Source organism: Serratia sp. Res13-Sevr-LER1-36-b, assembly GCF_015673035.1.
GTDB lineage: Bacteria > Pseudomonadota > Gammaproteobacteria > Enterobacterales > Enterobacteriaceae > Chania > Chania fonticola_C.
Map to the genome: position 1 here is coordinate 287249 of NZ_JADACK010000018.1, position 54676 is coordinate 341924.

The 54676-nt window shown below is 54.4% G+C and carries 48 protein-coding genes (1 of these 48 only partly in view); 29 read left to right on the forward strand and 19 right to left on the reverse strand.

The features are described 5' to 3' along the window. A protein-coding gene (gene dsdC, locus IMQ33_RS13065) for a DNA-binding transcriptional regulator DsdC (protein ID WP_065683238.1) crosses the window boundary here: on the forward strand, window positions 1-682 show its 3' portion. Its footprint begins 260 nt before the window's first position; the window shows 682 of its 942 coding nt (coding positions 261-942); the start codon falls outside the window, past its left edge; it ends in the stop codon at window positions 680-682. On the opposite strand, the gene IMQ33_RS13070 is transcribed toward dsdC, so the two are convergent. The 6 genes from IMQ33_RS13070 to IMQ33_RS13095 form a co-directional block, all read right to left on the reverse strand. Further along, window positions 679-1296: an ABC-type transport auxiliary lipoprotein family protein gene (locus IMQ33_RS13070; RefSeq protein WP_098930481.1), complete on the reverse strand. Its 618-nt coding sequence runs from the start codon at window positions 1294-1296 to the stop codon at window positions 679-681. The two genes, dsdC and IMQ33_RS13070, sit on opposite strands and share 4 nt — an antisense overlap. After that, complete coding sequence (locus tag IMQ33_RS13075) at window positions 1293-2234, reverse strand: MlaD family protein (protein ID WP_065683236.1); 942 nt, start codon at window positions 2232-2234, stop codon at window positions 1293-1295. The genes IMQ33_RS13070 and IMQ33_RS13075 overlap by 4 nt, the downstream gene beginning before the upstream one ends. Before the next feature lie 3 nt (window positions 2235-2237). Continuing rightward, complete coding sequence (locus IMQ33_RS13080; protein WP_071680999.1) at window positions 2238-3035, reverse strand: ABC transporter ATP-binding protein; 798 nt, start codon at window positions 3033-3035, stop codon at window positions 2238-2240. Beyond that, entirely contained in the window at window positions 3032-4177 is a 1146-nt protein-coding gene (locus IMQ33_RS13085; protein ID WP_071681000.1) for an ABC transporter permease, read from the reverse strand. The genes IMQ33_RS13080 and IMQ33_RS13085 overlap by 4 nt, the downstream gene beginning before the upstream one ends. A 218-nt stretch (window positions 4178-4395) precedes the next feature. Next, window positions 4396-4713 carry a PTS system regulator TmaR gene (gene tmaR, locus IMQ33_RS13090; protein ID WP_021805836.1) on the reverse strand — a complete coding sequence of 106 codons (318 nt, stop codon included), beginning with the start codon at window positions 4711-4713 and terminating at the stop codon, window positions 4396-4398. A 162-nt stretch (window positions 4714-4875) separates the two neighbouring features. Further along, the gene (locus IMQ33_RS13095) at window positions 4876-5943 is read right to left on the reverse strand and encodes an FUSC family protein (protein WP_161739732.1); all 1068 of its coding nucleotides are present in this window, start codon (window positions 5941-5943) and stop codon (window positions 4876-4878) included. Between the two features lie 171 nt (window positions 5944-6114). Here IMQ33_RS13095 and IMQ33_RS13100 point away from each other — a divergent pair, with 171 nt between their 5' ends. Continuing rightward, complete coding sequence (locus IMQ33_RS13100) at window positions 6115-6861, forward strand: helix-turn-helix transcriptional regulator (RefSeq protein WP_065683232.1); 747 nt, start codon at window positions 6115-6117, stop codon at window positions 6859-6861. A gap of 54 nt (window positions 6862-6915) precedes the next feature. Here IMQ33_RS13100 and IMQ33_RS13105 read toward each other — a convergent pair whose 3' ends face one another. Beyond that, entirely contained in the window at window positions 6916-8025 is a 1110-nt protein-coding gene (locus tag IMQ33_RS13105; RefSeq protein ID WP_065683231.1) for an SDR family oxidoreductase, read from the reverse strand. Between the two features lie 244 nt (window positions 8026-8269). Between IMQ33_RS13105 and IMQ33_RS13110 the strand changes: the two genes are divergently transcribed. From IMQ33_RS13110 to sbcB, 3 genes are all read left to right on the forward strand, one after another. Next, window positions 8270-8455, forward strand: a complete 186-nt coding sequence (locus IMQ33_RS13110; protein WP_065683230.1) for a hypothetical protein — start codon at window positions 8270-8272, stop codon at window positions 8453-8455. Window positions 8456-8530: 75 nt separating this feature from the next. After that, window positions 8531-8734 (forward strand): DNA polymerase III subunit theta, encoded by a 204-nt coding sequence (locus tag IMQ33_RS13115; RefSeq protein WP_065683229.1) that lies wholly within the window; start codon window positions 8531-8533, stop codon window positions 8732-8734. A gap of 82 nt (window positions 8735-8816) precedes the next feature. After that, complete coding sequence (gene sbcB / locus IMQ33_RS13120) at window positions 8817-10244, forward strand: exodeoxyribonuclease I (protein ID WP_071681002.1); 1428 nt, start codon at window positions 8817-8819, stop codon at window positions 10242-10244. A 133-nt stretch (window positions 10245-10377) separates the two neighbouring features. Here sbcB and IMQ33_RS13125 read toward each other — a convergent pair whose 3' ends face one another. Continuing rightward, a complete protein-coding gene (locus IMQ33_RS13125) occupies window positions 10378-11751 on the reverse strand; it encodes an APC family permease (RefSeq protein ID WP_065683227.1) in 1374 nt (457 codons plus the stop codon). A gap of 487 nt (window positions 11752-12238) precedes the next feature. Further along, the gene (locus IMQ33_RS13130) at window positions 12239-13657 is read right to left on the reverse strand and encodes a glutamine synthetase family protein (RefSeq protein ID WP_065683226.1); all 1419 of its coding nucleotides are present in this window, start codon (window positions 13655-13657) and stop codon (window positions 12239-12241) included. 397 nt (window positions 13658-14054) lie between these two features. Here IMQ33_RS13130 and puuR point away from each other — a divergent pair, with 397 nt between their 5' ends. The 5 genes from puuR (at window position 14055) to IMQ33_RS13155 (ending at window position 20824) form a co-directional block, all read left to right on the forward strand. Then, window positions 14055-14612: an HTH-type transcriptional regulator PuuR gene (puuR, locus tag IMQ33_RS13135; protein WP_021805845.1), complete on the forward strand. Its 558-nt coding sequence runs from the start codon at window positions 14055-14057 to the stop codon at window positions 14610-14612. A gap of 20 nt (window positions 14613-14632) precedes the next feature. Next, on the forward strand, window positions 14633-15913 hold the full coding sequence (locus tag IMQ33_RS13140) for an FAD-binding oxidoreductase (protein WP_161712370.1): 1281 nt from the start codon (window positions 14633-14635) through the stop codon (window positions 15911-15913). Between the two features lie 171 nt (window positions 15914-16084). Then, complete coding sequence (locus IMQ33_RS13145) at window positions 16085-17596, forward strand: sugar ABC transporter ATP-binding protein (RefSeq protein WP_065683380.1); 1512 nt, start codon at window positions 16085-16087, stop codon at window positions 17594-17596. Beyond that, window positions 17593-18588 (forward strand): ABC transporter permease, encoded by a 996-nt coding sequence (locus IMQ33_RS13150; protein WP_024484978.1) that lies wholly within the window; start codon window positions 17593-17595, stop codon window positions 18586-18588. Before IMQ33_RS13145 ends, IMQ33_RS13150 begins: the two co-directional genes overlap by 4 nt. A gap of 250 nt (window positions 18589-18838) precedes the next feature. Next, window positions 18839-20824 (forward strand): ligand-gated channel protein, encoded by a 1986-nt coding sequence (locus IMQ33_RS13155; RefSeq protein ID WP_074028251.1) that lies wholly within the window; start codon window positions 18839-18841, stop codon window positions 20822-20824. Window positions 20825-20948: 124 nt separating this feature from the next. Here IMQ33_RS13155 and IMQ33_RS13160 read toward each other — a convergent pair whose 3' ends face one another. Together IMQ33_RS13160 and yieE are read right to left on the reverse strand one after the other, a co-directional pair. Continuing rightward, complete coding sequence (locus IMQ33_RS13160) at window positions 20949-22430, reverse strand: amino acid permease (RefSeq protein WP_024484976.1); 1482 nt, start codon at window positions 22428-22430, stop codon at window positions 20949-20951. A 134-nt stretch (window positions 22431-22564) separates the two neighbouring features. Then, window positions 22565-23452, reverse strand: coding sequence for a DNA-binding transcriptional regulator YeiE (yieE, locus tag IMQ33_RS13165; protein ID WP_065683222.1), 888 nt, complete (start codon window positions 23450-23452; stop codon window positions 22565-22567). 384 nt (window positions 23453-23836) lie between these two features. Between yieE and IMQ33_RS13170 the strand changes: the two genes are divergently transcribed. Together IMQ33_RS13170 and nfo are read left to right on the forward strand one after the other, a co-directional pair. Further along, on the forward strand, window positions 23837-24916 hold the full coding sequence (locus IMQ33_RS13170; protein WP_196061519.1) for a YeiH family protein: 1080 nt from the start codon (window positions 23837-23839) through the stop codon (window positions 24914-24916). Between the two features lie 106 nt (window positions 24917-25022). Then, window positions 25023-25862 (forward strand): deoxyribonuclease IV, encoded by an 840-nt coding sequence (gene nfo / locus IMQ33_RS13175; protein WP_065683221.1) that lies wholly within the window; start codon window positions 25023-25025, stop codon window positions 25860-25862. A 64-nt stretch (window positions 25863-25926) separates the two neighbouring features. On the opposite strand, the gene fruA is transcribed toward nfo, so the two are convergent. From fruA to fruB, 3 genes are read right to left on the reverse strand one after another with little or no spacing between them, the layout of a single operon-like run. Beyond that, window positions 25927-27615 carry a PTS fructose transporter subunit IIBC gene (fruA, locus tag IMQ33_RS13180; RefSeq protein ID WP_196061520.1) on the reverse strand — a complete coding sequence of 563 codons (1689 nt, stop codon included), beginning with the start codon at window positions 27613-27615 and terminating at the stop codon, window positions 25927-25929. Window positions 27616-27629: 14 nt separating this feature from the next. Continuing rightward, window positions 27630-28568 carry a 1-phosphofructokinase gene (fruK, locus tag IMQ33_RS13185; protein WP_065683219.1) on the reverse strand — a complete coding sequence of 313 codons (939 nt, stop codon included), beginning with the start codon at window positions 28566-28568 and terminating at the stop codon, window positions 27630-27632. Then, the gene (gene fruB, locus IMQ33_RS13190) at window positions 28565-29698 is read right to left on the reverse strand and encodes a fused PTS fructose transporter subunit IIA/HPr protein (protein WP_196061521.1); all 1134 of its coding nucleotides are present in this window, start codon (window positions 29696-29698) and stop codon (window positions 28565-28567) included. The genes fruK and fruB overlap by 4 nt, the downstream gene beginning before the upstream one ends. Before the next feature lie 209 nt (window positions 29699-29907). Between fruB and IMQ33_RS13195 the strand changes: the two genes are divergently transcribed. From IMQ33_RS13195 to IMQ33_RS13210, 4 genes are all read left to right on the forward strand, one after another. Next, window positions 29908-30369: an NUDIX hydrolase gene (locus IMQ33_RS13195; protein WP_370571704.1), complete on the forward strand. Its 462-nt coding sequence runs from the start codon at window positions 29908-29910 to the stop codon at window positions 30367-30369. A 228-nt stretch (window positions 30370-30597) separates the two neighbouring features. After that, window positions 30598-31758 (forward strand): NapC/NirT family cytochrome c, encoded by a 1161-nt coding sequence (locus IMQ33_RS13200; protein WP_024528057.1) that lies wholly within the window; start codon window positions 30598-30600, stop codon window positions 31756-31758. Window positions 31759-31770: 12 nt separating this feature from the next. Then, the gene (gene torA, locus IMQ33_RS13205; RefSeq protein ID WP_024484968.1) at window positions 31771-34251 is read left to right on the forward strand and encodes a trimethylamine-N-oxide reductase TorA; all 2481 of its coding nucleotides are present in this window, start codon (window positions 31771-31773) and stop codon (window positions 34249-34251) included. A gap of 161 nt (window positions 34252-34412) precedes the next feature. Then, window positions 34413-35624, forward strand: a complete 1212-nt coding sequence (locus tag IMQ33_RS13210) for a sugar efflux transporter (protein ID WP_196061522.1) — start codon at window positions 34413-34415, stop codon at window positions 35622-35624. Here the strand turns inward: IMQ33_RS13210 and IMQ33_RS13215 are convergent. Then, window positions 35588-35842: a YkgJ family cysteine cluster protein gene (locus IMQ33_RS13215; protein ID WP_161712372.1), complete on the reverse strand. Its 255-nt coding sequence runs from the start codon at window positions 35840-35842 to the stop codon at window positions 35588-35590. The two genes, IMQ33_RS13210 and IMQ33_RS13215, sit on opposite strands and share 37 nt — an antisense overlap. 145 nt (window positions 35843-35987) lie before the next feature. On the opposite strand from IMQ33_RS13215, the gene IMQ33_RS13220 reads away from it, so the two are divergent. The 4 genes from IMQ33_RS13220 to yeiP all read left to right on the forward strand — a co-directional run bounded on the left by IMQ33_RS13220 (window position 35988) and on the right by yeiP (window position 38976). Further along, window positions 35988-36125 carry a hypothetical protein gene (locus tag IMQ33_RS13220; RefSeq protein ID WP_196061529.1) on the forward strand — a complete coding sequence of 46 codons (138 nt, stop codon included), beginning with the start codon at window positions 35988-35990 and terminating at the stop codon, window positions 36123-36125. A 166-nt stretch (window positions 36126-36291) separates the two neighbouring features. After that, entirely contained in the window at window positions 36292-36585 is a 294-nt protein-coding gene (locus tag IMQ33_RS13225) for a DUF1240 domain-containing protein (protein ID WP_337062429.1), read from the forward strand. Window positions 36586-37036: 451 nt separating this feature from the next. After that, window positions 37037-38281: a tryptophan permease gene (gene mtr, locus IMQ33_RS13230; RefSeq protein ID WP_065683216.1), complete on the forward strand. Its 1245-nt coding sequence runs from the start codon at window positions 37037-37039 to the stop codon at window positions 38279-38281. Between the two features lie 122 nt (window positions 38282-38403). Then, window positions 38404-38976 (forward strand): elongation factor P-like protein YeiP, encoded by a 573-nt coding sequence (gene yeiP, locus IMQ33_RS13235; RefSeq protein ID WP_021805861.1) that lies wholly within the window; start codon window positions 38404-38406, stop codon window positions 38974-38976. Window positions 38977-39015: 39 nt separating this feature from the next. On the opposite strand, the gene uxuA is transcribed toward yeiP, so the two are convergent. Next, the gene (gene uxuA, locus IMQ33_RS13240; RefSeq protein WP_024528053.1) at window positions 39016-40206 is read right to left on the reverse strand and encodes a mannonate dehydratase; all 1191 of its coding nucleotides are present in this window, start codon (window positions 40204-40206) and stop codon (window positions 39016-39018) included. A gap of 341 nt (window positions 40207-40547) precedes the next feature. On the opposite strand from uxuA, the gene IMQ33_RS13245 reads away from it, so the two are divergent. Continuing rightward, window positions 40548-42029 (forward strand): mannitol dehydrogenase family protein, encoded by a 1482-nt coding sequence (locus IMQ33_RS13245; protein ID WP_196061523.1) that lies wholly within the window; start codon window positions 40548-40550, stop codon window positions 42027-42029. A 58-nt stretch (window positions 42030-42087) separates the two neighbouring features. On the opposite strand, the gene IMQ33_RS13250 is transcribed toward IMQ33_RS13245, so the two are convergent. Then, window positions 42088-42399, reverse strand: a complete 312-nt coding sequence (locus IMQ33_RS13250) for a type 1 fimbrial protein (protein WP_098930455.1) — start codon at window positions 42397-42399, stop codon at window positions 42088-42090. 316 nt (window positions 42400-42715) lie between these two features. Then, window positions 42716-43024, reverse strand: a complete 309-nt coding sequence (locus IMQ33_RS13255) for a type 1 fimbrial protein (protein ID WP_065683213.1) — start codon at window positions 43022-43024, stop codon at window positions 42716-42718. A gap of 315 nt (window positions 43025-43339) precedes the next feature. On the opposite strand from IMQ33_RS13255, the gene IMQ33_RS13260 reads away from it, so the two are divergent. From IMQ33_RS13260 to yejF, 8 genes are all read left to right on the forward strand, one after another. Then, entirely contained in the window at window positions 43340-44314 is a 975-nt protein-coding gene (locus IMQ33_RS13260; protein WP_065683212.1) for a GTP-binding protein, read from the forward strand. Window positions 44315-44359: 45 nt separating this feature from the next. Beyond that, a complete protein-coding gene (locus tag IMQ33_RS13265) occupies window positions 44360-45070 on the forward strand; it encodes a phosphatase PAP2 family protein (protein ID WP_065683211.1) in 711 nt (236 codons plus the stop codon). A 408-nt stretch (window positions 45071-45478) separates the two neighbouring features. Continuing rightward, window positions 45479-46060 (forward strand): bifunctional murein DD-endopeptidase/murein LD-carboxypeptidase, encoded by a 582-nt coding sequence (gene mepS / locus IMQ33_RS13270; RefSeq protein WP_024528047.1) that lies wholly within the window; start codon window positions 45479-45481, stop codon window positions 46058-46060. 331 nt (window positions 46061-46391) lie between these two features. Beyond that, window positions 46392-47981 carry a cyclic di-GMP phosphodiesterase gene (locus tag IMQ33_RS13275; RefSeq protein ID WP_196061524.1) on the forward strand — a complete coding sequence of 530 codons (1590 nt, stop codon included), beginning with the start codon at window positions 46392-46394 and terminating at the stop codon, window positions 47979-47981. 134 nt (window positions 47982-48115) lie between these two features. Next, window positions 48116-49924 (forward strand): extracellular solute-binding protein, encoded by a 1809-nt coding sequence (locus IMQ33_RS13280; protein WP_196061525.1) that lies wholly within the window; start codon window positions 48116-48118, stop codon window positions 49922-49924. 10 nt (window positions 49925-49934) lie between these two features. Further along, a complete protein-coding gene (locus tag IMQ33_RS13285) occupies window positions 49935-51029 on the forward strand; it encodes a microcin C ABC transporter permease YejB (protein WP_196061526.1) in 1095 nt (364 codons plus the stop codon). Then, window positions 51026-52051, forward strand: a complete 1026-nt coding sequence (locus IMQ33_RS13290) for an ABC transporter permease (protein ID WP_024486916.1) — start codon at window positions 51026-51028, stop codon at window positions 52049-52051. Before IMQ33_RS13285 ends, IMQ33_RS13290 begins: the two co-directional genes overlap by 4 nt. 1 nt (window position 52052) lies before the next feature. Next, the gene (gene yejF / locus IMQ33_RS13295) at window positions 52053-53648 is read left to right on the forward strand and encodes a microcin C ABC transporter ATP-binding protein YejF (protein ID WP_173408989.1); all 1596 of its coding nucleotides are present in this window, start codon (window positions 52053-52055) and stop codon (window positions 53646-53648) included. 9 nt (window positions 53649-53657) lie between these two features. Here the strand turns inward: yejF and IMQ33_RS13300 are convergent, their stop codons facing one another. Further along, entirely contained in the window at window positions 53658-54002 is a 345-nt protein-coding gene (locus IMQ33_RS13300; RefSeq protein ID WP_021805874.1) for a YejG family protein, read from the reverse strand. Window positions 54003-54676: the final 674 nt, after the last annotated feature.

A 54676-nucleotide genomic window follows, 5' to 3' on the forward strand; every position in this document is an offset into this window, starting at 1 on the left:
ACTCAGCTATCTCAATCAGGAAATACTGGAGATTAAAAGCCAGGAGCTGTCTGGTACCCTGACCATCTACTCACGCCCGTCGATTGCCCAATGCTGGCTGGTGCCCAAGCTGGCGGACTTCGATCGCCAATATCCGGCCATCAGCCTGAATATTCTCACCGGCAACGAGATGGTGAACTTCCACGGTGCGGGGATCGATCTGGCGATCTATTTTGATGACAAAACGCCGGAGAAACTCGATTGCCAGCATTTGATGGATGAGTCGATCGTGCCCGTATGCAGCCCGGAATACGCCGAACGCCATGAGCTATTTGGCAACCCCGCCAACCTGCGGCGCTGCACGTTATTGCACGATCGTCAGGCATGGAGTTACGACTCGGACATCGGGGAGTGGAATACCTGGGCCAAACACTTTGATCTGGAATTTGCCGAAGGGCAGCGCGGCATGGGGTTTGATCGTTCGGATCTGGCAGTGATCGCGGCCATGAACCACGTGGGAATTGCCATGGGCCGCAAGAAGTTGGTGAGTAAGCGCCTGGAGAATAACGAACTTATCGCGCCCTTCCCCGGCATGGAAATGCAATGCGCACAGCGCTACTACATTTCCACGCTCTCGGATCGGCAATGGCCTAAAATCAACGCCTTTATCCAGTGGTTAAAGGCCATGGCCGACGAGTCTTAATTAGCCGCCTGCTGGCGCGCCCATGCCAGCGTCTGCGCTGCCAGTTTATCGCTGGCCAGGCCAAAGGCCTGCACGACGTTGTCCATCGAGGTGCCGTGGATCGGCTCACGCACCGTAAAACTTTGGCTAGCCATCACTCGGCGATCGGATGTGTGAACCAGGCGAGCATCAAAGCGGATCACCACTTCGCCCCGATCTCCGTTATAGACCCCCTGGAAGGAGGACAAATCGCCGCCTAGCTCAAGATCTGCCTGCAAATTGTCATCGTCGCTGCTCACCGAGCGGAAATGGCCGTTAGTGCGGAACTCCTGGATCAGGCGATTACGCAACAACAGCGGGGCCGGATCGCTCCAGCGTGAACCGCTAAAAGAGGTGATCTCCGCGCCCTGAGGCTGCACAGCAATACGCGTACCGTTCAAAAACTGGCTGGTATTGGGCTGCACGATACGTACCGAGCGTTCAGACGCCTGGCCCCCGGCCACGGCCACTGGCTGGGCAGGCAGCAAATACACCTGCTGTATCGGGCTTTCCGGCAAAATAGTGCAGGCGGCCAGCGGCATCACGGCTACCAGCACCAACAACCGTAGCGTCTGGCGAAGTTTTAGCTTAATCATTTAGGGGTAAACTCCTTGGTACGTTCGCGGCCCCTGAGCAAGGCGGACGGGTTCTCTTCCAGGCGGCTCATGGCACCGCGTAAGGTCAATAAGGTTCTGCGTAATTCATCTACCGCCGGGCCAAGATCGTTGAATCCCTGAATGCCACTATTCAGTGACTGCTGATTTTCGCCAATCAGCTTGTTGAGTAGCGCGGTGGTTTTCTCAAGCGATGCCATGGTATTCGCCGCATTGGCGACCAGTTGCTTGCCCTGCCCGTCCAACAGCACGTTAGCATTGCGCACCAACCGATTGGTTTGTGCCAGCGTATCGTTGCTTTGCTTGGTCACCAGCGCCAGCTGCTGCAAGATGGTGCGGATATCTTCACGTTGCCCGGCTACGGTAGAAGTAATCTGTTCCAGATTATCCAGCGTATTCACCAAACGCTGCTGATTGTCCGGCGTCATTAGCTGATTCAAACGCACCAGCACCTGGTTGACATTGCTCATCACATCTTCGCCATTGGCGAGCAACTGGGTCAACGGCGATGGCGTGGCGATAATCACCGGGATTGCCCCATCCTCTCCTGTCAGCATCGGGCTGGTTTCGCTCCCACCACTGAGCTGGATATTGGACGTACCGGTAATGCCAGCTATTGCCAGGCGAGCCTGGGTATCCTCACGGATCGGTGCAGAGGCCGTGACCCGAATGCGCGCCCAGACTTTGGTCGGCACGTTGGGATCCAAGCGCAGCATCGTCACTTCCCCCACGCGGATCCCACTGTAATTGACCGTGCTGCCCTGTGACAGGCCACTGACGGCTTCATTAAACACGATATCATACTGCTTGAACTGGCGATCGGTGCCGGACTTGGTCAGCCACAGGCTGAACAGCAGCACGGCGGTGAAAATAATCAGCGTAAATAAACCAATCAAGACATGATGCGCACGGGTTTCCATTTGTTATTGCCTCTCTGGGATATTCGTTACGGCCTGCTGTGCCGCCCGCCCACGCGGGCCGTGGAAATATTCTTGGATCCAGGCATCGTCAGTAGCGGCTACCACCTCCAGCGTATCCACCACCAGCACCTTCTTCTGCGAAAGTACCGCAACCCGGTCACAGATTGTATAAAGCGTATCGAGATCGTGGGTGACCAGAAACACCGTTAACCCCAAGGCATCGCGCAGCGTGCGGATCAGGCTGTCAAAGGCTGCTGCGCCGATGGGATCGAGCCCGGCCGTTGGCTCATCCAGAAATACGATTTCCGGATCCAACGCCAGCGATCGGGCCAACGCGGCACGCTTGACCATGCCGCCAGAAAGCGAGGCCGGATACTTGTTGCCAGCACTGGCAGGCAGCCCGGCCAGCGCCAACTTCACCTGTGCCAGTTGCTCGGCATCTCGGCGCGGTAAGCCTGCGTATTCAATCAGCGGCAGCGCCACGTTTTCCGTCACCGTCAGCGAACTGAACAATGCCCCTCTCTGAAACAGCACCCCAAATCGCCTTTCCAGCACGGAGCGTCGCGTACCGGAGAGCGCCATCAGATCCTCACCAAAGACGTGGATCTGGCCAGCGGTTGGGCGACGCAGACCAACGATGCTGCGCAACAGAACGGATTTGCCGGTACCCGAACCGCCGACCACGCCCAGGATTTCTCCTCGGCGCACGTCCAGATCAAGGTCCACATGCACGCATTGGGTGCCAAAACAGTTTCGCAAGTTACGGATGCGGATAATGGCTTCCGGGGTCGTCTGGCTCACACGCCCATCTCCATGAAGAACAGTGCGGCGACCGCATCCAGCAGGATCACCACAAAGATTGAATGCACGACGCTGGCGGTGGTATGTGCCCCTACCGACTCGGCGCTACCGCTGACTTTAAACCCTTCCAGACAGCCGATAATGGCGATCAGGAATGCAAATACCGGCGCCTTGCTCATCCCCACCAGGAAGTTCTGAAAACCGCCACTGCTCTGCGTGATGGTTAAAAACATGGTCGGTGAGATATCCAGCGTCAGGGCGCAGACGACCATGCCGCCAAAGATGCCGCTAATCATGCCGATGAAGGTCAGCATCGGCAACGCCAGGAGCAGCGCCAGCACGCGCGGCAGCACCAGCAGTTCAACCGGGTTCAACCCCATCGCCTGAATAGCATCTATTTCCTCGTTGGCCTTCATCAGCCCGAGCTCTGCGGTAAAGGCGCTGGCAGTACGGCCCGCCATCAAGATGGCCGTCAGCAGCACTGCGAACTCTCGCAGGAAGGAAAACACCACCAGTTGCACGGTAAAAATGCTGGCACCGAAGGTAGACAGGACGGTTGATCCCAGGAAAGCGATAACAGCGCCCACCAGGAAGGTCAGCAGCATAATGATCGGCACCGCGTTCAGGCCGATTTGCTGGAGATTGGCCACCAGCGAGGTGATCCGCCAGCGCGTAGGGCGCAGCAGATTGGCAAACAGGGTTTGCAACGTCAGGCCGATAAACCCCAGCAGGGCTACCAGGTTGTGCCAGAAATTTTCCATCGACCGGCCGACGTTGGCCAGTAGTTCGATTGCCAGACCGGGCGGCTTTTCTGCCGGTGGTGGCGTAAATCCTTGCAAAGCACGGCCAACGGTTTCCAGCAGCACGCGGCGTTCCACTGGGAGCGTAGGGGCTAACTGTTTGAGATCGGATATCCGTTGGTCACCCAGCAGATTGACCAGCAAGGTGGCACCTGCCGTATCCAGGCTGCCCAGTTGGCTGAGATCGAACACCACATCGGCCGGCAAGCGGGCTTGCAATTGCCCAACGGCGGGTTCCAACAGGCGGTAATGTGCCAACACCCAATCCCCAGATGCCAAGATACGGGGAGGATGGAGCGTCTCGTCCAGGTTGAGAAAGGTGCTGAGTTGCGGTTCTGCCATCGATGACAGCCTCTGCTGGCGAAGAAATTTATCCCCGTCGTCCTTCAAGCGACAACGTGAAAGCGATTGGGCAAAGTCTATTTATAACATTAGCGTAGCGGCTTTAAGCAGATTTGCTATAGCACGGTAACATATCGTTATTCTTTAAGGTCGTTCAGGGCGCGGTGCCCCTGAAAAGACGCAGGGCCGGGAGATCCCCCAGCCCTGCTTGACGCGAATTACTTCACTTCGCCCATTGCTTTCAGCTTTTTGGACAGCTCGCGGCGTTCTTTCGACAGATCGGCATTTTTGATGATGTAATCATCAACGCGATCTTCATAGTCACCGCGCATGTTGGCGATGATGCCCTGAATGTCTTCAATGCTCATGCCCGGTTTGATGTACTCGCTCAGGTTGTCGAGCAGCAGCACACGCTTCTGGTTGTCACGAATTTTCTTTTCGTTGTCGACAATTTCACGCTGTAGCTTGTTTTTACGGCGGAACATACGCACAAACTCCAGAACGTCCTGGAAACTCGGCTTATTTGCATTATCCATCTTTATACCCTTGCTTTAGTAATACACAGATTCTATTTGCTTACGGCCACAATGATACCAAGATACAGGGTTGTGGCCGTCAGACACAACTGTCATTGCCTTATCTTACCCACTTTAGCGCATTGACCCTATCCTGATGCGCCTGCTTCATGATCTGATCCACTATTCCTGAGTATTGGCCGTACAGACCTTGAGCAGATCGCCCAACTCTTCCAACTGCTGTGCCAGTTCCATACTCAGCCAGACATAGCCATAGATAGGGGCTTCGCTGAGTTGAGCGGCACTGGCCTCTTGCATTAATGTCTTCAGCTCTGCGGAAATATCGCTCAGTTCTCCAGCAACGACCTGCGCATGCAGGGGCTCGCCATCTCGCATAATATTCGCCAGCGATTCGATAGCACGCTGCGTCAACAACTGTGAACTACGCAAGGTTTTGGCATTGAGCATAATAAAATGGGTTTCACGCGAGGCCCAGTAAGCATCGGCTAACAGCTCCAACGTGCAAACCAGATTGCGGCTCAGGGTCTGTACCGCTTCAAAGACCGGTTTGGCGATATGGGTCTCTTTGCTGGCGGGGGCGATCAGTGCGCGTAGCTTCACCACATCGCCCAGCAAGTTTTTGAGCCGAGGCTCCAACCGGGGCCGCTCAATCATGTTGGGTGAAAGGTAAGCGCCGTAGATCTTCCCTACCGTCTCCAAGCAATCCGCCATTTTCATTCGCCACAACACATAAGCTCGCTGCGGGTAGATGCTGGTAAACAGCAGCGCCAGCAACGAACCAAAAATCACGTCGCCACTGCGCCACAGTGCAATAGAGATATCGCCAGCCCCGGCACCGATGACCACCGCCAGCGTAATGCCCACCAGCAAGGCCATATAGGGTCGTTTGCCCAGCGTCAGATAACCACAGGCAAACATCACTACCCCACACCAGGCCAGCATCACCGGCAGCGAATACAGCTCCAGGTATAGCGCAATCAGGCCAGAGGCGGCGCCAAACACCGTACCGGCAATACGTTCCAGCGCCCGTTGCAGCACATTGCCCCAAAAAGAGATCGGCCCCATCACAACGATCAGCGTGATCAACGGCCAAGTACCTTCCGGCACCGCCAGCAGACGGATCAGCAGGAAGGTCAGGATAAAGGCCAACCCGATCCGTACCCCGTGGACGATGCGGTAATTACGGTAGATCAGATGTTCAAAAGAAGAGATTTTTCTATCCAGACGCACGCTTGTCCCCACCAACCCTGCTGTAAAACCCTTATTTTAGTGGAACAATGCGGCTGACGTACAACACAAGCTGTTGAAAGATGTTTCCTGGTTAGGAGAGGTTTAAGTTTACGCTAAAGATTTTAGCGGCAAAGGATTTACCTTTTTGCTAAAGAGTGAGACCATCGGCGCATGGAAACCAAAGAAATCAGGCGCAACAACCTGCGCGATCTGATGGCACGTTTCGCCCGGCAAGGCACCAACCAGAATGAGTTTGCCATCCTGGTGGGATCTTCTGCGCCAACGCTGAGCCAGATCACCGGTGAAAAATCCTCCCGCAACCTGGGCGACAACCTCGCCAGACGCATTGAGGCCAAACTCGGCTTGCCCAAAGGCTGGTTCGATGTATTCCATGAGAAGGCGCTGGAACAGCCGTTTGCCAACGTGGCGGCCGAATCGGATTTCCAACCGGCACGGCTCAAACCCGTGGTATGGGAAGATACCGAGCAGGACAAGGAAGAGTTTGTGGAGATCCCATTGCTGGATATCGATTTCTCCGCCGGTGACGGCTGCTACGAAATTGTCGATAGCGAAGAGTTCTCGCTGATCTTCCGCCGCTACTATCTGCACAAGATGGGGGTGCCGGTGAACGCGGCACGCATTATCCGCATCTCAGGTTCCAGCATGGAACCCCGATTGCAGGATGGCGATGTGGTGGGCATCAATACCGTCGATACCCGCATCCGCGAAGGGAAAACCTATGCGATCCGCCACGGCAATCTGTTACGGGTCAAGATCCTGATTGAGCAGCCCGACGGTGGCGTGGTCATTCGCTCTTTGAATCGGGAAGAGTACCAGGATGAACGGCTCAGCTATCCACAGCGCAAAGAGCAACTGGTGGTGCTGGGCCGGGTATTCTGGTCATCCTCCTCCTGGTAAGATCCTGAAAGCGGGCGCAGCATGCGGCGCCCCTGCGTCACGCCCCCCCAGCCGCTATTTAAAATCAACCGCCATTTGCTGCGGTATCGACAACCCGCGGGTTGATTGCACGCAGCGGCCAATATAATCGGTAAAGCGTGGCGGCTTAGGCATGCCTAACTTGAGGATTTTTTCGTTGCTAAAGCGCACGTTCAGCATCGCAAAGGAGCCGTACAGGCGCATCGCTTTCAACATCAGGCGCTCATTGCACGGCCCGAAGATATCCTTCAACTGTTTGCGCATTTGCAGCAGGGCTTCGTAGCTGACCTGCGCATAGCGATCGCCCACCGGTGGCTCCTCTAGTGCGGCGGCGATGGCATAATCGATATCCGCAAAACTGACGCTGCTCTCCTCCCCCGCCGAGATATGGTAAACATCGTTATCCAAGCTATCTCGGTTGAGCAGCATCACTAACGCATCGGCGCAATAGTCCACCGGGATCACATCAATACTATCTTGCAGCGAACACATAAACTTACGCAGCATCAACGCCATACTGAACACCCAGAAAATACTGCTGGAGGGTTTGCAACCCAACTGCGTATGCCCCACCACGATCGAGGGCCGGGCGATCACCAGCGGCAGTTGCGGGCAGGTTTGCCGCATCAGTTGCTCGATGGTCGATTTGGAGCGGGTATATTCCACCAAGTGTTCGGCAGTTTCTTCAAACTCGGCGCTTTCTGCCACCAACGAACCCACCTGAGGTGCGCAAGACATTGCCGTGCCCACATGCAGAAAACGTTTTAATCCAACCACCTGAGCCATTCGCTGCGCAAATGCCAGCGTGCCTTCAACGTTAACCTTCCAAATAAGTGGGTTATTACCAAATGACGCCACCGCGGCACAGTTAACAACATGAGTTACCTTGTTAATACGGGCGTCAGACAAAAAGTATTCAGGCTCGCTTAAGTCACCCAGTAAAATATTCTTTACCGTCAGCTTACTCAGAATGTTTTTATCTATATTGAACTTTTCCATATTAGTGAAAATACGGTTTAAGCCCTGCTCTTCGGTTTCCGCACGCACCAATAATAGATAGTTAACCTTTTGATTTTCTGTCAGTAACTTTTCAAGCACCGCACCACCAAGAAAGCCAGTCGCCCCAGTCAACAGTAACGTTTTCATCTTACACACCTACATTTGCATTGAATGAAGTGGAGTGTATGCCTATATTTATAAACCAGAAGTAAATAGAAATTAACTGATTACATAACGACTTCCCCTAATATTGCCTTAATGAATATCCTGAAACACTCACAGGCAATTAGTAACAGCTCAGCGCATCTTTTATTCCGTTTGTTTAATTAACATTTATGTTGTCTCTGATTTAATTAACGAGATTAATCCCATGCACTTTTTAGGAGCTATCATGAGCTACAACCAAAAGGTCTGGCTGACTGTATTAACCGTTTGCACGCTATTCTGGCTGGCTCTGATTAGCGGTCTGTATACCTATGCAAAATCTCTGGATCATCAGCACGATCATGGCCAGCAAGAACAAGCGATGAGCATCAAGCCAGTAAAGCACCATCCCACTCTGGCACAGGCCCTGTGAAGGTTCTGCCCAGAATGAGGTAGCGACAAATTCTCTTTAGCCTCATATTATGCGCTATCGAATAGGGAGAAAGACATGCCACGACCACTGGATGGCCTACCCCAGCAAGAACGTGAAAAGATCCAAACCGATTTGCTGGCACTAAGAGTTATTTATAGCGAACGCTACGGCTGCGCCGCCGAGTGGGAAAGCGCCGAAACGCACGTCCCCACACATCTACGCGGCTACTTTCAGCAACGGCTGAACTTCTATCGCACTGCACAGCACCACTCAATTTAACGTTAAGCATTAACCAATACTTGGCATCGGTGATCGCGCCGTTACAATAGGGCTATTCCCTACGCCAACAAGAGATGCGACTTTGAGCAGCAAGGCACCGGCCACATTCTACATCCACGACTACGAAACCTTCGGCAAAAGCCCGTCAATGGACCGCCCGGCGCAGTTTGCCGGAGTGCGTACCGATATGGATTTCAACATTATCGAAGAACCGCAGGTGTTTTACTGTGCGCCAGCCGATGACTACCTGCCCGACCCCGAGGCGGTGATGATCACCGGCATCACGCCTCAGTTGGCGCTGGCCAAAGGCGTTAACGAGGCCGAGTTTGCCCGCCGTATTCATGAAGCGTTCAGCGTCCCTGGCACCTGTATTCTGGGTTACAACAATATCCGCTTTGACGATGAAGTCAGCCGCAACATCTTTTACCGCAGCTTCTACGACCCTTACGCCTATAGCTGGCAAAACGGCAATTCGCGCTGGGATCTGCTAGACGTGATGCGTGCCTGCTACGCCCTACGCCCGGAAGGCATCATCTGGCCAGAAAATGAAGATGGCTTCCCCAGCTTCCGTCTGGAACATCTGACGCGTGCCAACGGCGTTGAACACGAGCACGCTCACGATGCAATGTCCGATGTCCATGCCACCATTGCCATGGCCAAGCTGGTCAAACAGGCGCAGCCAAGGTTATTTGACTACCTGTTGCAGCATCGCAACAAACACAAGCTCAATGCGCTGATCGACGTCGCGGAAATGACGCCATTAATGCACGTATCCGGCATGTTTGGCGCGGCACGGGGTAACACCAGTTGGGTTTCACCACTGGCCTGGCACCCAGACAATAAAAATGCGGTGATTATGTGCGATCTGGCAGGGGATATTACCCCGCTGCTGGAGCTGAATGCCGATGAGCTGCGCGAACGCCTCTACACCCGCCGCGATCAATTGGCAGCCGATCAGGCCCCGGTGCCGATCAAGCTGGTGCATATCAATAAATGCCCGGTGCTGGCTCCGGCCAAGACGTTGCTGCCAGAAAATGCAGACAGGCTAGGCATCGATCGTCAGGCGTGTCTGGAGAATCTGAAGGTGCTGCGCCAGCACCCGGAGATCCGTGAAAAAGTGGTAGCCATATTTGCCGAAGCCGCTCCTTTCACCCCTAATGATGATGTAGATGCCAAACTGTACGACGGTTTCTTCAGCGATGCCGACAAAGCGGCGATGAGGATCATTCAGCAAACCAAACCGCAGAATCTACCCGCGCTGGATTTGACCTTCAGCGATGGCCGGATGAAAGAGCTGCTGTTCCGCTTCCGGGCCCGTAACTACCCCAATACGCTGGACGACGCCGAGCAGCGCCGCTGGTTGCAGCACCGCCAAGAGGTGCTGAGTGCCGAACGGGTGCAGAGCTATATCTTGCAGCTGGAGTCGCTGTACAACCTGCACGAAGGGGATAAAGAGAAGATGGCGTTGCTGAAGGCGCTGTTTGATTACGGTAAACAGTTAGTGGGATAGCCCTGTGCTTTTCCATTGATTAACGGGCGCAGCATGCGGCGCCCCTACACAGCGAGTCGGATAAGATTTGTTAGTAATAAAAAGGGTTCCAACATGTGGAACCCTTTTTGCTATCGCGAGGCAGGCGAGTGGATTAAGCCACGTCTTCGCTTGCTTGTGGCACCGGCAGGCTGAAGCTGCGGGTGACAAACGTCAGATACAGCAGGCCAATCGCCGCCCAGACCAGGCCCAGCGTCATCGAGCTGACTTCCAGGTTGACCCACAATGCACCGACGGTTAACGCCCCCAACACCGGCAGGATCAGGTAGTTGAAGGTGTCTTTCAGCGTACGATTACGTTTCTCGCGAATGTAGAACTGCGAGATCACCGACAGGTTAACGAAGGTGAACGCGATCAGAGCACCAAAGTTGATCAGTGCCGTAGCCGTGACCAAATCGAACGAAACGGCAGACAGCGCAATCGCACCAACCAGCAGCACGTTCAGCGCTGGAGTACGCCATTTTGGATGCACATAACCGAAGAAACGCTCCGGGAATACGCCATCACGGCCCATGACGTACATCAGGCGGGAAACACCCGCGTGAGATGCCATTCCGGAAGCCAGTACGGTTACGCACGAGAACACCAGGATCACCGACTGGAAGAACTTGCCAGCCACATACAGCATGATTTCCGGCTGTGATGCGTCAGGATCTTTGAAGCGCGAGATATCCGGGAAGTACAACTGCACGAAGTACGACACCACGATAAAGATCACGCCGCCGATCAAGGCCGTCAGGAAGATGGCTTTCGGGATCACGTTTTCTGCATCTTTGGTTTCTTCGGATAACGAGCTGATGCCGTCAAAGCCGAGGAACGAGAAGCACAGAATGGTCGCACCGGTGATCATCGGCACCACGTGCGCGTTGTCAGACCAGAACGGACGGCTGCTCACCAGCGTACCGGCACCCTCACCGTGAGAGATACCGTTAATCACCAGGCCCAGGAACACGATCATGATTGCCACCTGTACCACCACGATAATGGAGTTCAGGTTGGCTACCAGCTTGATGCCACGCAGGTTGAACGCCGTCATCAAGGCAACCAGTGCCGCAACGAAGATCCACGAAGGCACTCCTGGGAAAATGGCTTCCAGGTAAATTTTTGCCAGCAGGATGTTGATCATCGGCATGAACAGGTAGTCCAGCAGTGATGACCAACCCACCATAAAGCCGACGTGCGGGCTGATGGCTTTCTGGGCATAGGTATAGGCAGAACCGGCGGAAGGGAATTTCTTCACCAGTTTGCCATAGCTCAGGGCGGTAAACAGGATCGCCAGCAGAGCAAAGGCGTACGCGGTCGCGACGTGACCGTCGGTCAGGCCGGAGACGATGCCGAAGGTGTCAAAGATGGTCATGGGCTGCAAATAGGCCAGACCCATCATGACGACCGGGACTAAAGTCAGTGTTTTACGCAGTTGGGCGCGTTGGCCGGCAGCTGGTGCGGCGGTGATGATGTTATCGGACATCGCGTAGCCCCCCCTTACCTTCAGTCTTGCGGATAATAGACACGCCAAGACTCAAGGTTGCGGGGAAACTTCGCAACGTGCGACTGAATTCTAAAAGGGGGATGAGGGAAGCTGGATAACTAGGCACAAAAGCCTGTGTTGCTCCATAATCGCTGCGACCGCAACGGAAACCGGCGGGCACCGGTGCCAAGGTGAAAAATTGCCCCATCTTTCTTATCCTCATGAGTCACGACCATAAAGTTTTGGTTGATCGCGACGAACCTATTTATCTATCCGGCTCGATGTCCGGCCTCGCTTGATGTATGAAACACACGTTGGTAAAACATAATGCAAAAAAAAATAACCGACGCGTTAAAACGTCGGCTATCTGCATTTCGCGTATTTTGCCATAAGATCACAGAAAGACAAGATCCTGAAACCTTCTAATACAAATTCTTTTGCTTAATATCAGGAAAAAGGCCCTTCATTGCCATCAGGGTACCTGAGATCAGGCATTTTTCAGCATCCAGTCGATCTCGGTTTCCGTCACCAATCTCTCAAACTGCATCAGTTCACCCATTTTGCAGGCGTGATAAACCCGTGAAAAGCGTTCACCGAGGTAGTGCTTCAGTTCGTGCTGATGCTCAAATTCGTACAGGGCATCGCTTTGGCGGATCGGGAACGGTAACCCCTCCTGCTCCAAACCGTTGCCAGTCACCGGCTCAGGCAGCGGTAATTCGGTGTCTAGCCCGTACAGCATCCCTGCCAGGATTGTCGCCACCACCAGATAAGGGTTGGCATCGGCACCGGCAACGCGGTACTCCACGCGGTGGTTCTGCGCATCGCCACAGGGAATACGCAACGCCACGGTACGGTTGTTATGCCCCCAGGACGCCTGGATCGGCACATACATCCCCGGCTGGAAACGGCGGAACGCATTCACGTTGGGTGCCAACACCGCCATCGATGCGGGCATCAGGGAGATCATGCCGGCCAATGTCCGCTTAAGCAGCGCCGAGTCTTCGCCATCCGCTTCGGCAAACAGGTTTTTCCCCGCACTGTCTACCACGCTGAGATGGACGTGCATGCCACTCCCCGCGTAATCCTCATAAGGTTTCGCCATAAAGGTGGCATGCATATGGTGATGTTCGGCCACCTGGCGCACCAACCGCTTCAGCGCCAGCGCATGATCGCAGGCTTGCAGCACGTTGTCGGTGTGATTCAGGTTTACTTCGAACTGGCCGGGGGAAGCTTCAGCCACCGCACCATCCGCCGGTAGCCCTTGCATCTGTGCCAGCGTGTCGATGTCGTTGAGCACCCCAGCAAAATGGTTGAGGTTATCCAGCGAATAGACCTGGCTCTGTACGTTGCGCTCCTGGGTGCCTGGTGCACACGGCGGCTGCAGATAACCGGCCGAGTCTCGCTGTCGATCGATGAGATAAAACTCCAGCTCTACCGCTACCACCGGGAACAGTCCGCGCTGGCGCAACGCCTGCCATATTCGGTTCAGTACATTGCGGGGTTCAACGTCAAAGGGAGTACCATCTTCATCCAGCATGGTCAGCAATACCTGGCCAACGTGTTGCGGATCTGCCGCCGACGGCGTCAGCGTACCGGGCACGGGCATGCAGATCCGATCCGGCTCGCCCAGTTCCTGGCCCAATCCGGCCTCTTCGACCACGTTGCCCAAAATGTCCATAGCGAACACCGAGGCGGGGAAATAGCAGCCTTTTTCAACTTTTTTCAACCCGGAGACGGGAATGCGTTTACCGCGGAAGGAACCATTGAGATCGGTGAGAAGGATATCGATATACTGCGTGGCAGGATGGCGTTCCAAATAGTGAGCAACCTCACTTTGGAACGCGCTACTTCGCCTTTCTTCATTATGCTGTGCAAAATCTTCTACTACTGCGCTATTGGTTTGCATACATCACCTGCCGTTGTGCTCTTGGGAATGCCTTCGCATCCGCTTGCCGATTGACTTAACACATGGTTTGATTTCTCTGTAGAGTGCGCCACAGGCTGGCGCTCAAAATAACACCCATAATATGAAACATAGCTTTAACATAAATGGTTTGCAAATGTTACAATGGCGTTTGATTATTCGCCAGGGACTGCTAAATTGATAAAATATTGACCGAAAAGGCGTTGTTTGCGCTTTGTTGGTACAGAATTTCTTCCGCCAGACCAGGGGGAAACATGGGCAATATATTTTACAACGACCGCCCAACTACCGATATCATGTGGTTTCGATATCACTCAGACAGGTACCCGGCTCCGGGTGTGATCCCAACCTGTCGCTCCTATCAGAAGGAACTACCGCTATGAGCGAAGTCAGCTTGGCACCAGGCAAGCGCCTGTCGCAGATCCGTCAGCACTTGGGTTTGTCACAGCGCAGGGTCGCCGAACTGTCCGGATTAACCCACAGCGCCATCAGCACCATTGAGCAGGACAAAGTCAGCCCTGCCATTAGTACGCTACAGAAGCTGCTGAAGGTCTATGGGCTATCGCTGTCTGAATTTTTTGCTGAACCTGAACGGCCAGATGAACCCAAAGTGGTGATCGAGCCGGACGATCTGATCGAGATCGGCAGCCAAGGCGTTTCGATGAAGCTGGTGCATAACGGCAGCCCTACCCGCAGCCTGGCCATGATGCTGGAGACCTATCAACCGGGCACCACCACCGGTGAGAAGATCAAACATCAGGGCGAAGAGATCGGCACGCTGCTGGAGGGGGAGATTATGCTGACGGTCAACGGCCAGACCTATCTGCTGACCGCTGGCCAGAGCTATGCCATCAACACCGGTATGCCCCACAGCTTCAGCAATACCTCAACGCGCGTTTGCAAGATCGTCAGCGCGCACACCCCAACCACCTTCTGACAAGATCCGCCGGAGGAGTGATGATGGAACATGTTGCCAGCTATTATGCCGCCAGCGCTAACCCCCACGCTCCTTATCCCCAGTTGAACGAGGCTATCCGCTGCGATGTCTGTATCGTCGGTGGCGGTTTTAGCGGACTTTCCAGCGCTCTGCACCTGATCGAGGCCGGTTACGATGTGGTAGTGCTGGAAGCCGCCCGCATCGGTTGGGGAGCCAGTGGGCGCAACGGTGGGCAGGTGGTCAACTCCTACAGCCGCGATATCGATGTGATTGAGGCTCGCTACGGCCAGCAGACCGCGGCAATGCTCGGCAGCATGATGTTTGAAGGCGCGGAGATCATTCGCCAGCGAATCGATCGCTACGCCATCGCCTGTGACTATCGCCCCGGCGCGGTTTCCGCCGCCTTAACGACCAAACAATTCAACGCGTTAACAGAGAAAATGGCGCATTGGCAGCGTTATGGCCACACGCAACTGGAACTGCTGGACGGGGAAACCATGCGCCGCACCGTTGCCAGCGAACGCTATGTCGGCGGGCTGCTGGATCGTCAAGGTGGCCATTTGCATCCGTTAAATCTGGCGCTGGGCGAGGCCGAAGCGGTGCGCCGCCACGGCGGGCGGCTATTTGAACAATCGGCAGTCACCCATATCGATTATGGTCAGCCCGCCAAGCTACACACTGCTCTTGGCTCCGTCAGCGCCAGTCTGGTGATCCTGGCAGGCAACGCCTATCTGGGGGAAAAGCTGGAACCCCGCCTCGGCCGTCTGAGCATGCCTTGCGGGTCACAAATCATTGCCACCGAGCCTTTATCTGCGGATATGGCCCTTTCCCTGTTGCCGGATAATTACTGCGTTGAAGACTGTAACTATCTGCTGGATTACTTTCGCCTGACGGCAGACAACCGTTTGTTATACGGCGGGGGCGTAGTCTATGGCGCACAGGATCCGGCGGATATCGAGGCCAGGATCCGGCCCTTGATGCTCAAAACCTTCCCGCAGTTGAAGAAGGTGCGCATCGATTACCGCTGGACCGGCAATTTCCTGCTGACCCTGTCGCGCATGCCACAGTTTGGCCGCCTGGAAAATAACGTTTACTACCTGCAAGGCGACAGCGGCCACGGCGTGACCTTGACGCATCTGGCAGGCAAACTGATTGCCGAAGTGCTGCGCGGCGACGCGGAACGCTTTGATGCTTTCGCCCAACTTCCCCATTTGCCGTTCTTCGGTGGCCGCCATTTACAGGTGCCATTTACCGCGCTAGGGGCCGCCTACTATGCCCTGCGCGATCGCTTAGGGTTCTGATCCCCCCGCCAAGCCGCTTTTATCGGGTTAAGCGCATTTTGCATGTTGCAAAAATGGCAATTCGTGTTACAAAAGAGTTTCTTTAGCCGTCTATACATCCAAATGAATTTCACGTTGCCGCCACCACGCCGCGATTTGAAACACGAGGGGCGCAACGTCTTCAGCCAAACTATGCCGACCAACACCGCTTCACGCCTGGAGATGCGCAATATCTCCATCGCCTTTGCCGGGTTCAACGCTCTGCAAAACGTCGATTTTACGCTGCAAGGCGGTTCGACCCATGCGCTGGTGGGGGCCAACGGCGCGGGTAAATCCACGCTGATGGGCATTCTCTCCGGCGCGCATAACCACTACCAGGGTGAAATTTTTATCGACGGCCAAAAGGTCGATATTCATTCGCCGCTGCAGGCCCGCCAGCACGGGATCCAGGTGGTGCAGCAGGAGGTGGATGTGGCTCTGATCCCCACGCTGTCCGTCGCGGAAAACATCATGCTGGACTGGCTCAATCAGCCGGGCCATCTGCTGAACTGGCGGCAGTTGCATCGTCAGGCCGCCGCGCTGTTGCAGCAGCTTGGGCTGAATATCAACCCACGCCAACGCCTGGAAGCCTGTACGTTGGCGGAGAAACAGCAGGTGCTGCTGGCCCGGGCGCTATCCCACCGCTGCCGTTTTCTGGTGCTTGATGAGCCGACGGCCCCGCTAGACAGCAATGAGAGCGAACGCCTGTTCCACATCGTGCGCCGCCTGCGCGCCGAAGGTATCGGCATCGTGTTTATTTCCCACCGCATCCACGAATTGAAAACCGTCTGCGACCATTTGACGGTCCTGCGCGACGGTCGTCATGCCGGTGAAGGCAGCATGCAGGGCCTGAGCGGTGAGCAGATCGTCGAAAAAATGCTGGGCCATTCGCTGGACGATATCTTTCCGGCTCCCCGCCCACCGCACGGCTCGCGCCCGTTGCTGCGGGTAGAGGGGTTGCACGATCGCCATAAACTGCGTGACGTCTCTTTAACCCTGCATCAAGGGGAGATCCTAGGCATTGCCGGGCTGGCGGGCGCAGGTAAGACCGAGCTTTGCAAAGCGTTATTCGGCGCAGCCCCCAGTAAATTGACGCAGGGAGAGCTGCACGGCAAACCCTGGGCACCGCATTCGCCACATCTTTCGGTAGAACAAGGCCTGGCACTGGTGCCGGAAGAGCGCCGCAAGGAAGGCATTTTTATCAACGAAGCCATCCCGATGAACCTCAGCGTCAGCGCCGATGACAGCTTCTCCCGCTGGAGCCTGTTCAGCCGCCGTCGCGAACTGCGCTGGGCGTTAGAGATTATGCAACGGCTTGGCGTGCGGGCCTCAGGCCCACAGCAAAAGCTGGCTCGCCTGTCTGGCGGCAATCAGCAAAAAGTGGCGATCGGCAAATGGTTACGCGGCAACGCCGAGGTGCTGATCTTTGACGAACCCACCAAAGGCGTAGATATCAAGGCCAAACAGGATCTGTTCCGGCTGATCGACGGTTTGGCACGTGACGGCAAAGGCATTATCTATGCTTCCGGCGAGTTTTCCGAGCTGGTGGGCCTGTGCGACCGTATCTGCGTGCTGTGGGATGGCCGCGTGGTGGCGGAACTCAGCGCCGCCGATATTGATGAAGAGACCCTATTACTGTATTCCACCGGAGGAACTCCTGCGTGAGTAAAGAATTATCCCTGAAAAGCGTTCTGCCCTGGCGCCACCAGCTGTTTGAGTTTTTGTATAAATGGGGGATGTTGCTCACCGTTGTCGCCTTGATCGCGCTGTTTGGCCTGGCTTCCGACAATTTCCTCGATGCCAACAACATCATCAACATTTTGCGTTCGATCGCCATCGTGACGGTGATTGCCATTGGCGTGTCGATCTCACTTTCGGTGGGCGGCTTCGATCTCTCCGTCGGCTCAACGGCGTCGTTGGCTAATGCGTTGGTGATCTCGCTGTTTGCCTGGTACGGCTTCGGCACTACCGGTGCCATCGTGCTGACGCTGCTGCTGTGCACGCTGGTCGGCCTGTTCAATGCCTTTTTGATCGTGGTGCTGAAGATCCCCGATATGCTCGCCACGCTCGCCAGTCTGTTCGTTATCCAGGGCGTGGCCATGACCTACAGCTACGGCGGCTCCATCACCCAGAATATGGTGCTGCCGAACGGGGATATGGCCGAAGGCGTGATCCCAGAGGTGTTTTCCACGCTGGGCCAGGTGCCGGTGATCGTGCTGATTATGCTGGCGGTGACGGTGATCATGCAGCTTTTCCTGTCGCTGACCAAGCATGGCCGCCGGATGTATGCCATCGGCGGTAACCCGGAGGCCGCCCGGCTTTCCGGTATCCGCACGGTACGTTACAGGGTTACCGCATACGTGCTTTCCTCCCTGCTGGCGGGCCTTGGCGGTATTTTGCTGGCGTCACGTATCGGTTCCTCACAGGTTAACGCTGGTGGCGGTTACCTGATGGATGCGGTAGCAGCAGCCTATATCGGTTTCTCCCTGGCGGGCTCCGGCAAGCCTAATGCTCTGGGTACCCTGGTTGGCGCGATTATCCTGGGCGTATTGCAAAACGGCCTGGTGATGCTCTCCGTGCCCTACTACGCCATGGATATCATTAAAGGGCTGGTGCTGGCATTGGCACTGGCGATCACTTACATCCAGAAACGCTGACCTCCCCCCGGCGCACCACTGCAGTGCGCCGGGCTATCCCCCTCCTTTTCCTCTGGTTTCAATACATTACTGATCAAATATACAAATGATACGAGTTATCATTTGCATTTACATTTCTGTCAATTTCCTTACAATGGCCTGACGTTTTACTCACGCAACGGAAATTCTCGCGGCAGCGTGAAAACATATTCTTTTAAATCAAACAACTAACAGGAAAACCTGTTGACCTCGGGACGGGAATATTTAACCCATGGAAAAGCCAAGCTATAACACTTTAACCGCGTTAATCCTCGCATCACTCGCCAGCGGCAGCGCTCTGGCACAAACTGAAGATACCATGGTGGTCACCGCCTCCGGTTTCCAGCAGAGAATTCAAGATTCACCGGCCACCATTTCGGTGATCCCCCGCCAACAGTTGGAAACCCGCGCCTACCGTGACGTCACCGATGCGTTGAAAGACGTGCCGGGCGTGGTGGTAACCGGCGGTGCCAGCAGCAGCGATATCAGCATTCGTGGTATGTCCTCCAAATACACGCTGATCCTGATCGATGGTAAACGTGTCGATACGCGTGGCACCCGCCCTAACAGCGATAATGCCGGTATCGAGCAAGGTTGGTTGCCGCCATTGCAGGCTATTGAACGTATTGAAGTGGTACGCGGGCCAATGTCTTCACTCTACGGCTCCGATGCCATGGGCGGGGTGATCAACATCATCACGCGTAAAACCTCGACCACTAAAGACTGGGTTGGCTCCCTGCAAGGCGATGCCACCATTCAGGAAGATCGGGATTCCGGTGATATCTACCAGACCAACGCCTACGCCTCCGGCCCGCTGATCGAGGGGCTACTTGGCCTGCGGGTGAATGGTCTGTTCTCCCATCGTGGGGAAGACCACTTCACCAATGGCTTTAACGAACAGCGTATGCGCAGCGGCACGGCGGTATTCAGCCTGACGCCGGATGAAAAGAACGATTTTGATTTCGAAATCGGCCGTTCCCTGCAGGATCGCAACAGCACGCCGGGTAAGTCCGTAGCATTAGAAAACTGCCGCAAAGGCGTCTGTAAGCCGAACTCCTCCAGCGACAACCTGTATACCCGTAATAACTACTCGATCACCCATAACGGCTATTACGACTTTGGTAACAGCACCAGCTACATTCAGCGCGAAGAGACCAATAACCCCGGGCGTAACATGAAGATGTACAACACCATCTTCAATACCCAGACCCAGTTTGACCTTGGCTCCCACATGCTGAACCTCGGCGGGCAATACCGCTACGAGAAATTGCAAGACGGTGGCAACCAGCTGGAAGCAGCTGACGGTTTAGACCAGTTGACCCGCTGGAGCTGGGCGCTGTTCGCCGAAGACGAATGGGCGCTGACCAACGATTTCAGCCTGACCACCGGGATCCGTATGGATCGCGATCAGAACTACGGCAGCCACTGGACACCGCGCATGTATGGCGTGTGGCACCTGACAGAGATGTGGACCGTGAAAGGCGGGGTTTCTGCGGGTTATCGCTCGCCAGACCTGCGCCAGTCCTCTGCAAACTGGGGTCAGATCACCGGCGGTGGCGTGAGCAACGGCATCATCGTGGGTAACCCGAATCTGAAACCAGAGAAGAGCATCAGTGAAGAGGTCGGCATACTGTGGGATAACCAGGAGGGGCTGAACGCAGGCATCACCCTGTACAACACCGATTTCAAAGACAAGATCACCGAAGTTCGCCGCTGTAATAGTTCAGAGGATCCGGCCTGCACCATCGGTAACACCACTTATGATTTCGTCAGCGACCGCGTCAACGTGGATAAAGCCAATATGCGCGGTATCGAAGTGACCACCGGCTGGCAGATCACCGAAGACTGGAAGCTGAGCACCAACTACACCTTTACCGAGTCTGAACAAAAGAGCGGTGAGTTCCAGGGCAAGGCGCTGAACCAGATGCCGAAGCACATGATCAACGGCGTGCTGGATTGGCAAGCCACTGAGGATCTCGGCCTGTGGTCACGCGTTAACTTCCGCAGCGAAACCTCGGAATACCTGAGCCGTACCTCAATGGCGGTCAGCACGCCATCCTATACCTTTGTTGATGCCGGGGTGAGTTACCAGGCGCTTAAAAACCTGCAGCTTAGCGGCGGGGTTTACAACATTCTGGATAAAACCGTGGATTACGAACACTACAACACCACGCTGGATGGCCGTCGTTATACCGTGGGCATGACTTACAACTTCTGATTGCCGAGCATAGTTTGTAACAAGGGGCTGCCATCGTGCGGCCCTTTTTTTGGTTAGCGTTTAACGGGGGGATTTTTACGGGGAGATAACGCGGCGGTAACCCGCCGCGTCTAGTGTTAATCACTTACTTATCAGGGTTCCACTTCGGGAATTCCATTTCGCTGTACTTCACCACTTTGGTGCCGCGCGTCAGCTTATAACCGAACCAGATAATCAGGAACAGTGGAATACCGATGTAGGTTGCCGTCACGCCGTACCAGTCGATACGGTCCGCCAGGAAGGCCTGATAGTTCTGCCCCAGCGTGATGATCAAGCACAGCACGAAGGCAAACATTGGCCCCAACGGGAAGAAACCGGACTGATACGGCAGATCGCTCAGGCTGTGCCCTTGCATCACATAGCCGCGGCGGAAACGGTAGTGGCTGATGGCGATCCCCAACCAGGCGATAAAACCGGTCATGCCCGAGGTATTAAGCAGCCACAGATAAACGGACTGATTACCAAACATCGAGCTAAGGAAGCACAGCGCCGCCACAACGGTGGTGGCATACAGCGCATTACGCGGCACACCGCCTTTTGACAGCTTGGCGAAAATGCGTGGTGCCTTACCTTCCGAAGCCAGCGTGAACAGCATACGGGTTGAGGCATACATCCCGGAGTTACCCGCAGAGAGTACCGCCGTCAAGATCACCGCGTTCATCACCGCCGCCGCAGAGAGCAGGCCAGCATGTTCGAATACCAACGTGAACGGACTGACGCTGATGTCTTTCACGTCATTGCGTAACAGGCTTGGATCGGTATAAGGAATGATCAGGCTGATGATCAGGATCGCGAAGATATAGAACAGCAGAATACGCCAGAACACCTGACGCACTGCACGTGGAATGTTCTTGCCCGGATCTTCCGACTCGCCCGCCGCGATACCGATCAGCTCGGTGCCCTGGAACGAGAAGCCGACGATCATCGCCACGCCAATCATGGCCGAGAATCCTCCGGCAAACGGCGCATCGCCGATCGTCCAGTTATGCCAACCGGCATTTTCACCGCCCTTCAAGATACCGAAAATCATCAGTACGCCAAGGCCGATAAAGATAATTACCGTGCTCACCTTGATCAGCGAGAACCAGTATTCCGCTTCACCGAAGCCTTTGACCGAGATGTAGTTAAGCAAGAACATCAGGCCAAGGAACAGGGCGCTCCAGATCCAGCCCGGCGTGTCTGGGAACCAGTAGTTCATCACCAGCTGTGACGCCACCAGGTCGACCGCAATGGTCACCGCCCAGTTGTACCAGTAGTTCCAGCCCAGCGCAAAGCCGAAGCCCTCTTCAACATACTTGGCACCATAGGTGGAAAACGATCCTGAAACCGGCATAAACGCCGCCAACTCACCCAGGCTGGTCATCAGGAAATACACCATCAGACCAATCAATGCATAGGAGAGTAACGCGCCGCCTGGGCCTGCCTGGGAAACCGTTGCGCCAGAGGCAACAAACAGGCCGGTACCGATGGAACCGCCAATGGCAATCATGGTTAAATGCCGCGCTTTCAGCTCGCGGCGTAATCCGGGTGCTTGCTGCCCCGCTGTTTTTATATCCTGCTGAGCCATTCTTACCCTATCTGCTCGTCAAAAATGAGGGCCGGATTGTAACAAATACCCGCCAGCGAACTAGTAACATTGCCCTGATATAAGATAGCTTCATAATCCGCGGCCAATTATTAGCAGCAGCCCTAATGATGACTTTATGCCACCTTGAGCGGATGTTGCCCAACGCAATAGCTCAAGAAACGCTGTAGCGCATTGGAAATGTGTTTTTGCCGGTGATGGATCAGATACAGCGTGCGCATCAATGGCGGCAGAGGGATACTCAGTTCCACCAAGGCTCCGCTAGCCAGCTGTTCTTCCACAACGCGACGTGACAGGCAACTGATGCCGATACCATGGCGCACCGCGTGCTTGATCGCTTCCGAGTTGCCCAACTCCATCACCAACTGGAAGTTTGGCAGGTGCGCCAGTAGCAAATGATCCAGCACTTCCCGCGTGCCAGACCCCCGCTCCCGCAGGATCCAAGGGGCACTGGCCAGCGTTGCCAGGGTCACCGGTTGCTGTAGCAATGGGTTATCCGGCGCGGCAAACACCACCAGCTCATCTTCAAGCCACGGCTGGGTGACCAACTCAGGCATGTGGCACGGCCCTTCGATCAACCCCAAATCAACACGAAAATCGGCTACCGCAACAATCACCTCCTGGCTATTCCCCACGTTCAGTTCCAACGGAGTAGCAGGAAAATCTTTGCGATAGTGGGCAATCATCTCTGGCAGCATATAGTTGCCGATGGTGCTGCTGGCGGCGATACGTAACGCGCCGCTGTCATGCAGGAACAGCTGTTCAATTTCCCCAGCTTGTTCCAGCAGAGCCAGCGCTTTGGGGTATAGCAAGCGGCCATGTTCGTTGATCACCAGACGTTTACCCACGCGATCGAACAACAACACCTTCAGTTGTCCTTCCAGATCGGCCAGCGCCGCGCTGACCGCCGATTGTGATAAAGCCAGTACCACTGAGGCCTGAGTGGTGGATCCGCTTTTCAGCACCTCGGTAAAAACTTCCAGTTGGCGCAAAGTGATATGCATAGCAGCCTCGACATAAAGAGAATGGTTATACCCGTCGTCTTTCAAGCTGCAGCGTTGTTACCTGCGCTTGTCCACCCGGTCACTTACAAAAGCAAGCTCTTGAGGATGAACAAGCTTGTCGCCTGGCAGCAACTTGAAATCCATAGGGTAAAAGACAAAACCATTTAAATTAAAACACCAAAAAAACAGTCACACGGCGTCGGTAAGCTCACCGCCCTGCCTTATAAGGTTATCACGTTTACAGGATTAGGCTTGGCGACGTAGCCGAACCGTCCAGGTGATAAACCACTTATTCCGATAGGTTATAAATATATAATCAATTTCTCTTTTAGGTCACCTGCTTTTATCATTGCACTCAGGAATTTAGCAGAGGACAGAATAATCATGGCGAGTCACAGCACTCAACCCTATCCCGAACAGCGTTTTCCCCTGTTTGGACTCCCACGGTTGATACCAGGCTTACTGCTGACCGGTGCGCTGACTGCGTTTTCGGTCTGGGCGGGCGATGTTCCCTGGATTGCCGGGTTGGGATTAGGCGCCCTGACGCTGGCGATCCTGTTCGGCATCCTGGTTGGCAACACTCTTTATCCCTGGTTGCAGCCTAGCTGCCATACCGGCGTACAGCTGGCCAAACAGCGGCTGCTGCGCCTGGGGATCATTCTTTATGGCTTTCGTTTAACCTTCCAGCAAATTGCCGACGTGGGGGCCAGCGGGATCATTATCGATGCCCTGACCCTGAGCAGCACTTTCTTGCTGGCCTGCTGGTTGGGTAAAAAAGTGTTCGGCCTCGATAGCCAAACCACCATGCTGATCGGTGCCGGTAGCAGCATCTGCGGAGCCGCAGCCGTAATGGCCACCGAGCCGGTGCTCAAGGCGGACTCCAGCAAGGTTGCCGTCGCAGTCTCTACCGTAGTGGTGTTTGGTACGCTGGCGATCTTTGCCTATCCGTGGCTGTATCAACTGAATGAGCACTTCCAGTGGCTGCCGTTGACGCAGGAAACCTTCGGCATCTACGCGGGTTCGACAATCCATGAAGTGGCTCAGGTGGTTGCTGCTGGCCATGCCATCGGCCCGGATGCGGAAAACGCGGCGGTGATCGCCAAGATGATCCGCGTCATGATGCTGGCCCCGTTCCTGCTGTTGCTGTCTGGCTATATCAGCCGCCGGGCCGGTAGCGGCAGCAAGAGTGAAAAATCGGCCATCACCATTCCGTGGTTCGCCGTATTGTTCATCGCCGTTGCCGGGCTGAACTCGTTCAACCTGATCCCGGCCACGCTGGTACAGCATCTGATCACCATCGACACCTGGATGCTGGCCATGGCAATGGCCGCTTTAGGGCTGACCACCCACATTAGCGCGGTACGTCAGGCTAGTGTGAAACCCATCTTGCTGGCGACGCTGCTGTTCGTCTGGCTGATCGTTGGCGGCGGTGCAATCAACCTGTTGGTGCAGCACCTGTTGTGATCCCCCCTCTTCAGGCCCGAGCTTTCGGGCCTGCTTGTTTTGCCCCCGCCATTCAATCCTTCGCTTATCAATGCCATAATGGCAGCGTTAACACAGGAGAATGAAAATGAAGTTTGTCGGTGCACACGTCAGCGCTTCTGGCGGCGTAGATCAGGCCGTGATCCGCGCACACGAATTAGAGGCGACCGCATTCGCCCTGTTCACTAAAAATCAGCGTCAATGGAAGGCCGCCCCGCTGCCTGCCGACGTGATAGACAAGTTTAAAAGTGCCTGCGCACAGTACGGCTACGGCCCAGGGCAGATCCTGCCGCACGACAGCTATCTGATTAACCTCGGCCATCCGGTAACGGAGGCGCTGGAGAAGTCCCGCGAGGCATTTCTTGACGAGATGCAACGCTGTGAGCAACTGGGGCTGACGCTGCTGAACTTCCACCCGGGCAGCCATCTGATGCAGATCGATGAGGATAAATGCCTGGCAAGGATCGCCGAGTCAATCAACATCGTGCTGGATAAAACCCAGGGCGTCACCGCCGTGATCGAGAATACCGCCGGGCAAGGCAGCAATCTGGGGTTCAAATTTGAACATCTGGCGGCGATCATCGACGGTGTAGAAGACAAGAGCCGCGTTGGCGTCTGTATTGATACCTGCCACGCTTTCGCCGCCGGTTACGATCTGCGTAGCGAAGAGGATTGCCAGAAGACGTTTAAAGAGCTGGCCGACGTGGTGGGCTTTAACTACCTGCGCGGTATGCATCTTAACGATGCCAAGAGCGAGTTTGGCAGCCGCGTTGACCGCCACCACAGCCTGGGTGAAGGCAATATCGGTAAGACCGTGTTCAGCTATATCATGCGCGACCCGCGCTTTGATAATATCCCGCTGATCCTGGAGACAGTGAACCCGGATATCTGGGCCGAGGAAATTGCCTGGCTGAAAGCGCAGCAGTAATTTTTCTGCAGACATAAAAAAACCGGCATTTTTCAGATGCCGGTTTTTTATTTTGTGGTTGTCGTTACGCGACCGTGGCTACCGGTGCTTCAGAGCGTTTGAGGACCGCATAGGCCACGCCCGCCAGCAGGGTACCCGCCACAATCGCCAGCAGATACAGCAGCACCGGCGAGATAGCACCAGGGATCAACAGCACGAACAGACCACCGTGTGGTGCCATCAGTTTTGCACCGAAGGCCATCGACAGCGCACCGGTCAAAGCACCACCTGCGATACAGCACGGCAGAACGCGCATCGGGTCACGGGCGGCAAACGGAATTGCCCCTTCAGTGATAAAGCACAGGCCCAACACCAACGCGGCTTTGCCCCCTTCCTGCTCGGACTTCTCGAACTTGCGACGAGCCAGAATGGTCGCCAGCCCCATCGCCAGCGGTGGCACCATACCTGCCGCCATAATCGCCGCCATCGGTGCGTAGACTGAAGAACTCAACAACGCCACACCAAAGGCATAGGCCGCCTTGTTAACCGGGCCGCCCATATCGGTACACATCATCGCACCGAGGATTGCGCCCAGCAGTACCGCGTTGGCGGTGCCAAGCGATTGCAGCCAGTTGGTCAGGCCAACCATGATCTTGGCGACGGGCGTGCCCACCACGTAAATCATGATCAAACCGGTGATCAGGCTGGCAACCAGCGGAATAATCAGGATCGGCTTGAGCGCTTCCATACTCGGTGGCAAACGCAGCTTGCCGCTGATGGCCTTGGCCACGTAACCCGCCAGGAAACCGGCAATAATACCGCCAAGGAAACCCGCACCAGTGCTGACCGCCAACATACCGCCAATCAGGCCCGGAGTCAGGCCTGGACGATCCGCAATGGAGAACGCAATGTAGCCAGCCAGAACCGGCACCATCAGCGCAAAGGCCGAACCACCACCGATCTGCATCAGCGCCGCAGCCAGCGTACCTTTGACTTCAAACGCCTTGATACCAAACACGAACGACAGCGCGATGCACAGACCGCCCGCCACCACCATCGGCAGCATGTAAGACACGCCGGTCAGCAGGTGGCGATAAGGCCCTGCGCTCTCTTTCTTCTTGCCTGAGCTCCCGGTGCTGCCACTTTTTTGCGGCTGGAAGATCTCGGCTTCTACCTGTGCCTTATCCAGTTCCTGCGCGGTTTTCTTCAACGCCAAACCGGTCGAGGTACGGTACATTGGCTTGCCGGCAAACTTGTCCAGATCCACTTCGATGTCTGCCGCGACAATCACCAGGTCGGCCGCAGCCACTTCTTCTGGGGTGATTGCATTCCCGGCACCGACGGAGCCACGGGTTTCCACTTTCACCCACCAGCCACGTTTCTTGGCTTCGCTCTCGATGGCTTCGGCCGCCATAAAGGTATGTGCAACGCCGGTCGGGCAAGCGGTAACGGCAACAATGCGTTTCGGACCGGCAGATTTTGCCGGTGCTACCGCCTGGGCCGGAGCCTGATACGGTTTGGCTTGCGCCTGTGCTGTGGCCAGGAAGGCTTCAGGTTCACGCACCGCGTGTTCCACATCACCGATATAAACCTGTTTGCCGTTCAGCTCAGCGTCAGCAGGTGCAGCAACACCCGCTACCACCACCAGTTCAGCCTCGTTGGCCGTGTTAACCAGCGTCAGGCCGGTTTTGGCCGCAGCGGCCTCAAGCATGCGTTTCGCCAGGTGGCTACGAGCCTGCCCGAGCGAACTGTCTATCATCAGCAGCGTTTTCATTCTGACTCCTGCGATTAATTAAAGGGTTTCAGATCGACGCGCGCCATCATCGCGGCCAACTGCGGACGATCGGTGATGCCAACGTTGCTCTGGCTCACTGCCAGGGCAGCCACGGCAGTGGCCAAGCGCAAGGTATGTTCGCTGGATTCACGCATCAGCAGGCCGTAGATCAGGCCGCCGACCATGGAATCACCGGCACCCACGGTGCTGACCACCTCACAGGCTGGCGGTTTGGCGATCCAGGCGCCAGAGGCGTTAACCCACAGCGCGCCTTCGGCACCCAGTGAGATCACCACGTGGGCAATGCCCTGTTCACGCAGGGCGTGAGCGGCTTCCACCACATCTTCCAACTTCGGCAAGGCTTTGCCTGCCCAGATTTCCAGTTCACGACGGTTAGGTTTTACCAACCACGGCGAGGCTTTCAGCCCGGCCACCAGCGCTTCACGGCTGCTGTCAAAAATGATGCACGGACACTGCGCACGCAGGCGGGTCATCCACTCGGTGAACGCTTCCGGTGCAACCCCGGCAGGCAAGCTACCGCTGACCGCCACCATGTCGAACTGGCCCAGCCAGCTCAGGGAATCCACCACAAAGCGTTCCCAATCCTGCGGCGTCACTTCAAAACCGGAGAAGTTGAAATCGGTCACTTCACCGTCTTTTTCCGTCAGCTTAACGTTGATACGTGTACGCCCAGGGACCACCTGGAAACGGTTGGCAATCCCCAAATCGCTGAACAGCAGTTGGAAACCATCCTGGTTGTCTTTACCAAGGAAACCGCCAACGGTGACGTCGATACCTAAATCTTTCAGTACCTTGGCAACGTTGATCCCTTTACCTGCCGCATGGAGACCGGCAGTTTTTACCAGGTTAACCTCGCCCCGTTCGATCTCCGGGCAAAAGCCCACCAGATCGTAAGCCGGATTCAGGGTTATGGTTGCTACTCTTCTGCTCATGCTGCACCCTCGCCAAGACCTTCACTGATGGCTTCGCCGATGGCTTTCAGCGCGGCTTCAGCATCGTCACCACTAGCGGTAAAGCGCAGGTGATGACCTTTTTTCACTCCCAGTGCCACGACCTTCATCAGGCTGCGGCCGTTAGCCGGTTTACCACTACCGTCGAGATTGGTAACGGTAATTTCACTGGAGAACTGTTTGATTACGTTGACCAGCGCAGTGCCAGGGCGGGCATGCAGGCCATGCTCATTGCGCACGACGTATTCCGCACTCAGAACCGCGCTCTCTTCGGCTACTTCGCTGGTCAGTAACGCCAGCACGCCCACCGCATCGGCGTTCAGCAAGCGTTCAGCTTTTTGGCTCACTAACAGATCGCTTAAGTAGTTCAGCACCGTCAGCGGTTGTTGATCGGCGACGGCGACGGTCAGCAACAGCGCGACCTTTTCGCCTTCTTCATCAAACACCTGTGCCGGGCGGCTGACGGTGGCGGCGCTAGTCAGGTTGCCTTCGGTGCTGTCACTCAACCAGATCCCCTGCCCCAGATTCAGCGGCTTGCGGGTGATCACATCGCTGACAAACTGGGCGTTAACCGCCCCGATTTTTTGCAGACGGCCCGCGTTCAAAGCTTGCAGCGTCATCAGCGAATCGGCGGCCACATCAAGAGCAATCAGTGAGGCATCAAACTTGAATTCAGCCGCCAGCTTCTCGCCCATCAGCAAACTGCGCAGTTCTTCGGCTGAAGTCGTTTTTGCCAGCTGTTCGGCGACGCTGTCATCACTGAGCACGTGCGTGAGCTGACGCAGTAATGCCAGGTGTTCATCAGAACGCGCAGCAATGCCGATCACCACATAGGCCGTCTGGCCTTCGCCCCACTCGATACCCTGTGGAAACTGGAATACCTGAACACCGGTGTTCAGCACCAGATCGCGGGTATCTGTAGTGCCATGTGGAATGGCGATGCCGTTGCCCAGATAAGTAGAGGTTTGCAGCTCGCGCTGCAGCATGCCGTCAACATAGGCGGCGCTGACGCATCCGGCAGAGGTAAGCGCTGCCGCTACCTGCCGGATGGCTTCCTGTTTGCCGCTAGCGGCAGCTCCCAGGTGAATATCTTGCTGTGACAACTGGAACATGGTTCTCCTCTCCTGCTGAATTGAATCGTTTCAGCCAAGTTAAGAAAAAGGAGCGTTACCCATCGCCTAACCAGGCCATCGATGACGCTGAAACGTTTCAATGAGTGTGTGAGCAGCTATCACCGAAAGCAAGTTTTCTCGATCTCGACGTGATAGTTTTTTGACCTTACGCACACTTTTCTGGCTAAAGCCCCCATGTGAAGGGGAAAATGGCATACTGTGCTGAAACAGTGCTGAAGGAAGATAACAACATGGTTGCCACCGGTATCGGGGTCATAATCGTTAACGCTCAAGGGCAAATCCTGCTGGGGAAACGCTGCAGCACCCATGCCCCTTTTTGGTCGATCCCCGGGGGTCATCTTGACGCGGGGGAAACCTTTGAGCAGTGTGCCCAACGCGAAATCGCCGAAGAGACCGGTTTGCAGATAGCTCCGCCAACCTTTATTGGCATCAGCAATAATCTGCAAACCTGGCGGGCAGAGGGAAAACATACGGTGTCGATCTGTATGCTGGTTCAGCATCCAGGTGGGGAAGCTGAACTAAAAGAGCCGGAAAAATGTGCCGAATGGCGCTGGTGCTCCCCGCACGACCTGCCGGAGCCCCATTTTGAAGCGAGCAAAACGGCGATCCACCTATGGTTAAGCCAACAGGTATATCTGCCTATATTGTGACGTTATTCCCTGTCATTTCTCCTCAGTTCATCTCAAGCAGAACATTATATAAATTAGAATATAACGCTACTTTATTGCTCAATCACTCCACTTTTCACTGCAAATACCCCTAAGGTATTAGGTTTCTTTTGCGAAAATACCTATACTTATCCAGGTGTTTTTGACCTGGTGTCGAAACCTTTTTGGCAAGTTTTTCCTTGGTATTTCATAACTATAAGTGGGTTCAATATGAGCAAAAAACAAGCTGGCTTTGAAAAGCGACGCCGGTGGGGATGGCTTTGGATTTTGGTGATCGGGATTATTCTCGGTGCCGCACTGCTGGCAGGGACCGCAACGGTCTTCCATAAAACCAGCGATACCGCCTTCTGTGTCTCCTGCCACACCATGCAACAACCTCTGGCCGAATATCAAGGCAGTGTCCACTTCCAGAACGCCAAGGGGATCCGCGCTGAATGCGCCGATTGCCACGTCCCTCATGAGCCGCTCGATTACCTGTGGACCAAGATCCGCGCGGTGAAAGACATTTACGGCGAAATGACCGGTAAAATCGACACTCCGGAAAAATACGAAGCCCATAAGCTGGCCATGGCGCAATCGGTGTGGAAAACGCTGAAAGAAAACGATTCGGCCACCTGCCGTTCTTGCCATAGCTTCGATGCCATGGATATTACTGCCCAGCGTCCTGAAGCCCGAATTCAACACCCGGTGGCCATCAAGCAAGGCGAAACCTGTATCGACTGCCACAAGGGCGTTGCGCATATCCTGCCGGATATGAGCGGTGCCGCACAGGCCGGCGCTGCCGAACTGGCGAAAGCCGCGGCGGAAACCTCTCCAACAGCGACCACGCTGTTTACCATCGCTACCGAACCGTTCTTCCTGAAAGCCGACGATACGCATAATGCCGGTAACCTGATGCCTTCAACCGAAGTTCACGTCGTGAAACAGGAAGGTGACAAGGTGCTGGTTGACGTCAGCGGCTGGCAACAGGATGGCGTCAGCGAAGTATTCTACGCTGCGCAAGGTAAACGTATCCTTAGCGTCCTGCTGGGCGAAGACGCGCGCAAACTGCTGAAAACCGGCAGCACGATGACCGACGCCGAAACTGGCCTGGTCTGGCATCAGGTTTCATTGCAAGTGTGGTTGCCACGTAAGCAACTGATCGACGATCAGCAGAAAATCTGGCGTTACACCGCCGATATGATGTCCGCCAACTGTACCGGCTGCCACGGCCTGACCGCCCTTGATCGCTTCAACGCCAACCAGTGGATCGGCGTGATTAAAGGTATGGCTCCTCGCACCTCGCTGTCACAAGAACAACTGCGCGTTCTGACGCAGTACGTTCAGAAACATGCCAGCGATATGCAACCTGCCACACCGGCCAAAAGTTAAGGGAGAAGCGAAATGAGCAAGTACCAACAACAACCATTGGCCATGAGCCGCCGTCGTTTCCTGACCGGTGCCAGCGCCCTGGCCGCCGTCCCTCTATTTGCGGGTCTGTGGCCTAAATCGGCGTTGGCGGAAGCCATCAGCCAGGCATTGCCACAATTTGTGGCCTTACGTCAGGCGCAGAAAGGCATCCTGACCGGGGCGCACTGGGGCGCATTTGAAGCCATCGTGCAAGACGGAAAAATGGTCGGCGTGTTGCCGGTCAAAGACGATCCTTACCCGAACGATCTGATCACCATGGCCCCCCACCAGGTGCATGCGGAAAACCGTATCAAGTACCCAATGGTACGTAAAAGCTGGCTGGAAGGCGGCCCTGGCAGCCGCACCGAGCTGCGCGGCAACGATGAATGGGTGCGCGTCAGTTGGGAAAAAGCGATCGATCTGGTCGGTAACGAAATCGTCCGTTTGCAAAAAGATCACGGCCCGCAGTCGATCTATGCCGGTTCTTACGGCTGGAAAAGCGTGGGCATGCTGCACAACAGCCGTACCCTGCTGCAACGCCTGATGAACCTGAGCGGCGGCTTCCTTGGCTACGCCGGTGACTATTCTACCGGTGCTGCACAGGTGATCATGTCGCACGTGATGGGGTCAATGGAGGTTTACGAACAGCAAACCGCCTGGCCAAACGTCATCGACAACAGCCAACTGGTGATCCTGTGGGGCTGTAACCCGATGGTTACGCTGAAAAACAGCTGGAACGTACCCGACCACGTCGGCCAGACCGGCTTTGAGGCGCTGAAGAAGAAAGGCACCCGCATCATCAGCATCGATCCGGTGCACAGCGACAGTGCCAAATATGTCGGCGCACAGTGGATCGCTCCGCGTCCGTACACCGACAGCGCGATGCTGATCGGTATCGCCCACACCCTGTTGACCGAAAAGCTGCATAACCCGGACTTCCTGAAAACCTACACCGTAGGCTTCGACAAGTTCCAGGCTTATCTGCTGGGTGAAACCGACGGTACGCCGAAAACTGCCGAGTGGGCTGCCGATATCAGCGGCGTCGATGCCGAAGTGCTGCGCCAGTTGGCGCGCGATATGGCGAAACAGCGCACCATGATCATGGGCGGCTGGGGGATCCAGCGTCAGCATCACGGTGAGCAACAGCACTGGTTACTGGTGACCGTGGCGGCCATGCTTGGCCAGATCGGCCTGCCAGGCGGCGGCTTTGGCTTCAGCTATCACTACTCTTCCGGCGGCAGCCCAACGGCCAAAGGCGGCATCCTCTCCGGTATCTCTGCGGGGAATGCACCGAAAAATTCACCAACGCCAATCCCGGTGGCTCGTATCGCCGAATGCCTGACCAACCCAGGCAAGACCATTCACTTCAATGGGACCGATGTCACTTACCCAGACGTGAAGATGGTGTACGTGGCCGGTGGTAATACCTTCCACCAGCATCAGGACACCAACAATCTGGTCAAAGCCTGGCAGCGCCCGGAAACCATCGTGGTTAACGAACCGTACTGGACGGCGACCGCCAAGCATGCGGATATCGTGCTGCCCGCGACCACCAGCTATGAGCGTAACGATCTGGAGATGGGCGGTGACTACTCGCAGCTGTACGTATTCCCGATGCATCAGTGCGTGCCGCCGCAGCATGAGTCACGCAACGACTTCGACATCTTCGCCGCTCTGGCCGCCAAGCTCGGCGTGCTGGATGCCTTTACCGAAGGCAAAGACGAAACCCAGTGGCTGAAAGGCATGTACGACGACATGAAGTTGCAGGCCCGCGCCGCCCGCGTTGCCCTGCCGCCGTTTGACATGTTCTGGGAGTCGAACAACTACATTCGTTTCCCGATCCCGCAGGAAAACAAACAGTGGGTACGTTTCGCCGATTATCGTGAAAACCCGCTGCTTAATCCGTTGGGGACTCCTTCAGGCAAGATTGAGATCTACTCCGATGCCATCTCGAAGATGGAGTATCTGGATTGCAAAGGTATTCCAACCTGGATGCCGCCGCATGAATGGTATCGTGGCCCAGAGGCAGCCAAATACCCGCTGTCACTGAATACCGCGCACCCGACCAACCGCCTGCACTCACAGCTCGACAACACGCCGCTGCGTAAGAAGTATGCGGTGGCCGACCGTGAAGCGATCTTGATCCATCCAGAGGATGCCAAATCGCGCAATATCACCAACGGCGACCTGGTGCGGGCGTTTAACGACCGTGGGCAGATCCTGGTTGGTGCCATTGTCAGTGAAGACGTGCGCCCAGGTGCGGTGCGGATCAGCGAAGGGGCCTGGTACGATCCGGCCGATCCGTCAACACCGGGGTCGATCTGTAAGAACGGCAACGTTAACTGCCTGACTTTCGATATTGGCTCATCCAACCTGGCACAGGGCAACTGCGGCCAGATGGCACAGCTGGAAATTGAGAAATATCAGGGCGAAGTGCTGAAGAACACCGCGCACGACGTTCCTGCTGGCGCATAACCACTAGCCACCAGAGCAGGGTGATGGTGACATCACCCTGCTCTTTTTCTGCCGACAGATACCATCTAGTTACCCATTCCTTGATTGAAACAGGTTTTTGTTTTTTTTAAACGAGCGTATTATGCGCGCGTCTCCCTTCTCTTTGGCTATTCATTCAGCTTATGCGTACTTCAACTGCGGCGACACGACGCTTGCCCGATTTAACTTCGTTGGCATTTCTGGTCGTGGCTTTTCTCACCGGGATTGCCGGTGCCTTACAGACGCCCACGCTGAGTCTGTTCCTCTCCACCGAAGTGAACGTACGGCCAACGATGGTCGGGCTGTTCTTTACCGGCAGCGCGGTGATCGGCATTTTGGTCAGCCAGTTTCTGGCCAGCCGCTCAGATAAGAGGGGCGATCGCAAATCACTGATCTTTCTGTGCTGCATGTTGGGTGCCTTGGCTTGTGCGCTGTTCGCCTGGAATCGTAACTATTACCTGCTGCTGTTCGTCGGCGTGTTGCTGAGCAGCTTCGGCTCGACCGCCAACCCACAGATGTTTGCCCTGGCACGAGAACATGCCGAGCACACCGGCCGGGGAACGGTGATGTTCAGTTCTATCCTGCGCGCTCAGGTTTCGCTGGCCTGGGTGATTGGGCCACCGATCGCCTTTGCGCTGGCCTTGGGGTTTGGTTTTAAGGTGATGTATCTGGCCGCCGCCGCAGCCTTTATTCTCTGCGGAGCGCTGGTATGGAAGATGTTGCCCTCCATGCCAAAAGTGCAGAGTACCGGCGGGGCGACGCTGGAAGCCCCCCGCCAGAACCGCCAGGATACGTTATTGTTGTTTATGGCCTGCACGTTAATGTGGACGGCCAACAGCATGTATTTGATCAATATGCCGCTGTACATGGTGCGGGAACTGCAGTTACCGGAAAAACTGACGGGAATACTGATGGGTACCGCTGCCGGGCTGGAAATCCCGACCATGTTGCTCGCAGGCATGGTGGCCCAACGCTTTGGCAAGCGCTTCCTGATGCGTTGTGCGGTGATTGCCGGGGTGCTGTTCTATGCCGGGCTACTGTTTATAACCGGTACTTGGCAACTGATCGCCCTGCAACTGCTGAATGCGCTGTTTATCGGGGTGCTGGCGGGGATTGGTATGCTCTATTTCCAGGATTTGATGCCCGGCCAGGCCGGGGCGGCCACCACGCTGTTTACCAATACCACCCGCGTTGGCTGGATTATTGCCGGTTCGATCGCCGGGGTCGTGGCTGAAATGTGGAGTTATCACGCGGTATTTTACTTTGCGTTGGCGATGGTCCTGGGTGCGGTGCTATGCCTGTGGCGGCTGAAGGACGTTCAAGGCGCGGTATCCACCTCCAACTTGGCAAGATAGATCAGCGCCTCATCACGGCGGTCGTGGCACATTTCACGGCTGGCCTGCAGGCTGCCGCAAACTTTGGGCCGCAGCGGCGAATGAAATATTCCACAACGCAGTTGCGGGTCCAGATGGATGCAACGGGTATTGGCCGGTTTGCCGTTGGGCATACCAGGGATCGGGCTGGAAATCGAAGGTGCGATACAGCAGGCACCACAGTCGGCACGGCAGTCCATCTGCGATCCTATAGGGGCTGATTATGTGGTTGAGACAATAGCAGAACGCCGCATTAAGTTATACTCATTCACAATGCTTACCAATAGTGCTAGAGTTTATTTTTCAATGGAGTGAAAAGCTTAGAACTATCAATGGAGTGAGATCATGTCAGATAAAAATTTCAACCCGAGTTGGGAAGGCTACATGGGGGATTTCCTGAAAGGTAATGTCGGGATCAACCAGCTAAAACCCCAACATGAGTTTCTTGACTCTATCGGCTTAGAGAAAGCATTAAGCGATTGAAGGTAAAACCAAGAACACCAGAAGCAAACTTTCAATATATCCTCAATGGGTTAAGAAGATGAGTGTAAATAATCGATTTTGGAAAATATTAGGAGCAACGGCATTACTGATTATATTTATATGCTTATCGATATTGATTTACGGCTACATTATCTCATTGATATTAATGGAGGATGAAATAACTTTTTCAGCCTCTATATTTATGTGCTTCTTTGGTTCACCTCTGATACTCTATGCTTTATCTGGCTCTGTTTTTGTCTTTATTTTTGATAGATTGCCAAGACATAATATGATAGTTGTTAAACATTTAACCAGGTTAGCACTGGTATCAATACTTTTTAGTTTACCGGTCTCCTTGTATGTAAACTACAAACTCAAACATGACGGCTATTTCACATGCGATAGAATTTCTTGGATGTCACCAACGACTTATGTGAAAGATTTATCACTTTGTCGATGAGTGGCATTTCCCGCTATACCCGCCAATTAGACAAAAAAATACATCAGGATACGTAAAGTGACGCCCCTCACCCTAACCCTCTCCCACAGGGAGAGGGGACTGAATGTGCTACAAATTAACGTCAGTAACTGGCCTCGGCACCGCAATAACTCCATCTCGCATAGGGCAGATTTTAATGTGCCACTGATAAACTCCAGCACCGGACTACAGCCCCCTTATTACCAGTCACCAAGCATGCAGCAGACAGACTTCTGCCCCTGACCACAACGCTATTGCAGCCCCCTCTCCCCGTGGGAGAGGGTTGGGGTGAGGGGAAAACCACCAAAATAACGCCCTAAGCGCTGAAGATTGCACCAATCCCACCAAATATCCTCTTTACATGCACACATCGCGCACGTACCATTGAGCTAGTACAAAAGAACTCACGACCAACGGCCAATCAGGAGCAATAATGTCTGCGGACACCATCCAGAAGCTTTCCCGCCCTTCCGTCCTCGGTGGCGCGATGATCATTGCCGGCACCGCCGTAGGTGCTGGTATGTTCTCTATCCCTATCGTAACTTCTGGCGTGTGGTTCAGCGGCTCCGTGGCGCTGCTGATTTATACCTGGTTCTGTATGCTGATCTCCGGGCTGATGATCCTGGAAGCCACCATGAATTATCCGGCGGGCGCCAGCTTCCACACCGTGGTCAAAGATCTGCTCGGCAAAGGCTGGAATACCCTTAACGGCCTGTCGATCACTTTCGTACTCTATATTCTGACCTATGCCTATATCTCGGCGGGCGGTTCGATCATCGCCCATACGCTCGAAGGCGTCTTCGGGGCCAACCAAACCCTGTCTGGATTGGTGTTTGCCATCGTCGTGGCCTTTATCGTCTGGTTATCCACCCGTGCCGTGGATCGCCTTAGCACCATTCTGATCGGCGGCATGGTGATCACCTTTGTATTGTCCGTCGGTGATATGTTCACCCACGTGCAGCCTGCCGTGTTGTTCAACCAGGGCGGCAGCGACGCCAACTACCTACCCTATGCACTCGCGGCATTGCCTTACCTGCTGACCTCGTTCGGCTACCACGGCAACGTACCTGGTCTGGTGAAGTATTATCAAAAAGACAGCGGGGCTGTGGTGCGCAGCCTGGTATACGGCACCTTGCTGGCGCTGGCGATCTATATCCTGTGGCAGTATGTGATCCAGGGCAATATCGCCCGTGATGCCTTCAAGCAGGTGATCGCCGAAGGGGGCAACATCGGCAGCCTGCTCAAGCAGATGGGTAACGTTTCCAGTAGCTATGCCGTTGGCCAACTGCTTAACGCCTTCTCTTATATGGCGCTGGCCAGTTCATTCCTGGGGGTGTCGCTGGGGCTGTTTGATTTTCTCGCCGACTTCTTCAAGTTCAAGGATAACCAGGCAGGCCGTACCAAATCGGCACTGGTGACTTTCGTGCCGCCAACCCTGGCCGCGTTACTGTTCCCGAACGGTTTCCTTTACGCCATCGGCTTTGCTGGCCTGGCCGCCACCATTTGGGCGGTGATCGTTCCTGCCATGATGGCACGCGCCAGCCGCCGCCGTTTCCCACAGGCCAGCTACCGTGCTCCCGGCGGCCAAGGCATGATCCTGTTCATCATCCTGTTTGGGGCGATTAACGCCGTGGCCCACGTGCTAACGCTATTAGATCTGCTGCCGGTGTTCAAATAAGCCTCAGGGGCGGCCACAGCCGCCCGTTTTCCCCACTCTTTTTGCGCGCGGCTCTTGCCTGAAAAGCACGGCGCGAGTAACTTGTCGCAACTTCCTAAAATCTATGTTGACAGGGTATTCCAATGGCAAGAGCGAACGAAATCAAGCGCGGTATGGCGATCAATTACAACGGCAAACTGCTGCTGGTAAAGGACATCGATGTCCAGAGCCCAAGCGCCCGTGGTGCCAGCACGCTGTATAAAATGCGTTTCTCCGACGTCCGTACCGGGCTGAAGGTAGAAGAGCGTTTTAAAGGCGATGATATTCTGGACACCATCAGCCTGTCCCGCCGCAAGGTAAACTTCTCCTATATTGACGGCGAAGAGTATGTGTTCATGGATGATGAAGACTACACCCCTTATATCTTCAAGAAAGATCAGATCGAAGATGAGCTGCTGTTCATCCCTGAAGCGGGCTTGCCGGGTATGCAGGTACTGACGCTGGATGGCCAGGTGTTGGCGTTGGAGCTGCCGCAGACCGTGGATATGGAAATTGTTGAAACCGCTCCGGGCATCAAAGGAGCTTCTGCCAGTGCGCGTAACAAACCGGCCACCATGGCGACCGGCCTGACCATTCTGGTACCGGAGTACCTGAGCAGCGGTGATAAAATCCGCATTCATATTGCAGAACGCCGCTATATGAGCCGCGCAGACTAGTCAACGGTAGGGGCGCAACCTGAGTGCGCCCTGCTTTTACTAGAGTAATTCCGGGAAAAACCGCCGCTTTAACGCCAGCTCGACCCCACGAACCTCCGCCAAACCTTTCAACCGACCAATGGCCGAATAGCCCGGATTGGTTTTCTTCTTCAGATCGTCCAGCATCTGGTGGCCATGGTCTGGTCGCATTGGGATAGGCCGCAGATCGCCCGCTTTATGACGGCGCTGTTCTTCTGCCAGAATAGCTTCAACCACCGCTACCATATCCACATCCCCTTGCAAGTGCGCCCCTTCATGGAAGGTTTTAGGGTTTTGCTCGCGGCAGGTGGCGCGCAGGTGGGTAAAGTGAATGCGATCGCCAAAGGTTTCAATCATCCGCACCAGATCGTTGTCCGCACGCACCCCGTAAGAACCGGTACACATGGTGAAGCCGTTATAGATGCTATCTACCGTCTCTTTCAGCCACTGCATATCTTCGATGGTGGAAACAATACGTGGCAAGCCTAGGATTGGGCGAGGTGGATCATCGGGATGCACTGCTAACCTGACACCCACCTCTTCCGCTACCGGCACGATAGCGCGTAGGAAGACGGCCATATTTTCACGCAGTTGCGCCTTATTGATATGATCGTACTCCGCCAGCCGGGCGCGGAACTGATCGAGCGTGTATCCCTCTTCCGCCCCAGGTAACCCGGCAATGATGTTACCGGTCAGCTTGGCAATATCTGCCGTACTCATCGCCTTGAAATAGCTTTGTGCCTGGGCTTGCTCTTCGTCGGTGTAATCTTTTTCCGCCCCACGACGGCACAGGATATGCAGATCGAAGGCTGCAAAGGCGATCTGATCAAAGCGTAAGGCCTTGGAACCGTCCGGCAGTGGGTATTCCAGATCGGTACGCGTCCAGTCGAGGATCGGCATAAAGTTGTAGCACACGGTATCAATGCCACATTCCGCCAGGTTGCGCAGCGATTGTTGATAGTTGGCGATATGACGTTGGTAGTTGCCGCTGTGGGTTTTAATTTCCTCGTGCACCGGGATACTTTCCACCACCGACCACACCAGACCTTTTTCCGCCAACAGAGCCTGCCGCGCCTTGATCTGTTCAACCGGCCACACTTCACCATTAGGGATATGGTGTAACGCGGTCACTACACCGGTAGCACCAGCCTGACGTACATCATCCAGCGAAACCGGATCGTTCGGCCCATACCAACGCCATGTTTGTTCCATTGATTTATCCTTGTAAAAGTCGCTCTGTCATCGTTGAAGCGGTATCGGTGGTGAGGTAGATCGCAAAATCAAATCAATCCTGTTATACCACATTGCAGTAGATATCATTCATCTTTAACCTTACTGATTAGCGGCGTGCTGTCAAAACAGAAACGTCGATTGATTGATCCAACTCACGATCCTGGGATATTTTGGACTGACCAATTTCATTCACCTCTCTACCGCCCTACACTGGCGGTTGTTAACAGATACGCGAGAGCCGGGCATACACCTGCGGCTAACTGGTCTGATAGCTTTATACCAGCGATCAACCGGCCCTTGCTCTCGTCATGGAGCCATTAATGAAAACTATCGCCAACTCACCGTTGCCCGCCAAGACACAACTGCCCCAGTACGATCGCCAAAACCTGCGCAGCAGAATTGTTCACCTGGGCTTTGGGGCTTTTCACCGCGCTCACCAGGCATTGCTGACCGACAGAGTACTCAACCGTAACGGCGGTGATTGGGGGATTTGCGAGATCAGCCTGTTCGGCGGCGATAAGCTATTCCAGACCCTGCGCGAACAGGATCATCTTTACACCGTGTTAGAAAAGGGCGCGGCGGGCGATCAGGCCATCGTGGTGGGGGCCGTTCATGAAAGCGTACATCGCAAATTGGAAGGCATCGACGCCGTGCTGGAAAAGCTGGCCGAGCCACAGGTGGCAATCGTCTCCATGACCATTACGGAGAAAGGCTACTGCATCGAACCGGGTAGCGGCCAATTGGACCTGCAACACGACGCGATCAAAGCCGATTTGGCTAATCCGACCCAGCCCACCACGGTGCCGGGGATCCTCGTGGAAGCACTACGCCGGCGTCGAGAGCGCCATCTACCCGCCTTTAGCGTGTTGTCCTGCGACAACATTCCAGAGAACGGCCACGTGGTACGCAATGCGGTGACCGGGCTGGCCAAAGCGCGCGATCCACTGTTAGCCGAGTGGATCGCACAACATGTCACCTTCCCTAGCACCATGGTCGATCGCATCGTTCCGGCCGCTACGCCAGAAACGCTGGATGAAATTGCCGCAGCCCTGGGTGGCGTACGTGATGAATGCGCTATCGCCTGTGAACCCTTCATTCAATGGGTGGTGGAAGATAATTTTGTCGCTGGCCGCCCACGCTGGGAGGATGCCGGTGTGCAACTGGTGGACGATGTTCTGCCGTTCGAGCAGATGAAACTGCGGATGCTCAACGGCAGCCACTCCTTCCTGGCCTACCTCGGCTATCTGGCAGGTTACCAATACATTGTTGACTGCATGGGGGATGAGCATTATCGCCGCGCCGCGCACCATTTGATGTTGAACGAGCAGGCTCCGACGCTGCAGGTCGCTGGCATCGATCTGGCCGCCTACGCCGAGCAGTTGATCGAGCGTTACAGCAACCCGGCACTGCAACACCGCACTTGGCAGATCGCTATGGATGGCACGCAAAAGTTGCCTCAGCGCCTGCTGGAGTCGATCCGTTGGCATCGGCAATATGGTGGCAGCCATGCGGGGCTTGCGCTTGGCGTAGCAGGCTGGATGCGTTATGTCGGAGGGATTGATGATGCCGGGCAACCGATTGATATCCGCGACCCGATGCTGGCCACGTTGCAGCAGGCCGTTAGCAGCTCACAGGACGGTGAACCCCGCGTGGCTGCATTGCTGGCGTTGAAAAGCGTGTTTGGCGAGCAGTTGCCAGCGGATAGTGCGTTTGTCGCGGAGGTAACACGGGCCTATCTGTCATTGCGCGATAGAGGAGCGCGCCAGACGGTAAAAGATTGGGTAACCACCCAGTTGAATTGATCTCTATCGGCCGCCATGCCCATCAACCAGGCATGACGGCCACTTGACTGAATGTGGATTAACGGTATTCCACCGTCATTATTCCGAGTTTTTTCTGCTGATCCAACCACTTGATCTCGCTCTTGCCGAGATGCATTGGCAGCTCTTTACTACCGCTCTCCAGACTCGCTAACTGATGTTTGCTGGTATAGTCTTGCCCGTCGCGATAGCATTGCGTTTGTGCCGTTGAGTCAGCGACTTCCACCGTGCAAGGGCCTTCGACAATGGCGCCATAGAAGTGGATCACGCCACCGGTAGCGGCATTGGCCACGCCTGCTGCCAGCCATGAAAACACCATTCCTGCGATCAAAAACAACCGTAAGCTTTTCATGGTCACCTCACTTGTTATTAAGCCAATATAAACCTGAAAAAAGTTCTTGGATTAAGCGCAAGTTAGAGAGGTTTCATCTATTTATCATCAAGTTAGATTGGACTCCACCTCTCTGGCGGCGCATAATTTATTGCCGCAAAATACAGATTTCAAGTCGGAAAAGTCTTAATTTGATATCCAGCAACGGCCAGTTGGCAGACGGCTTACCGTGCGCAATCCTGGTCAGTCGGTTGGGCAATGAAAGGTGTGGATAAAACGAAACAAAGTGCGGGATCTGGGGATGTCATGCCGAGCCCCACTCGGCATGACAAAGGACTTAACGATAAATTACCGTCATTATTGCGAGTTTTTTCTGCGGGTCTACCCACCGCATTTCGGTGGTACCGATATTCAGCGGAAGCTCTTTACTGCTGGCATCAAAACTTGCCAGCCTTTGCGTGCCTGTGTAGTTATGCCCGTTACGATAGCATTGGGTATTCGCCGTTGAGTTACTAACATCTACCGTACAAGGCCCTTCGACAATGGCACCCACGAAGTTGATAACGCCACCTGTGGAACCCGCATGACTTGCTGCCATCCATGAAAACAACGCTCCTGCGATCATAATTAACCGTAAGCTATTCATGGCAACCTCACTTTTGTTAAGCCACTTTAAAGATAGGTTATTTTTTTAGGAATAATCGCAAGGATAGGCGGTTTTTTTCATGGCTAATCGGTGCATTAAGGTCGTGGAAACAATACGGTACGGTACAATTGACTTTGTTAATGCCACGTTTTTTATGGGAAAAGTCTTAACTTTTTAGCGAAAAAAAAACGTCAAAAATGGGCGGTTTTCATGTTTAAATTTGTGATCTGCCCCTCCTATTGGCCAATAGCGATAAAAAAGCCAATAATTGCCCACTTTTAATCAATTGAAAACATCATTAACGGGAATTTCCAAATGACAAAAACCAATCTGATCACCGGCTTTCTCGGTAGCGGGAAGACCACCACCATTCGACACCTGTTGGCCAATAAGCCGGAAAATGAGCGTTGGGCCGTGCTGGTCAACGAGTTTGGCGAGATTGGTATCGATGGTGCCCTGCTGGCCGATAGCGGAGCGGTATTGAAAGAGATCCCCGGTGGCTGCATGTGCTGCGTTAACGGGCTACCTATGCAGGTAGGGCTGAATATGTTGCTGCAACAGGCCAAGCCCGATCGGTTACTGATTGAACCTACTGGATTAGGTCACCCCAAGCAGATCCTGGCGCTGTTGACCCAGGAAACCTATGGCGGATGGATCGATTTGCTGGCAACGATCTGTGTGCTTGATCCCCGCCAACTCGGCGAATCTCGCTATAGCGAAAATGAAAATTTCCGCGATCAGTTGGCCGCAGCCGACGTCATCATCGCCAATAAAATGGATACCTGGCAGCCGCAAGATGCCCAGGCACTGGAAGCCTGGCAAACGCTGCATGGCCAGCAGCGGCCGGTCTTTTCCATCGAGCAAGGGCGCATGGATATCACGCTGTTGGATCAACCACGCACCAATTGCACAGAATTGCCGGACGCACAGCATCATCATAGCCACGCCAAGACCCAAGGATTGGCGGCGTTGCGTTTGCCTGAAAACTCCCGCTGGCGCCGCGCCCTTAATCAAGGCCAAGGATTCACCAGCTGCGGCTGGATTTTCGATGGGGAAACCGTCTTTGATACCGTCGGCATGATGGAATGGATCAGGTTAGCTCCGGTTGATCGGGCCAAGGCGGTAGTACGCATTGCCGAAGGCAGTTTGCTGATCAACCGCCAAGGGCAGGATCTCAGTATCGAGACGCGGCCCGCCGCTCCGCTCGACAGCCGTATCGAATTGATCCACAGCGACGAGGCCAACTGGAATGCTTTGCAATCGGCCTTGTTTAACATTCGTTTAAGTTAATGCTTTTAACGTTGGCATTATTTTTTTGATTTTTACAGGTTAGCCATGACACGCCGCAATTTACCCTTCATCCTCATGCTCAACGTTTTGGGCATCGTGCTATTTCTTTCCTGGTATTTACCCACGGATCACGGGTTCTGGTTCAAGATTGACTCAGCAATCTTTTTCTTCTTCAACCAACATCTGGCCAGCGATGCCTGGTTTCTGAGAATGGTGGCGATCACCAACAATCGGATATTCGACGTCATTTCGCTCATCGCCATGGGGCTGCTGTACCTTTACTTCTACCTCAAGCAGGATGCCTTTGGCCGCCGCCGTCTGATCGTTACCGGCGTCGTGATGTTGTTAACGGGAGTGGTGCTCAACCAGTTTGGTCACCTGCTGCCGGTAAAACACGCCAGCCCTACCCTGACCTTTGACAATATCAACCGGGTCAGCGAACTCACCGGTATCCCAACCAAAGACGCCTCCAGCGACAGCTTCCCTGGCGATCATGGCATGATGCTGATGATTTTCTCCTGCTTTATGCTGCGCTACTTTAATCGCACGGCATTTGCCATCGCGCTGCTGATCACCCTGGTCTTCTGCCTGCCACGCATCATGATCGGCGCACATTGGTTTACCGATATTGCCGTCGGCTCGCTGTCGGTGGTGATGGTCGGTACCAGTTGGTGGCTGATGACACCGGCCAGCGATGTTGTGATCCACTGGTTGAACTGCCGATTACCCGGTAAGTATCGTCCAACGCAGCCATAACTTTAGATTATGATAGCCGGGAGGCCAGCGCCTCTCGGTGATTTACCTGTCGCATCTTGGTTACTCAACAACCACACCGTTAACATGCCTACCCCATTAATTAACCTCAATCCAACATAACCGCCAAACCGCGTTTTTTTATATGAAGATTTACATTATGTTACATCACAATTTCATATAAAGAATGTCGGAAAAAGGCTCGCAATCCTCACGTCATTCCGGTACTCTCGGATGCGTTTGTGCCTGGTTTGGCTTGGCTCGTTAGTAAAAATCCGAAAACTGTGCGTTCCTGCACATTTCCGATGCTAACTGATTGTCCTTCCTGCCAGTGCCAACTAGTCTCGTTCCGTTTGGTATTTTTCAGATAACGACTTGCGTCGTTAAGGACTTCAAGGGAAAACAATTACAATGGTCAAATCTCAACCTTTTCTGAGATATTTTTTGCGGGTATTACCTGCAATTGCGGCAGCCTTGGTGCTCTCCGCCTGTAGCTCAACAAACACTTCGAAGTTAGATAGATCACAAACTGAGATGCATGCAGTTAATGACAAAAATGGTCTTTTACTGCAAGCCTCTCAGGATGAATTCGAAGCGATGGTGCGTAACGTTGACGTTAAGTCAAAGATTATGGACCAGTATGCTGATTGGAAAGGCGTCCGCTACCGTTTAGGCGGTGAAAGCAAGCGCGGTATTGATTGCTCGGCGTTTGTGCAACGTACCTTCCGCGAACAGTTTGGTATGGATCTGCCCCGCTCAACCTATGAGCAAGAAGATATGGGCAAGCAAATCCAACGCGCCAAACTGCGCCCAGGTGATTTAGTGCTGTTCCGCGCCGGTTCTACTGGCCGCCACGTCGGCATCTATCTGGGTAACGACAAATTCGTTCATGCCTCTACCAGCAGTGGTGTGACAATCTCTAGCCTTTCGGATAACTATTGGGATAAACGTTATCGTGAAGGCCGCCGGTTACTGGGTAAAAGTTCCAGCTAACGGCGTAGTATCTGAATCTGGTCCTGAAAGCCAAACAAACGAGACGAGAACGCTGCCCCAGGGCAGCGTTTTTTTTCACGGTAACGCTGGCGCCGAACAAACCCGCATCGTTATTTTCGATTATCACTGTGCCATAAACCACGCAACGGTTGAAAAAATAGCCTATTATCGTCAAGTGACAGGCCATTTCGTAACGCGCTATTTACGCTGTGCCTAAACAGACAGCCTTAGTGCAAGCCAAACGAATAATGACGCAGGCAGGATTGGTGGGATATATTAATCACCAGCAATATAACAATAATATTTTTATGCTGCGCTCAGGGGGCGAGTGATGGGATTGAAGGGAGCATTTGCACGCCATGCATCCAACACCAGGCGTAGCCTGACTAAAAGCTGTATTGTCGCGGTCGTTTTCTTCATTGTTTTTACCTCTGTCACCTTATTTCTGATCAATCATCAACGCTCGCAATATCAGCATAAAATCGAAAACCGTACGCAAAAATTTGCCGTTAATTATCTCGATCATTTGCAAGAAATGATGCAACAAATCATGCCGCTTACCGGTAAACCCTGCGAACAGGCCCAGTCCGATCTGACCTATCGCGCCGCTTTTACCGCCGGCGTACGCACCTTTGTTCTGGTAAAAGACGGTTTTGCCTATTGCTCCTCGGCAACCGGCAACATGATGCTGCGGATGAGCCATATTTATTCCGAGATCGACTGGCATAAACCACTGGATATGGCATTACAACAAGGCACACCGATGGTGCCTGGAAAACCGGCGATTGCCGTGTGGTTGCGCCAACCAGGGCCAGGCAACACCGGCATATTAGCCACGCTGGATCTCACCTTGGCCCCCTACCTGCTGCTCAGTTCACGTGATAGAGATACTCCCGGATTTGCCATCGTGATTGGGGGGCATGCGGTAACCACCTTCAGTTCGAATATGCTGCCACTGGCGCAATTACCTAAAAGCCACGCCAGCCAGCTAGCCGTCCCGGGCTATCCACTGAGTATGATCTTCTATCACCAATCCCTGACGGCTAATGATATCCGTTTGACCGTGTTGGGAAGCCTGGTGCTTTCCCTGATGGTAGGCGTGCTGTATTACTACATGCAGATACTGCGTCAAAGCCCCGAACGCGCGCTGATGAGAGGCATCAAACACAATGAGATCTTTGTTGAATATCAACCAGTGTTCCACTCCGCAACCAACACCATCGCCGGTCTTGAGGCATTGATCCGCTGGCAGCATCCCACCGAGGGGCGCATTCCACCCGATCTGTTTATCCCCTATGCCGAAAGCGAAGGGTTGATCGTGGCGTTGACCCGCCACCTGTTCCGTAGGATCGTGGCCGATATCCCGCAATTGGTACAAGCTCTGCCACGGGGCGCCAAACTGGGCATCAATCTTGCCCCTTCTCACCTTAATGCGCCTTCTTTCCATGACGATATCACCGAACTGCTGGCGAAATTGCCAACCGACTATTTCACCGTGGTGTTTGAAATCACCGAGCGCGGCATGGTGGAAGAACAAAACGCCTTGGAAGAGTTTGAGTGGCTGCACCGCCAGGGTGTTGAGATCGCCGTGGATGACTTTGGTACCGGCCACAGCGCCTTAATCTATCTACAACGCTTCACCCTGGATTACCTCAAGATCGACCGCGGTTTTGTCAATACCATCGGCCAGGATACGGCGACTGCTCCCGTCCTGGACGCAGTGATCTCGCTGTCTAAAAAACTGAACATGCTGACCGTGGCCGAAGGAGTTGAAACTGCCGAACAGGTAAGTTTTTTACAAGAACGCGACGTTAATTTTATGCAGGGCTATTATTTCAGTAAGCCACTGGGTATTGAGGAGTTTGTGGCCTTTTGCCAGAATAAGGCCGTTTTTGATTATCGGGACGCAGTTAATCCCTGATATTTAAACTTCTTTACTCAGAAAACCAGCCTGAAATGCTATGCTATCGGCTGGATTAATTGACTTATATCCGACGCATTCCAAGTCTTGGCTTGAAAGGCGACGGGTATAGATAGCAGGAGCTTACCGTAGAGATGTCCGTACGCATTTTTGCTGCCTTGGTGCTTTCGGCACTCAGTTTTAGCATGCAGGCCGAAACCCTTAATGAAAGCTACGCTTTCGCCACGCTCGGTGAGCCGAAATATTCCACCGACTTTAGCCATTTTGACTACGTGAACCCCGCTGCCCCCAAGGGCGGCGATGTTCGGCTGGCAGCCATCGGCACCTATGATAACTTCAACCGTTTCGCTTCGCGCGGCGTACCCGGTGAAAGAACCGGGGAACTCTACGATACACTGTTCACCAGCTCGGACGATGAGCCTTCCAGCTATTATCCGCTGATTGCGGAATCGGCTCGTTACCCGGCAGATATGCGTTGGATGGAGCTGGATATCAACCCGCGTGCGCGCTTCCATGATGGTAGCCCGATCACCGCCGCCGACGTGGCCTTCACCTTCAACAAATTTATGACCGAAGGGGTGCCGCAATTCCGTTCTATTTACAAAGGCGTCATAGTCAAGGCCATCTCCCGTCTGACGGTACGCATAGAACTCCCAGAGCCAGATAAAGATAAGCTACTCGGCCTATTAAACTTACCCATCATGCCAGAAAGCTTCTGGAAAGATCATAAACTGAATGAGCCACTGAGTGTTCCTCCACTCGGCAGTGGGCCATATAAAATCGGCAGCTACCGATTGGGCCAGTACATTACCTACGAGCGCGTACGCGACTATTGGGCCGCCAATCTGCCGGTGAATCGTGGGCGCTATAACTTCGATACGCTGCGTTATGACTATTACCTGGACGATAAGGTGGCGCTGGAAGCCTTTAAGGCCGGGGCTTACGATTTCCGCGTCGAAGGCTCGCCAAAAAGCTGGGCCACCCAGTATCAGGGCGGCAACTTCGCGCGCAACTACATCATTAAACAGGATGAAACCAATCAGGCGGCACAGAATGCCCGCTGGTTAGCGTTCAATATCCAGCGCCCGATTTTCGCCGATCGCCGGGTGCGGGAAGCTATTACCCTGGCCTTCGACTTCGACTGGATGAACAAGGCGCTGTATTACGATGCCTATCAGCGCGCCAACAGCTATTTCCAGAATACAGAATACGCGGCCACCGGCTACCCAGACGCTGCGGAACTGGCCTGGCTGGCCCCGCTGAAAGGCAAAGTGCCAGCAGAAGTGTTTACCTCGATCTATCAGCCTCCAACATCCGACGGCAGCGGCAATGACCGGGCAAACCTGCTGAAAGCCACAGAATTGCTTAAGCAAGCTGGCTGGGAAGTGAAAAACCAGCAGTTGGTTAACAGTCAAACCGGTAAACCCTTTACCTTTGAACTGATGTTGCCGAGTGGCAGCAATTTCCAATATGTACTGCCTTTCCAGCACAATCTGAAGCGGTTGGGTATCGATATGCAGATCCGTGAGATCGACATCAGCCAATTCACCCGCCGTATGCGCGAGCGTGATTTTGATATGATGCCGACGGTGTACCCTGCAATGCCTTTTCCCAGCACCTCACTACAAACCCGTTGGGATTCAGATTATATTACCTCGAGTTGGAATACCCCCGGCGTCAGCGATCCAGCTGTAGATGACCTGGTGCGGAAAATAGTGAAACATCAAGGAGATGAAAAAGCGTTACTGTCCCTTGGCCGTGCGCTGGATCGGGTGTTGACCTGGAACATGTATATGCTGCCGATGTGGTACTCCAATCACGACCGTTACGCCTATTGGGACAAATTCTCTTCGCCAGCGGTACGCCCGGCCTATTCGATCGGGTTCGACAACTGGTGGTTCGACGTCAACAAGGCGGCACGCTTGCCGGCGCAACGGCAATAAGGAGCCTCAGGTGGCCGCTTATCTGATACGCAGATTACTGTTGGTGATCCCCACGCTGTGGGCGATCATCACCATTAACTTTTTCATCGTGCAAATCGCCCCCGGTGGGCCGGTCGATCAGGCCATTGCCTCTATTGAGATGGGGCAAACCAGCGGATTTGGCGGCGGAGGCACGGGTGAAGGCCTTGGGCACATGAAGGCTGGCGCGGGCAACGTGGCCGAAGGCCAATACCGTGGCTCACGTGGCCTGGATCCCGAAGTGATCGCCGAGATCACCAAGCGTTACGGCTTCGACAAACCGCTCCACGAACGCTATTTCACCATGCTGTGGAACTACATGCGCCTCGATTTCGGCGAAAGCCTGTTCCGCGGTGCCTCGGTGATGCAGCTGATTGGCCAGAGTCTGCCGGTTTCCGCGACCCTGGGGCTATGGAGTACACTGATCATCTATCTGGTGTCGATCCCGCTGGGTATCCGTAAGGCCATCCACAACGGCAGCGCCTTTGACACCTGGAGCAGCACGCTGATTATCATCGGCTACGCCATTCCGGCATTCCTGTTCGCCATCCTGATGATTGTGCTATTCGCCGGTGGCAGCTATCTGGACTGGTTCCCGCTGCGCGGGCTGGTTTCCAGCAACTTCGACACGCTGCCGTGGTACGGGAAAATCACCGATTATCTGTGGCACATTACCCTGCCAGTGCTGGCAACGGTGATCGGCGGCTTTGCCGCCCTGACCATGCTGACCAAAAACTCGTTTCTTGATGAGATCCGCAAACAGTACGTGGTCACCGCCCGCGCCAAAGGGCTGGACGAGAAGAAAATCCTTTACCGTCACGTGTTCCGTAACGCCATGCTGCTGGTGATCGCCGGTTTCCCGGCCACCTTTATCAGCATGTTTTTCACCGGTTCGTTGTTAATCGAAGTGATGTTCTCGCTCAACGGCCTCGGGCTGCTGGGCTACGATGCCACCCTGCAACGCGACTATCCGGTGATGTTCGGAACGCTTTACATATTTACCCTGATCGGCCTGCTGTTGAATATCGTCAGCGATATCACCTATACCCTGGTCGATCCGCGCATTGATTTCGAGGGCCGTCAATGAGCCGCTTAAGCCCCATCAATCAGGCCCGCTGGGCACGTTTTCGCAGCAACCGCCGTGGTTACTGGTCGCTGTGGATTTTTCTGGCTGCCTTTGCACTCAGCCTGGCCGCCAACCTGATCGCCAACGACCGGCCGTTGCTGGTGCGTTATGAAGGCCGGCTGTATGTGCCCTTTATGGTCAACTACAGCGAAACGACCTTCGGCGGGGAACTGAATACCACTACCGATTTTCAGGATCCCTTTGTTATCAAGCAGATTGAGCAACACGGCTGGGCCATCTGGGCCCCGATCCGCTTTAGCTACAACACCATCAACTTTGCCACCGAAGTGCCCTTCCCATCGCCTCCGTCACGCCAAAACCTACTTGGCACCGACAGTAATGGCAGCGATGTGCTAGCCCGGGTGTTGTACGGTTTCCGTATCTCAATGCTGTTCGGGCTGGCGCTAACGCTGTGTTCCAGCGTGATTGGTATCTGTGCGGGAGCGACGCAGGGCTATTACGGCGGCCGATTCGATCTTTGGGGGCAACGGCTGATAGAGGTTTGGTCGGGGATGCCGACGCTGTTCCTGATCATCCTGCTGTCCAGCATCATCCAACCCAATTTCTGGTGGCTGTTGGGCATCACCATTCTCTTTGGCTGGATGAGCCTGGTGGGCGTGGTGCGAGCTGAATTCCTGAGAACCCGTAATTACGACTACATTCGTGCCGCCAGAGCGATGGGCGTACCGGATCGCGTGATTATGTATCGCCATATGCTGCCTAACGCCATGGTGGCCACGCTGACCTTCCTGCCGTTTATTCTGTGTGGTTCAATCACCACCCTCACCTCTCTCGATTTCCTCGGCTTCGGCTTGCCACTCGGTTCGCCTTCGTTGGGTGAGCTCCTTTTACAGGGCAAAAACAACCTGCAAGCACCGTGGTTGGGCATTACCGCCTTCCTGGTGCTGGCGGTGCTGCTCTCACTGTTAATCTTTATCGGCGAAGCGGTGCGCGACGCCTTCGACCCAAGCAAGGCGCATTAATATGACCACTCCTCTGCTCGCTATTCAGGATCTCAGCATCGCCTTCCGCCAGGGAGGCAGCTTGAATCAGGTGGTCAACGGCGTCTCGTTACAGGTGGAACAAGGGGAAACGCTGGCGTTGGTGGGTGAATCCGGCTCAGGCAAAAGCGTCACCGCTCTCTCCGTGCTGCGGTTGTTGCCTTCCCCGCCGGTGGTATATCCCGGTGGGGATATTCTGTTTAACGGCAACTCACTGTTACATGCATCGGAAGCCGAACTGCGCAAAGTGCGTGGCAACCAGATCTCGATGATTTTCCAAGAACCGATGGTGTCGCTCAACCCGCTGCACACCATCGAAAAGCAACTGGCCGAAGTGCTGATGCTCCACATGGGCATGCGCCGTGACAGCGCCCGCGCCGAAATCATTCAGTGCCTGGATCGGGTGGGTATACGCAATGCCAAAGGGCGCTTGAAGGATTACCCGCATCAACTCTCCGGCGGAGAACGTCAGCGCGTGATGATCGCCATGGCGGTGTTGACCAAGCCCAAGCTGTTGATTGCCGATGAACCTACCACCGCGCTAGACGTGACCATTCAAGCGCAGATCCTGATGCTGCTGAAAGAGTTAAAGCAGGAGCTGGGGATGGGATTGCTGTTTATCACCCACAACCTGAACATCGTGCGCCGGTTGGCGGATAACGTGGCGGTAATGCGCCAAGGGTTGTGCGTAGAACAAAATAGCCGTGACGGCCTGTTTAGCGCCCCACAACATGCCTATACCCGTCAGTTATTGGCTGCGGAGGACGTGGGCAAGCCTCTGCCGCTACCGGCCAGTGATAAGCCTATGCCGCTGCTCAAAGTGGAAAACCTGCAGGTCAGTTTCCCGATCAAACGTGGCCTGTTACGGCGCATTGTCGATCAGAACTACGCGCTGAAAGATCTGAGCTTCGAAATACAGCCTGGGGAAAGCGTGGGGCTGGTGGGTGAATCGGGTTCAGGCAAGAGCACGACTGGCCTGGCACTTCTGCGCCTGTTGAGCTCCAAAGGTGCGATCTGGTTTGATGGCCAACCGCTGCATCAGTTTAATAACCAGCAGATGTTGCCTTACCGCAGCCGGATGCAGATCGTGTTCCAGGATCCCTATTCCGCGCTGAATCCACGCCTGAACGTGCTGCAAATCATCGCCGAAGGGCTGGAGATCCACCAGCAACTGACCGCAGAGCAACGCGAACAGCGGGTGATTGAGGCGTTGGAGGAAGTCGGATTGGATCCGGCTCTGCGCTATCGTTATCCCACAGAGTTTTCGGGTGGGCAGCGCCAGCGTATCGCTATTGCCCGCGCGCTGATCCTGCAACCACAGCTGTTGATCCTGGATGAACCGACGTCCTCGCTGGATAAATCAGTGCAGGCCCAGATCCTGACGCTTCTGAAGTCGCTTCAGCTTCGTCACCGGCTGGCCTATCTGTTTATCAGCCACGATTTGCAGGTGGTACGATCGTTGTGCCATCAGGTGATCGTACTGCGTCAGGGAGAAGTCGTAGAGCAGGGTGACTGCCAAACGATTTTCAACGCACCTGCTGCTGCCTATACACAGCAGTTATTGCAGTTGGTTGATTAGCGGCATCATTCAGAAGGGGTACTGCGCGCTGAGCTGCTCGGCAATCGCCGCACCGACGTTTTTCAAGCGGCACATGGCGGCACTTTCATCACATTGATGAACGAACAGGCAAGGCTCGCCTTCCCATTCAACGATGGAGCAGTTGACCTGGATCTCTTGCAGAGACAGGTTGAGCTGCTGCATGACCCGCCAGGCTTCACGCCCGTCATGGCTGAGCAGCTTGAGGCCGATCAGATCGTTATCTTCGTCTATGCCGCTAAGCGGAATAGGTTCAACCTTGCTGCCGGTAAAACCTGATAGCCAACGATAACTTTGCGGCAAGCGATGCACTACCGAAAGCTGGAAACTATCCACATGAAATCCCTAGTATGAAAAGAAGAAACACTTTTTACATCACAGGATGACTTAGTTATAGCCGGGATCATCCGACTTTGCCGCCCACAAATGTTATTTTTAAGTAAAATTTGCAACAAACAATTAACCACATCCTGCGCTTGCTGATATCACTCAGTTTTTCTCCACCGTAGAAGGTTCTCTCACGGCGTTTTGCGACTCAGCTCGCATTTTTGCGTTATATGTAACCCTTTCCCGCCGCGATCTCAACATTTTTTTCTTGCAATGCGGTTACTTTACAATCGGTATAATTTTACATTGTGCAAACATCTCGCTCAAATGCCTAAGGCTGGTTAAATCAATAATATTTTGATTTAAAACAACTTTAGTCCGATTAACCGCCAAGGAAACGCCCCATCAGCCAACGGGTTGCACCTCTGGCTACTTGAGAAAATAAAGCTGCTATATTTAACAAAAAAACTACAGTTCGTTTGACTGTTGTTTAGTTAGCCTGCATATATTTAGCAACAAACTTAAACTTGCAAGCGGGTAGATTGGGGTCTAATTGCCTTTGATCTCCCTCACCCCAAGGAGAGGAAGCTGGGCCGGAGCTGTAATCAAGTGCAGAAGTCAGTCTGTGGTTCGTCCAGTAACATCAAGGGCTGAAATCAGATGCAGGGCTTAACCTGAGACAT

What these genes read in the sequence shown, in the direction of transcription:
- IMQ33_RS13070 (WP_098930481.1), bottom strand. Translation starts at nt 1,296, where the DNA reads ATGATTAAGCTAAAACTTCGCCAGACGCTACGGTTGTTGGTGCTGGTA.
- IMQ33_RS13075 (WP_065683236.1), bottom strand. Translation starts at nt 2,234, where the DNA reads ATGGAAACCCGTGCGCATCATGTCTTGATTGGTTTATTTACGCTGATT.
- IMQ33_RS13085 (WP_071681000.1), bottom strand. Translation starts at nt 4,177, where the DNA reads ATGGCAGAACCGCAACTCAGCACCTTTCTCAACCTGGACGAGACGCTC.
- tmaR (WP_021805836.1), bottom strand. Translation starts at nt 4,713, where the DNA reads ATGGATAATGCAAATAAGCCGAGTTTCCAGGACGTTCTGGAGTTTGTG.
- IMQ33_RS13100 (WP_065683232.1), top strand. Translation starts at nt 6,115, where the DNA reads ATGGAAACCAAAGAAATCAGGCGCAACAACCTGCGCGATCTGATGGCA.
- IMQ33_RS13105 (WP_065683231.1), bottom strand. Translation starts at nt 8,025, where the DNA reads ATGAAAACGTTACTGTTGACTGGGGCGACTGGCTTTCTTGGTGGTGCG.
- IMQ33_RS13110 (WP_065683230.1), top strand. Translation starts at nt 8,270, where the DNA reads ATGAGCTACAACCAAAAGGTCTGGCTGACTGTATTAACCGTTTGCACG.
- IMQ33_RS13115 (WP_065683229.1), top strand. Translation starts at nt 8,531, where the DNA reads ATGCCACGACCACTGGATGGCCTACCCCAGCAAGAACGTGAAAAGATC.
- IMQ33_RS13125 (WP_065683227.1), bottom strand. Translation starts at nt 11,751, where the DNA reads ATGTCCGATAACATCATCACCGCCGCACCAGCTGCCGGCCAACGCGCC.
- IMQ33_RS13130 (WP_065683226.1), bottom strand. Translation starts at nt 13,657, where the DNA reads ATGCAAACCAATAGCGCAGTAGTAGAAGATTTTGCACAGCATAATGAA.
- puuR (WP_021805845.1), top strand. Translation starts at nt 14,055, where the DNA reads ATGAGCGAAGTCAGCTTGGCACCAGGCAAGCGCCTGTCGCAGATCCGT.
- IMQ33_RS13140 (WP_161712370.1), top strand. Translation starts at nt 14,633, where the DNA reads ATGATGGAACATGTTGCCAGCTATTATGCCGCCAGCGCTAACCCCCAC.
- IMQ33_RS13145 (WP_065683380.1), top strand. Translation starts at nt 16,085, where the DNA reads ATGCCGACCAACACCGCTTCACGCCTGGAGATGCGCAATATCTCCATC.
- IMQ33_RS13155 (WP_074028251.1), top strand. Translation starts at nt 18,839, where the DNA reads ATGGAAAAGCCAAGCTATAACACTTTAACCGCGTTAATCCTCGCATCA.
- IMQ33_RS13160 (WP_024484976.1), bottom strand. Translation starts at nt 22,430, where the DNA reads ATGGCTCAGCAGGATATAAAAACAGCGGGGCAGCAAGCACCCGGATTA.
- yieE (WP_065683222.1), bottom strand. Translation starts at nt 23,452, where the DNA reads ATGCATATCACTTTGCGCCAACTGGAAGTTTTTACCGAGGTGCTGAAA.
- IMQ33_RS13170 (WP_196061519.1), top strand. Translation starts at nt 23,837, where the DNA reads ATGGCGAGTCACAGCACTCAACCCTATCCCGAACAGCGTTTTCCCCTG.
- nfo (WP_065683221.1), top strand. Translation starts at nt 25,023, where the DNA reads ATGAAGTTTGTCGGTGCACACGTCAGCGCTTCTGGCGGCGTAGATCAG.
- fruA (WP_196061520.1), bottom strand. Translation starts at nt 27,615, where the DNA reads ATGAAAACGCTGCTGATGATAGACAGTTCGCTCGGGCAGGCTCGTAGC.
- fruK (WP_065683219.1), bottom strand. Translation starts at nt 28,568, where the DNA reads ATGAGCAGAAGAGTAGCAACCATAACCCTGAATCCGGCTTACGATCTG.
- fruB (WP_196061521.1), bottom strand. Translation starts at nt 29,698, where the DNA reads ATGTTCCAGTTGTCACAGCAAGATATTCACCTGGGAGCTGCCGCTAGC.
- IMQ33_RS13195 (WP_370571704.1), top strand. Translation starts at nt 29,908, where the DNA reads ATGGCATACTGTGCTGAAACAGTGCTGAAGGAAGATAACAACATGGTT.
- IMQ33_RS13200 (WP_024528057.1), top strand. Translation starts at nt 30,598, where the DNA reads ATGAGCAAAAAACAAGCTGGCTTTGAAAAGCGACGCCGGTGGGGATGG.
- torA (WP_024484968.1), top strand. Translation starts at nt 31,771, where the DNA reads ATGAGCAAGTACCAACAACAACCATTGGCCATGAGCCGCCGTCGTTTC.
- IMQ33_RS13210 (WP_196061522.1), top strand. Translation starts at nt 34,413, where the DNA reads ATGCGTACTTCAACTGCGGCGACACGACGCTTGCCCGATTTAACTTCG.
- IMQ33_RS13215 (WP_161712372.1), bottom strand. Translation starts at nt 35,842, where the DNA reads ATGGACTGCCGTGCCGACTGTGGTGCCTGCTGTATCGCACCTTCGATT.
- IMQ33_RS13220 (WP_196061529.1), top strand. Translation starts at nt 35,988, where the DNA reads ATGTCAGATAAAAATTTCAACCCGAGTTGGGAAGGCTACATGGGGGAT.
- IMQ33_RS13225 (WP_337062429.1), top strand. Translation starts at nt 36,292, where the DNA reads ATGGAGGATGAAATAACTTTTTCAGCCTCTATATTTATGTGCTTCTTT.
- mtr (WP_065683216.1), top strand. Translation starts at nt 37,037, where the DNA reads ATGTCTGCGGACACCATCCAGAAGCTTTCCCGCCCTTCCGTCCTCGGT.
- yeiP (WP_021805861.1), top strand. Translation starts at nt 38,404, where the DNA reads ATGGCAAGAGCGAACGAAATCAAGCGCGGTATGGCGATCAATTACAAC.
- uxuA (WP_024528053.1), bottom strand. Translation starts at nt 40,206, where the DNA reads ATGGAACAAACATGGCGTTGGTATGGGCCGAACGATCCGGTTTCGCTG.
- IMQ33_RS13245 (WP_196061523.1), top strand. Translation starts at nt 40,548, where the DNA reads ATGAAAACTATCGCCAACTCACCGTTGCCCGCCAAGACACAACTGCCC.
- IMQ33_RS13250 (WP_098930455.1), bottom strand. Translation starts at nt 42,399, where the DNA reads ATGAAAAGCTTACGGTTGTTTTTGATCGCAGGAATGGTGTTTTCATGG.
- IMQ33_RS13255 (WP_065683213.1), bottom strand. Translation starts at nt 43,024, where the DNA reads ATGAATAGCTTACGGTTAATTATGATCGCAGGAGCGTTGTTTTCATGG.
- IMQ33_RS13260 (WP_065683212.1), top strand. Translation starts at nt 43,340, where the DNA reads ATGACAAAAACCAATCTGATCACCGGCTTTCTCGGTAGCGGGAAGACC.
- IMQ33_RS13265 (WP_065683211.1), top strand. Translation starts at nt 44,360, where the DNA reads ATGACACGCCGCAATTTACCCTTCATCCTCATGCTCAACGTTTTGGGC.
- mepS (WP_024528047.1), top strand. Translation starts at nt 45,479, where the DNA reads ATGGTCAAATCTCAACCTTTTCTGAGATATTTTTTGCGGGTATTACCT.
- IMQ33_RS13275 (WP_196061524.1), top strand. Translation starts at nt 46,392, where the DNA reads ATGGGATTGAAGGGAGCATTTGCACGCCATGCATCCAACACCAGGCGT.
- IMQ33_RS13280 (WP_196061525.1), top strand. Translation starts at nt 48,116, where the DNA reads ATGTCCGTACGCATTTTTGCTGCCTTGGTGCTTTCGGCACTCAGTTTT.
- IMQ33_RS13290 (WP_024486916.1), top strand. Translation starts at nt 51,026, where the DNA reads ATGAGCCGCTTAAGCCCCATCAATCAGGCCCGCTGGGCACGTTTTCGC.
- yejF (WP_173408989.1), top strand. Translation starts at nt 52,053, where the DNA reads ATGACCACTCCTCTGCTCGCTATTCAGGATCTCAGCATCGCCTTCCGC.